The sequence below is a fragment of the Janthinobacterium sp. BJB304 genome, from assembly GCF_002735765.1.
GTDB lineage: Bacteria > Pseudomonadota > Gammaproteobacteria > Burkholderiales > Burkholderiaceae_D > Janthinobacterium.
In genome coordinates this window covers 1-57099 of the sequence record NZ_PDZN01000032.1, presented here as the reverse complement: position 1 = coordinate 57099, position 57099 = coordinate 1, and the positions used below count along the sequence as shown (strand labels likewise).

Below are 57099 nucleotides of genomic sequence, written 5' to 3'. Positions count from 1 at the left end.
AAAGCCTTCGAACAGCCACAGCAGCGGCGAATAGCTTTCCGCCTGCAGGTTGTACGGCGCAAAGGCGGCCGGCTTGATGCGCTTGACGTTCCAGGTGTGGAAGTACTCGTGGCTGCACAGGCCCAGGAATTTCAGGTAGCCGTCGCCGATTTCCGTGCTATTGGAGGCCGTCGTCGGCAGGTCGGCGCGCGCGCAGATCAGCGCCGTCGAGGCGCGGTGTTCGAGACCGCCGTAACCGTCGCCGACGGCCATGGTCATGAACACATAGCGGTCCATCGGCGCTTTTTTTGTCTTCGGCTCGAAAAAGGCGATCTGCGTTTCGCAGATGGCTTTCAGGTCGCGGCACAAACGCGGCAAGTCCAGGCTCGGCACCTTGCCCGTGACGACGATATCGTGCGGCACGCCATATGCGGTGAAGGTGGCCAGCGCGAAGTCGCCCATTTCCACCGGGTGGTCGATCAGTTCATCGTAGTTGGCCGCCTGGTAGCTGCCGAAGCCATAGCGCTTGGCCTTCAGTTCCGGCAGGGTAGTGGCCACGCGCCAGGTCTTGCAGGCGGCATCCTTGGGCTGCACGATATGCACTTCATGGGCATCGGATTCCTGGCCCAGCACGCGCAAAAACACGCTGGTGCCGTTGAAGAAGCCGTGATTCTGGTCCAGGTGGGCGGCGCGCACGGACAGGTCCCAGGCATAGACGTCGTATTCGACCGTCAATGGGCCCTTGCACGGGGCGGCTTGCCACGAATGTTTGTCCAGTTTGGTCAGCGCCACGGCCTTGCCCTCGGACTCGGCGCGGATGCTGACGATGTTGCGCGAAAATTCGCGGATCATGTAGCTGCCCGGGATCCAGGCCGGCAAGGACAGGACCTGGCCGATGGCGGCTGGCGACTTGACGGTCAACGTCACCTTGAACATGTGGCCAGCCAGATCAGCGGCGGCGATGCTGTAGATGATGCCGGCGGTCGGCGTGGTTTTCACTGCGATTTTCACTGCGGTTTTCGCCGCGGCTTTGCTTGTGGCTTTGCCGCTTGCCTTGGCTCCCGCCTTGGCGGTGATTTTTTGAATCGGTGCTTTCTTCATGTTTTCCTCGTGTCTGGCATGGATGTTCTACAATCGCCCGGGCGCGCCAGGCACCGGCGACAAATCGTCAGGGGTATCAATATCGCGCAAGATGCCGCCGTCGTCCACTGTCACTTCGCACACGGCATGGCTGTTGACGATGCTGCGCGCGCCCTGGTCGCCATCGAGCGCCAGCAGCAGCGGCAAGTGAAAGGCGCTGAATGCGACAGGATTGCCGCGCCGTCCCTGGAACACGGGCACGGCGATGTGCGCACCATCGCCGACGGCTTGCGACAAGGCGGCGATTGTAGCCGCTTCCACGAAAGGCATGTCGCCCAGGGCGATCAGCCAGCCCGGCGCGCCGCGCACGTGATCGATGGCGCAGGTCAGCGACGCGGCCATGCCCATATCGGCGTCATGGCAGACGCGCACCTCGCAGCCCAGCGCACCGAGCACGCGCGCCACCTGCGTATCGTCGGCGCGCACCACGGCCAGCACGCGCGGCAGGGCCGCCAGCATGGCTTTTGCGGCTGCCGCCACTACCGGCAAGCCCGCATGCGGGCCTTCGGCCAGCGGCTGCAATAATTTGTTCTGTACGCCGGAAGGGTCGAACCTGCGTCCCCTTCCGGCTGCCAGCAAGATGCCGACCGTACTCAAAAAGCCGCTGCCGTCATGCGGCCGCCAGGTCGAACGGCAGCTTGCGCAGGCGCTTGCCCGTCAGGGCGAACAGCGCGTTGGCGAAGGCGGGCGCCAGCGGCGGCACGCCCGGTTCGCCCATGCCCGTCGGCGCATCGCCCGACGGCACCAGGTGCACCTCGATCACAGGCATGTCGGGCATGCGCGGCACGGGGTAGTCGCCGAAGTTCTGCTGCTCCACCACGCCATCCTTGAGCGTGATGGCCGCGCCGGGGATGGTCATGCCCAGCGCCATCAGCGCAGCGCCCTGCACTTGCGCCTCGATCGTCAAGGGGTTGACGGCCAGGTTGCAATGCACGCCCGCCCACACCTGGTGCAGCTTGGGCGCCCCCTCCACCACGGACGCTGTCACCACGTAGGCGACAACGGAATTGAACGACTCGTGCATGGCCACACCCCAGGCCTGCCCTTTCGGCAGCTTCTTCTTGCCATAGCCGGACTTGGCCACGGCAAGGTCCAGCGCGGCGATGTGGCGTGTGTGCTTGGTGTCGATCAGCTGCTTGCGGTAGGCGACGGGGTCCATCTTCGCCGCGTGCGCCGCCTCGTCGATCAGCGTTTCCATGACGAAGGCCGTATGCGTCGAGCCGACGGAGCGCCACCACAGCACGGGCACGTTCGCCTTGGCCGTATGCACGGACAGCTTCATCGGCAAGGTGTACGGCTCGCCCATGCCTTCGACCATGGTGCCGTCGACGCCATTTTTCACCATGAACGCTTCGAACGGCGTGCCGGCCATGATGGACTGGCCCACGATGGTGTGGTCCCAGGCGAGTATCTTGCCCTTGGCGTCGAGGCCGATCTGCGCGCGGTGCACATGCGACGGCCGGTAGTAGCCGCCCTTGATGTCATCCTCGCGGCTCCACATCAGCTTTAATGGACCGCTCTTGCCCGCAGCCCGGTACGCCTTGGCGACGTTGACGGCTTCGACCACGTAGTCGGACGAGGGCACGGCGCGCCGGCCGAAGCCGCCGCCCGCCATCATCGTGTGCAGGGTCACCTGCTCGGGTTTCAGGCCGGAAGTAGCGGCAATCGCCGCCTGGTCGCCCGTCTGGAATTGCGAACCGACCCACATCGTGCATTTGTCGGCCTGCAGGTCGACCACGCAATTGAGCGGCTCCATCGGCGCGTGCGCCAGGTAGGGGAATTCGTAGACGGCTTCGATCTTCTTCGGCGCCTTGGCCAGTGCGGCGACGTCAAATGCGCGCGCCACCGTGCCCGGCGTCCTGGCCAGCGCCTTGAAAGCGGCCAGCTGCTTGTCGCTGCTGACCTTTTCCACGGCGCTGCTGTCCCACTCGATCACCAGCGCATCGCGTCCCTGCTTGGCGGGCCAGTAGCCGTCGGCGATGACGGCCACGCCGCTGCCGCCACGGTCGGTCTTCACTTCCAATACCTCCAGCACGCCCTTGATGGCTTTCGCCTTGCTGGCGTCGAATTTCGCCACCTTCGCGCCAAACACGGGCGGGCGCGCCACCATGGCCACCTTCGCGCCGGGCGGTTTGAAGTCGATGCCGAATTGCTGTTTTCCCGTGGATTTGGCGGCCGCATCCAGGCGTTTCACGGGTTTGCCGATGATGGAAAATTCGCGCGGGTCCTTCAGTTTGACGGTGGCGGGCAAGGGCTGGCGCATGGCCGCGTCGGCAAACTCGCCATACGTCGCCTTTTGTCCCCCGGGGCCATACAGCACGCCCTTGGCGGCCCGTACCTGGTCGGGATTGACTTTCCACTGCGCGGCGGCGGCGCCCACCAGCATGGCGCGCGCCTTGGCGCCGATTTCGCGGTACTGCGTAAACGAATGGGCGATGCTGCCCGAGCCGCCCGTCATCTGCATGCCATAGGCGGCATCCTTGTACTGCTCGCCGGCCGGCGCCAGTGCGCCATGCACCAAGCTCCAGTCGGCGTCGAGTTCCTCGGCGATCAGCATGGGCAAGCTCGTTTGCACGCCCTGGCCGAATTCGAGCCGGTTCACCTGCACCGTGACCGTGTTATCGGGGGCGATGTGCAAAAAGGCGTTCGGCGCATACACGGGCTTGGCGGGAGCGGCATCGGCCGCCTGCGCCAGCTTGCCTGCGCCGGGCAGGAAAAATCCCAGCATCAAGCCGCCGCCGGCCACCGCGCCGGCCTTCATGAATCCACGCCGCGAGACGCCATCGGCCACCGGCGCCGATACCAGCGCCGTGCCCAAGGTCACTGCGCCATGCTGCAATGCTTCCTGATTCAACCATTCGATACGCATGTCGCTCTCCTCAGGCCAGGGTCTTGGCCGCGTCCTTGATGGCTGCGCGGATCCGTTGATAGGTGCCGCAGCGGCAGATATTGCCGCTCATGGCGCCGTCGATGTCGGCATCGCTGGGCGACTTGTTGGTGCGCAGCAGCGCCGTCGCGCTCATCACCTGGCCGCTTTGACAGTAGCCGCATTGCGGCACGTCGTGGCGCACCCATGCCGCCTGCACGGCCTTGCCCACCTGGTCGTTTTCCATCGCTTCGATGGTGGTGATCTTTTGCGCGCCGACCGAGGAAATCGGCGTGATGCAGGAACGGATCGGCTGGCCGTCGAGGTGCACCGTGCAGGCGCCGCACAGGGCTGCGCCGCAACCGAACTTGGTGCCCGTCATGTTCAGGTTATCGCGCAGCGCCCACAGGATGGGCGTGGAAGGATCGGCGTCGACTTGCGTGTCGCGTCCGTTGATATTCAAGGTAATCATCTGCTGCTTCCCCTTTTTTGGATTGTTATGGCGTCTACGAACTACACTTGATGATACGACAGCGGAAAAAAACGCAAAAAAAAGCGCGCCTTGCGAGGGCGCGCCGTCCAGCCTTCCTGGCGACAGCCCGGATTACTTAATGGTCGAGAATTTCTGTTCCAGCGTCTTCGCATCGACCGCGCCCGGAATGCGGCTGCCGTCGGCAAAGAAGATGGCTGGCGTGCCCGAGACGCGCAATTGCTGGCCCAGGGCGAGGATTTTTTCGTGCGGGTTGGCGCAAGTGGCGGCGACCGTGGCTGGCGCCTTGCCGTTCAACATCCAGTCATCCCAGGCCTTGTTGCGGTCCGGCGCGCACCAGACATTGCGCGACTTGACGATGGAGTCCGGCGACAGGATGTTGTACATGAAGGTGTAGACGGTGACGTTGTCGATTTCCTTCAGCGCGTTCTGGCGGAAGCGCTTGCAGTAGCCGCAGTTCGGATCTTCGAACACGGCGATCACGCGCTTGCCGTTGCCCTTGACGGTTTTCATGGCCGAATCGAGCGGCAGGTCCGAGAACTTGATGCGGTTGACTTCGTCCAGGCGCACCTTGGTCAGGTCTTGCGACGTCTTGGCGTCGAAGACGTGGCCGACGAACAGGTATTGCGCGGATTTGTCCGTGTACAGGATGTCGCCGCCCGTGCGCACTTCGTACAGGCCGCCGTACGGGGTTTCCTTGACCGAGTCCACCTTGGCGCCTTCGCCCAGGCGCGGCTCGATCAGCTTTTTGATGCTCGCTTCCGTCGGCGTTTCCGCGCCGGCGCACGACATCATCAGGCCCGAGGCCATCAGCAAGGCGATTTTGCTCATGCTTCTGTTCATTGTTATCACTATCACTTCTCCACTTGAAACGCCCGGCGGGACTGGCCTCTGGCCCGGCGTCGTTATCTCTTCGACAAAACGATCGCCGCAGACCAGCTGCGGCGACCTTGAATTTTCACTAGTATCATTATCCGGCGATATCTTAAGATACGCTGATATTTACGGATGTCCCAATGCGTGCGAGATCATTTTTCGCTTCAGCGCAGGTAATTTATCCAGCAAGTTTAATCCCAAATTGCGAACCACGCGCAACGGCTCCAGATCGGCACCGAACAAACGCGCCAGGCCATCGGTGGCCAGCTGCATCAGCAGCACGTCTTCCTTGCGCGCGCGGGCATAGCGGGCCAGCACGCGCTCGTCGCCAATGCCGCGGTGCGCTTCGCGTTCGCCGATCGTCTTGACCAGCTGCGCCACGTCGGCAAAGCCCAGGTTCATGCCGTGGCCGGCCATCGGGTGCACCACGTGGGCGGCGTCGCCCACCAGGGCCACGCGCGGCGCCACCATGGCGTGCGGGCGCATCAGGGTCAGCGGGAACGCGCGCACCAGTTCCGGCTGCAGCGGCGTGAGTTTACCCAGTTTGTCGTGGCAATACGCGGCCAGGCGCGCAGCCAGGGCGTCGGCCGATTCGGCCATCAAGGTATCGGCCAGCGCATCGGGCGCCGACCAGACCAGCGAAACGCGGTCGCCCGGCAGCGGCAGCAGCGCGACGATGCCTTCGCTGCCCGTAAACCACTGGTGGGCCGCGCCATGGTGCGGTTTTTCGCAGGCGAAGTTGCTGACCACGCCGCGCTGGCCGTAGGAGCGGTAATCGAGACCGATGTCGCACTGGCCGCGCACCCACGATTGAGCGCCGTCAGCGCCCACGACCAGCGCGCAGGTGATGGTGTCGCCGCCGTCGAGGTGCACGATGGCCGAGTCGTTCGTCCATTCCAGGCGGCTGGCGCGGCCCTGCAGCACGCTGACGTTCGGCGCGAATTTCAGGGCGGCGTCCAGCGCCTGGCCCAGGTTGCGGTCTTCGACGATCCACGCCAGGGCGCCCACATGGGCGCCGTAGGCGTCGAAACCGAGTCCGCCCGCCTGCGCGCCGTCGCCGTTGACCAGCATGGCGTCGACGGGCGCCACCCTGTCGCCCTCCAGCGCGCCCCATACCTTCAGCGACGACAGCAGCTGGTGCGCCGTATGATTGAGCGCATACACGCGCACATCCCAGCTGGCTTCGACCGGCCTGGCGGTGGGTGCCGGAGGGTTCGCCGGGGATAACAGCGTGACGCTTTGTCCTGCCTGGGCAAACGCCAGCGCCGTGGTTTTCGCGATGGCGCCATTGCCGACGATGCAAACGTCGCTGTGGCTGTGCATGAAGCGCCGCATGGTGGGGGGAGTGGGACTGTTCATGCGGTCATTATAGCGTTTGCCCCACCCTTTTCAGCTAGTCCGGAAGTACAGAACGCATGCCCCAGGTCAAGCGGTGCCATGAAACACGGGCAGCACGTATTCGCCGATCTCCTGCATCGTCTCGGCAAGCGGGCGGCGGTTATGCCGCAGCTGCAGGCCGATATGCCGCACGCCGGCCGCGCGCATGGCGTGCAGCTCGGCGATCAGTCCATCGCGCCCCGCGCGCCCGCCGAAGCGGAAGCGCTGCAGCGGCAAGGTCGGATCGTCATCCAGGTCCAGGTGGATGAAGCTGACATACGGCTTGTCACCGCCGGCCACGGCCCGCCATTGCGCCGCACGCCGCGCATGGTCTTCCGGCGTGCCCGGATATGCGAGCCAGCCGTCCATCTGCGCGCCGATCCACGCGGGTGATTGCTGCGCCAGCCCGGCCACCAGCAGCGGCAACGGTGCTGCCGGCTTGGGCAGCAGGCGGATGCCGGGCGGCAGGCGTATATCTCCCCAGTCGCGCAGCATGGCCACCTGCTCGCGGAAGGCGGCGCCGCGCTGATCGAAATCGCGGCCGAAGACGGGATACTCGACGGGCCGGTCGCCGCTGGCCACGCCCAGCAGCAAACGCCCGCCGCTCAACTGGTCGACGCTGGCCGCCGCTTTTAAAGTCAGCACCGGTTCGCGCAGCGGCAGCACCACGGCGGCCGTGCCCAGCAAGATGTTCTCGGTGATGCCGGCCAGGTAGCCCAGATAGGTAAACACCTCGAAGACCTGGGCCGCGTCGCCGAACGACGGATCGTACAGGGGCACGTCGCGCAGCCACAGGGCCCTGAACCCCAGGCGGTCGGCCAGCTGCGCCAATTCTGCGTGCCGTTTCATGTCGGGTTCGCCCGGCACGCGGCGCGACGCCGCATGCGCCTGGCGCCCCATGGACGACCAGTCATTGTCGAGCGGCAGTTCCAGGCCGATACTGAAACCGCCCTGCCCCAGCTTCGTCATGGCGCCCATCTCAATCCCACTGCGGCGCCAGGCCGTCCGGGTTGGCCAGGCGCTCGCCCCGTTCCAGGGCGGCCATCTGCGCCATCTCGTCCGGCGACAGGGTGATGCGCCGGAAATGCAGGTTCGCTTCCAAGTTGGCGCGCTTCGTCGACGACGGAATCACGGCAAAGCCCTGCTGCAGCGACCAGCTCAAGGCTACTTGCGCCGGCGTCACGCCGTGTCTGGCTGCAATCGCCATGATGACCGGATCGACGACCACCTTACCGTACGCGAGCGGCATGTAGGCCGTGATGTGGATGCCCTGGCTGCGAGCGAACTCGATGACCTTGCGGTTTTGCAGGAAGGGGTGGATCTCGACCTGCTGCGTGGCGATTTCCGCCGCGCCCACCGTATCGATGGCTTGCCGCAGCTGCGCATTCGTGAAATTCGATACGCCGATGGCCTTGGTCAGCCCTTGCGCCTTGGCCTGCGCCAGCGCCGCCATGTACTCGGCCACGGGAATCGCGTCTTGCGGCGACGGCCAGTGGATCAGCGTCAAATCCAGCTGCTCCAGCTGCAGCTTGTGCAGGCTGTCTTTTAAACTGGGAATCAGCTTGTCGCGCTGCAGATTGTCGATCCAGATCTTGGTGGTGACGAACAACTCGTCGCGCGGGACGGCGCTGGCCGCGATCGCCTGACCCACGTCGGCTTCATTGCCGTAGATTTGCGCCGTGTCGATATGGCGGTAGCCGACGTCGAGGCCCGTGGTGACGGAATCGATGACGACCTGCCCCTGCAGGCGGAAGGTGCCCAGACCGATTTCAGGGATGGCGGTGTGTTGGGTAGTGGCGTGCATGCGGTAATCCTCTCAAGTCAGTAACGATGGCCACACTATGCGCCCATCCTTTGTTGAGAAAAATACCGTTTATATCAAATCATATTTGCCCCCTACGCAAGTAACGGAGTGTAAATCCTGGAAATGCAGGAAAAGTCGCAGCTGGCTCTTGCATTCCCGTTTTGGTCTGCTATAATTCGCCACCTTGGCCTGGTAGCTCAGTCGGTAGAGCAGAGGATTGAAAATCCTTGTGTCGGTGGTTCGATTCCGCCCCGGGCCACCAAGAATTCGTTTCACGTTCAAAAACGCCACCTTCGGGTGGCGTTTTTGTTTGTAGTCCACATAAAAATGGGCCGTTTCCGGCCCGCAGTTACGCCAGTCCGGCACCGTCGGCACCGGGCAATCACCCTCTTACCACATCAAATCATCGGGAATCTGGAACGCCGCGTACGGATCATCCTCGTCCACTTGCGTGCTGGCCTGCTTCACGCGCACGACGATGGCGGGGTCGCGTTCGGCGATCTTGTCGGCGATGATGCGCGGCACCAGCTCCACGGCGCCGCCCAGGCAGACGATCACCAAACGGCCCGCCACCAGGTGGGCTTGCACGGCGGCCGTCACGTAGATGCGCTCGATCTTGTTGTTGAACGTGAAGTTATACGGCACGTCGCCGTTGTTACCCTTGCTCTGGCGGTTCTTTTGCACCATTTGCGCGATCTGCGCCACGATGGCTTTCTGGTTGGCGGCCGCATCGCGCTGGGCGTTCAGTTCGCGCGCGCGTTCCGCGTTCTTGCGCTGGGTCTCAAGCGCGGCCAGGCGCACCTCGTCGACGCTTTGCGTGCCGCTCTTGCGCTCGTCCTTTTTCTGCTTGCTCTTGTCCTGGTTGGCCAATTTGACCTTCTTCTTGTCGACCAGGCCGGCCTTTAAAAACTGCTCTTGCAACGAGACCATAACTACTCCGTATTGAGGGTGCGCCGGCCAAGGCAGCGGCATCGGCCGGTGGAAAGACGCTAGCATAGCAAAAAACGGGGCCGCTGCCGCCGCAACATGGCTGCCCGGGCCAGCCGGCGGGGGCGTAGCGCCGGGCAGTAACAAAAAGACACACTCGAGTGGAAATTTTGTTGATAAATGTCATATAGTTAGTTACGTTCTGCATATCGGCAGTTTCCAGCCGGTTGCATGCCCCCTTCCATCGTTTGCGTCTAAAGGATTTGCCATGAAACAATTAATCGCCCTCTGCATCGCTGCCGCGTTTGCCAGCACCGCCTTTGCCGCCGCACCGGAAGCGGCACCCGTCGCCAAGACGGCGCAACAGTCGAAAATGACCACCTGCAATGCGGATGCCGCCGGCAAGAAAGGCGATGAGCGCAAAACCTTCATGAAGGAATGCCTGAGCGCCAAGCCGGCGCCGGCCATGACGCAGCAAAACAAGATGAAGGCGTGCAATGTCGACGCCAAGGACATGAAGGGCGACGCGCGCAAGGCTTTCATGAAAGAATGTCTGAGCGCACCGAAGAAATAGGCGCCGCTTCGAAGCGCCCGTGTGCGCTTCACCCCACAGCGCCAGCCGACAGGCTGGCTTTTTTTTGCTCCCACCATTTGGAGTTCCCCCTTGCCCTATCGCCTGTCCCCTTTCTCTGCCAGCAGCCTGCTGGCCTCCGCCTGCCTCGCCACCCTCCTGGTCGGCTGTCACACGGTCACGTCGGCTCCCATTTCGGCACCGGCCGTGCGCGTGCCGGCCAGCATGCCGGCCGGCTGCGCGCCGCCAGCCTGGCCCGCGGGCGAGAAACGGCGCGGTGCCCAGGGCCGGGTGACCTTGCACTTCACGGTGCAGGCAGACGGCAAGGTCAGCGAAGCGGCAGTCATCCGCTCCAGTGGCTATCCCGCCCTCGACGAGGCGGCCCGCGATGCGCTGGCCAAGTGCGTCTTCCAGCCCGAAACGCTGGACGGAAAGCCCGTCGCCAGCAAGGTGATCATGCCCTACCAATGGAGCAATGAATGAGGCGGCAACGCTGAACGCCGGCAATCATGACCAATGATCAAGATGACAAGAGGATTGATAGCGCGTAATATTTACTCAGCAGTAATGCACGGCGCGGCGGCAGCTTACCCCAGGGGAAGGATGGCAGCGTGGCGATATCGAGCGATCTCGCGCACTGGCGCGGCCTGGTCTTTACCCGCCTGTTGCAGGTGGTGCTGCTGCTTGGCATCGTCACGGCCATTCCCAGCGCGCTGCTGGCCGCGAGCGAGGCGATCTGGTCCATCGTCGTCCTCGACTTGCTGGCCATCGGCTGGATCGGTCTCATCTGGCACCTGCGCGCCATGCCCTACCGCTGGCGCGTGTGGCAATTCCTCATCGTCGCCTATCTGGTGGGCGTAGGCCTGCTGCTGAAAATCGGTCCCGTCAGCCAGATTTACATGATGCTCATGCCCGTGCTGGCGGCACTGCTGCTGGGCATGCGGCCAGCCTTGTCGACCCTGGTCCTGACCACGCTGACCATCTTTTTCCTCGGCCTGCATCCCGACGTCGCCCTGCGCCTGCCGGGCACGCCCGACTCTCCCGTGCTGCGCGCGCTGATCGTGGCCCTGAACTTCCTGTTTATCGCCGCCGTGCTGACCCTGTCCTGCGCCTTTCTGCTGCGCCACCTGGAAGACAGCAGCCAGGCCTTGTCGCAGCTGAACGCCGAGCTGCGCCTGACGGCCACGGCGCTGGCCCGTCTGAACGACATGGTGATGATCGCCGAAGTGCTGGACGGCCCGCCCGAGCCCGGCGCCGGGACGGTATCGGCCACGCGCATCATCTTCGTCAATGACGCCTTCGAACGCAGCAGCGGCTATGCGCGCGCCGAGGTGCTGGGCCGCAGCCTGCTGTTCCAGCAAGGCCCCGCCACCGATGCGGACGAACTGGCGCGCATCGCCGCCGCCATGGCCCGTGCCCAGCCGGCCAGGGCGGAATTGCTGAACTACAACAAGGCGGGCAAGGCGTACTGGGTCGAAGCGGAACTGGTGCCCTTCACGGATGCGGAAGGCAGGCAGACGCACTGGGTGGCCGTCGAGCGGGAAATCGACGAGCGCAAGAAATCGGAAGCGGACATCCACCGCCTGGCCTTCTACGACGTGCTGACGGGCTTGCCCAACCGGCGCCTGCTGATGGACCGCATCGGCCACCTGCTGGCCGCCGCGCCGCGCAACCAGACCATCAGCGCACTGATGTTCATCGACCTCGACCACTTCAAGCACATCAACGACGCGCGCGGCCACGCCACAGGCGACGCGCTGCTGCGCCTGGCGGGCGAACGGCTGGCGCAGCTGATGCGCAAGGCCGACACGGTGGCGCGCATCGGCGGCGACGAATTCGTCGTGCTGCTGGCGCACCTGGCCGATGACCTGGACAGCGCCGCCCGCGCGGCGGCACAGGTGGCCGAGAAAATCCGCGCCGCCATCGCGCGCGACTTCGAGATCGGCGCGCAGTCCTATCATTGCAGCGCCAGCATCGGCGTGACCCTGCTGCCGAAAGCGGGCCAGCAGGCGCACGACCTGCTGCGCGAAGCGGACATCGCCATGTACCGCGCCAAGGCGGAAGGACGCAACGGCATCGCCTTCTTTGAAGCGGCCATGCAGGCGGGCGTGGAGCGCCGCCTGACCCTGGAACGGGCGCTGGCGCGCGCCCTCGACCTGGGGCAATTGTGCATGCACGTGCAGCCGCAGGTCGACCGCCACGGCCGGGTGACGGGCGCCGAATTGCTGATGCGCTGGCCGCAGGCGGACGGCAGCCATATCGCGCCGGATATCTTCATTCCGATTGCCGAGGAATCTGGGCTGATCGTCAAGCTCGGGCACTGGGCCCTGCGCGAAGCGTGCCGCGCCGCCAGGGTGCTGGCGCAAGCTGGTCAGCCCATCCCCCTGTCCGTCAACGTCAGTCCGGCGCAGTTTCGCCAGCCCGATTTCGCCGCCCGCGTGCAGGCGGCGCTGGCCGAACACGGCACGCTGGCCGGCGCCCTGATCCTGGAATTGACGGAAGGCTTGCTGATCGACCAGCGCGACGCCTCGCTGGCGCGCATGCGCGAACTGGCGGACCTGGGCATCCGCTTTTCCATCGACGATTTCGGCACCGGCTATTCCAGCCTTTCCTACCTGACCTCGATGCCGCTGTACGAACTGAAAATCGACAAGCGCTTCATCGACGACACGCCGCGCGATGCGCGCGACACGGCCATCGTGCAGGCGATCCTGGCCATGGCGCGCCACCTGGGCTTGCGCGTCGTGGCCGAAGGCGTGGAAACGCGGGAGCAGGCCGACTTCCTCGTCGCCCACGATTGCGACGGCTTGCAAGGCTTCCTGTATGCGCGGCCGATGCCGCTTGACGACTTTCCCGGCTGGCTGGCCCGGCATCAAGCTTAGCTTTCCGACATTTCCTGCACGAAACTCCTCCGCTAGAATACCGGCCTCATAGCCTGTACCTTCACCATCCCCCTTGATTAAAGCGATCTCCGATGCGTCTGGTTCTTCCCCTGCTGCCGCTCCTGCTGCTATCTCTGCTGCCCGCCGCCCATGCGGCCCCCTCCCCCGCCGCGCCCACGCCGATCACGCTGGACCAGGCCATGGCCGATCCCGACTGGATCGGCACACCCGTCGAAGCGGCATGGTGGGGCTGGAATGGCCAGCTTTACTACAAACAAAAACGCCTCGGCTCGCCCCTGCGCGACACGTTTCACTTATCGGGCGCGCATGCGAAACTCAATAGCGGCAAGAGGGTCGACGATGCGCAGCTGGCGAACCTCGATGGGCAGCAGATGATCGTCAACCGGGCCGGCACGCGCGCCATCCTGCTGCGCAACGGCGACTTGTTCGAGCGCGACCTGAAAAACGGCGCCTTGATCCAGATCACGCGGGGCGTCTCCGCCATCAGCGACCCGCAGTATTCCGCCGACGGCGGCGCCGTGCAGTACCGCAGCGGCACCGACTGGTTCAGCTGGAGCCGTGCCGACCGCCTGAGCGCCCCCGTCGCCCTGCTGCGCGCGGCCAAGGACCCGGACGCCAAGCCGGAAGCGGACGCCCTGCGCGAGCTGCAGCTGCGCCTGATCGTCAACCTGGCGCGCCAGAAGGACGACCGCGACGCGAGCCGCGAGCGCCGTCACGAAGAGCGCCGCCTGGACGCCACGCGTGCGCCGGAACCGATCTACCTGGGCGACAAAGTGACCATTTCCGGCAGCGCCCTGTCGCCGGACGGCCGCTGGCTGCTGTTCGTCACGCAAGACAAGGCCGCCGAAAAGGGCAAGCTGGGCAAACTGGCACGCTACGTCACGGAAACGGGCTATCCGGAAGCGGACGACGAGCGCACGCGCGTGGGCCGCAACATGCCGATCGCGCAAAGCCTGAAACTGGCGGACCTGCGCACGGGCCAGGTACGCGAGATCGCTTTCGACAGCCTGCCCGGCATCGCCACCGACCCGCTGGCCAGCCTGCGCGCCGAACAGAAGCTGCCGCCGCTGAAAGGCAACCGCCCCGTGCGCATCGACGCCCAGCGCGACGGCATCGCCTGGACCGATGACGGTTCCAAAGCGGCCGTGCGCGTGCGCGCCATCGACAACAAGGACGGCTGGCTCGTCACCGTCGACCTGGCCAACGGCGCCCTCGTGCCCGCGCACCGCATCAGCGACACAGCCTGGGTCAACCGCCGCGCCGAGGAATTCGGCTGGCTGCCCGACAACGCCACCCTGTGGTATCTGTCCGAGGAAAGCGGCTACGCCCACCTGTACACGAAAACGGGCGCCGCACCCGCGCGCGCCTTGACCAGCGGGCAATGGGAAGTGAGCGCCGTCGAATGGAGCCGCGACGGCAAGACCGCCTATTTTATGTGCAACCCGCAAGCGCCAGGCACGTATGAAGTGTGTGCCAGCACGGCCAAGGATGGCGGCGCGCGCGAAGTCACCAGTTTGAAAGGCGTGGAAAACTTCGGCCTGTCGCCCGATGGCGGCAAGCTGCTGCTTCGCTATTCGACCAGCTATATGCCGGCCCAGCTGGCCACGGTTTCTGTCTCTGGCGGCAAGGCGACTATCCTGACCGATACGCGCAGCGACGCCTTCAAGGCGCGCAACTGGGTCATGCCGGAACTGGTGCAAGTGCCGTCCACGCATGGCGCGGCGCCCATCTGGGCCAAGCTGTATCGCCCCGCGCAGCTGGAAGCGGGCAAGCGCTACCCGATCGTCATGTTCGCGCACGGTGCCGGCTACCTGCAAAACGTGACGCAGCGCTACCCCGTGTACTTCCGCGAACAGATGTTCCACAACCTGCTGGTGGAGCAGGGTTACATCGTGCTCGACGTCGACTACCGCGCCTCGCTCGGCTACGGCAGCGCGTGGCGCACGGCCATCTACCGCCAGATGGGCCACCCGGAACTGGAAGATTTCATCGATGGCGCCAACTGGCTGGCAGCCCGGCACCAGGGAGACATCAAGAATGTGGGCATCTATGGCGGCAGCTATGGCGGCTTCATGAGCCTGATGGCCCTGATGCGCGCCCCGGAAATCTTCAAGTCGGGCGCCGCCCTGCGTCCCGTGACGGACTGGACCACCTACAACCACGAGTACACGGCCAACATCCTGAACACGCCGGACGTCGACCCGCAGGCGTATAAAATCTCGTCGCCCATCGAATACGCCGACAAACTGACGGGTAACCTCCTGATCGCCCACGGCATGATCGACGACAACGTGTTCTACCAGGATTCCGTGCGCCTGTCGCAGCGCTTGATCGAGCTCAAAAAGGACAACTGGGAAATGGCCAGCTACCCGATGGAGCGCCACGGCTTCGTGCAGCCGGAAGCGTGGTATGACGAGTACCGCCGTATCTATCAGTTGTTCCAAAGAACCTTGAAGTAATCGTCCTTGCCCGGATCGCTCGGCACAACCTGTCGGATTACGCGAGGCAAGGCCTCGCTAATCCGACCTGCGCCAGCGTCCCCATGATGACGCCCGGCACGGGGCAGCATGAAGCCACCTTATCAAGGGAAAGGTGTAAGAGGAGCGGTAGGTCGGATTAGCCCGCATGGGCGTAATCCGACACCCCACTCGGCAACACCTGTCGAATTACGCGAGGGGAGGCCTCGCTAATCCGACCTGCGCCGGCTTCCCCATGATAACGCCCGGCACGGGGCAGCATGAAGCCACCTTATCAAGGGCAAGGTGTACAAGGAGCGGTAGGTCGGATTAGCCCGCATGGGCGTAATCCGACACCCCCACGCTCCCATCGCTCAGTCAAACGGCACCGGCCGCGGCGTCGTATCGCTCGATGGCGGCAGGATCGGCAGCACGAGGTGCGGCTGCTTGCCCGTGAGGGTTTTCAGGAACGCGACGAGTTGCGCGTTTTCATCGGGCGCAAACGTGCGGCCCAGCTGCAAACGGCCCATCACATCGACGGCCTGCGTCAGGGTGGCCGCTTCGCCATCGTGGAAGTAGGGATACGTCAGCTCCACGTTGCGCAGGGTCGGCACCTTGAAGTTGAAGCGGTCGGCATCCTTGCCCGTCACGGCCGAGCGCCCTTGCGCCGTCATCGCCGTCTTGTACGGTTCCACCACCCCCATCTTCTGGAAAGTATTGCCGCCGACGGCGGGGCCGTTATGGCAGGCGATGCAGCCGCTGGATTTGAACAGCTGGTAGCCGGCCAGCTCGTCTTTCGTCAGCGCGCTTTTCTTGCCCATCAGCCATTGGTCGAAGCGCGAACCGGGCGTCACCAGCACTTCCTCGAAGGCGGCGATGGCGCGCGTGACTTGCTTGATGGTCAATTTATCCTGGCCAAATACTTGCCGGAATTCCGCGCGGTAGGCGGGAATCGAGGCCAGCACGTCGATGGCCAGCTCGTGCGTAAAAGCCATCTCGCCCGGATTGGCGATGGGGCCGCCCGCCTGCTCCTGCAAATCCTTGGCGCGGCCATCCCAGAATTGCGCCACGTTCATGCTGGAATTGAGCACCGTTGGTGAGTTGATGGGTCCGCGCTGCCAGTTGTGGCCGATCGACGTCTTGATGTTATCCGTGCCGCCCATGCTCAGGTTATGGCAGCTATTACAGGAAATAAATCCGGAACGCGACAGCCGCGGATCGAAAAACAGTTTCTTGCCCAGTTCGACCATGGCCGGATTGGCCACCTTGGCGGCCGTGATGGGCTGGATCGGCTCCTTGCTGGCGGCGTGCAGCGTGCCGCTGAAAGCGAAGCTGGCGATGAAGACAAAGGGGGAGAGGATACGGCGCATAGTCTAACTCCTGGAAGCATTCCCGAATCGGCGGTGCACGCCGGCGCGGGAATGCAGCGCGGCGGCCCGGTCGCCACCCGACCATCGCTGATTGGATGTTGATTTATATTAACTTTGACGGCTTGATAATGAAAATGACCGGCGTCAAGGATCGTCCAGCGCGCGAATCGCGCTTGCCATTTGGGCAAGCGTGGCACATGATGAAGGCATGCATACTTCTACCTACTCCGCCCTGCGCACCGCGTGCGCCGCCATCCTGCTGCTGGCCACCAGTGCCTGCGGCAGCGCCCCCGCACAAGATGCGCCACCCGCACCCGGCAATGCCGGCTTGCTGGCGCAAATTCAGGCGGAAGTGGGCGCCGCCGCCTGCGATTCCACCCAGCAATGCCAAACCATCGCCATCGGTGCCAAAGCCTGCGGCGGCCCCGAGCGCTATCTGGCCTGGTCCAGCAAGGACTATGACGGCAAAAAACTCAAGGCATTGGCCCAGGCGCAAGCCGAGGCCAGCCGCAAGCAGCAGCAGGCGGACGGCATGATGTCGACCTGCTCCATCGTCACGGACCCGGGCGCCACCTGCGAAGCGGGACGCTGCGTGCTGCAAAAAAGCGCCATGGGCGGCAGCTCGGCGATGTAAAAAAGCCGCTGGATCAGCGGCTTGCGTGATGCGGCAACACGTCAGGACTGCAGCTGCAAGGTCTTGACGATCTTGCTTTCCACCTTCTCGCCCGCGCCTGAGGTGGCATTCTTGCTTTCCTTGCGCAGCAACAATAAATGGTCGCCGCTGACGCCATACTGGCGCGTCTCGTCCGTCTTTTGCGTAAAGCTGACGACGACAAAGGCGCGCCCGCTCACGTCAAAGTGGAAATGGCTGGCCAGCGGCGTGCCGTCGGCGGCGATCCATATCTCGATGCCGCCTTCGAACTTCTTCACATACTTGCGGTCTTTCTCAGGCACCTTGTCGAGCGACAAGGTAAAGCTGAGCAGGCGCGCCGGCTTGCCCTTGTAGCTATCCACCTTCTCGCCGCTGAACACGGCTTCCTCGATCTCGCGCGACAGGGAATCGGCCGCCGACACCATGGAACGCAACTCCGCCGCCTTCATCTCCCCTAGTGCAAAGCCGATCGGCGTCTTGACCTTCGGGTCCTTCACCCTGGCGCGCTGCTCGGCCTCCACTTTCGCCAGCAAATCCTTGCCGTAGAGCACTTGCAAGCCCGCCGGTCCGCCCTCGACAGCCACCGTGGCCTGGCCGCTATCCTCTTCCGCCGCCTTGCCCTCGCCCTCGCGGCGCCAGGTTTTCGATTCCACCTGCGCCTTGATGGGCAGCTGGCCCTGCAAGCGCGCCAGCGCCGCATTCAGATCGGCCAGCCCGTCGGCCCGCGCCGTACCGCAAAACAAACTGAACAAGCCCGCAGCAGCCAGGCCCTGCACTCCAATACGTCGCTGCATCGCCACATCCCTTCAGCTCATACAAGGATGCCAAAACACCATGTTTTGGCCATCTGTTGCATTTGAACACAGCTAGCCCTGGTCAGGTGGAAAGTCTTTCTGCTATAATTCGCCGCCTTGGCCTGGTAGCTCAGTCGGTAGAGCAGAGGATTGAAAATCCTTGTGTCGGTGGTTCGATTCCGCCCCGGGCCACCAAGAATTAGTTGTGACAGAACGCCAACCCTCGCCGGTTGGCGTTTTCGTTTGTGGCCGAGAGATCGATGCATCGGTCTCATTGCGCTCCTGTTGGCGGTCCATGTTTGGCGCGAGGATAGAATGGGTCAGAGTCCCCTGCTATTGCGGCGATTGTTGCGTGCGAAAGACAAGATGGACGGCGCGCCCCACGAGGATTGGCCCGTCCACCGCCTTGCGCAAGTGAGCGCCGTCTCGGTGGCCTACTTCGCGCGCGAATTCAAAAAAGCCTTCGGCGTACCGCCCCATCGCTACTTGCTTACCCGTCGTATCGAACGGGCCACGGCGCTGCTGCGCGATACCGACCTGCCCATTACGGAGATCGCGCTTCAAACAGGATGGGCCAGTCTTGGCACCTTTGGGCGCATCTTCCGTGACATCACCGGCGCAAGCCCGGGCGAGCTTCGAACGCGCGAGCGGTCAGTTCCGCACTTGGGGGAACATATCCCCGAATGCGTCATGCGCGATGCCCGACGGCCAAACCTGAATACCGCAGTTTTGGAGAAGCGGCGCAGGAAAGCAACTGGCAAACTATAGCTTCAATCCAAGGAGCTTATATGACTCACAGTGTCAATGTCGTCGGTCTGTATGTGCGCGATCAGGACGAAGCGCTTGCGTTCTACGTCGACAAGTTGGGATTCCGCGTCCACACCGACGTTCGAAACGGCGACTATCGCTGGCTGACGGTGCAGCATGCGGAGCAGCCAACGTTCCAGCTCGGCTTGTTCACTCCCGGACCACCGATACATGACGTGGCAACCGCGCAGGCCCTGCATGAGATCGTAGCGAAGGGAGCCATGCCGCCACTGGTACTCCTGGTCGACGACTGCCGTGCCGAATACGAACGCCTGAGCAAGTGCGGCGTTGAGTTCACGCAGGAGCCCGTGGACCGCTACGGACAGGTGGATGCCGGCTTTCGCGACCCATCAGGCAATGGCTGGAAAATGATCGGGGCCGCAACCAAGTTACATTCGCGGCAACCGTCATGAACTGGGGCCATTCGATTCGGCAAGGCCACCGCTGGCTGTCCATCGTTTTCACCTTGACGGTGATTGCCAACTTTGCGGCAAGGGCCATGGATCGGGCCGAGCCGTCGCCGTGGATAACGTACTCGCCGCTGCCCCCGCTCTTTCTCATGTTAGTTTCCGGCCTGTACCTGTTCGCGCTGCCATATACGGCCAAGCGGCGCAGCAGGCCACGCGCCTGACCATGCAAGCACCGCGGTGCTGATTCACGGCATAGCCTGGCGATTGCCGGACGCGAGGCGCTTGTTGGAAAGCCTTGTGCCGGAGCTTCGATTCCGGCCCGGGCCGCCAGGAATTCGGCAAAAAATATCAAAAAGCCATCCTTCTGGCTGGCTTTTTTGTTTTCGCTAGCAAACAACACCATGCCATCCATCGCCAGCTATGTACGCAAACGAACGGACTGCAGCCGCCCAAGAGCCCATGCTGCAGGCAGACCATCACTTTCCCTCCCGCCGCCAGCGCCCTGCGCGACACGGCTGATGGGTCGGCTGGTCAGCTCTCCCGCCACACCGCCATGCGAAACTCGCGCCCGACGCCGTCGAGCCGTTCCGTACATTACGGCTCACTGCCAAAGGATGCATCATGAAACCTACCCTGATATTGCTCGCGCTCGCCTCTACCCTCGCCCTGACCGCTTGCCAGCGCGAAGCGCCACCTGCGCCGACCGTGGTCCAAGTCGTTCCCGGCCCTGCCGGCGCGCCTGGTCCTGCAGGCGCCACGGGTGCCACGGGTGCTGAAGCGCCTGCCGGCGCGACCGGTGCCACCGGCGCCACGGGCCAGACCGGCGACAGCGGTGCCGCCGGATACGATGGCGCCAAGGGCGCTACCGGTGCACAAGGCAACGATGGCGCCAAGGGCGACGATGGTGCCAAGGGCAAAACGGGCGATACGGTGATTGTCGTTCCGCAACGCTAATACGCCTCACGCCAGACACCACAACGCCAACCCCTGCGGTTGGCGTTGCTGCGTATGCGCTGTACCGCACAGTAACTTCGGCCGCATCGGCCTACCCTGTCGTCATGACACAGGGAGATATCGCATGCTGACGCTCATATTGATAGTGGCCCTGCTGGGCCTGGTTGTACTGTTCGCGCCCGGCCCCGTGCGCCGCGCCCTGATTTCCCCGCACCTGCTGACCCTGTTCAAGCGCATCCTGCCGACGATGTCCGACACGGAACGCGACGCGCTCGAGGCGGGCACCACCTGGTGGGATGCCGAGCTGTTTTCCGGCCGACCCGACTGGACAAAATTGCTGGCATATGGACGCGCTTCGCTCAGCGCCGAAGAGCGCCATTTCCTTGACCACGACGTCGAACGCTTGTGCGAACTGGTCGACGACTGGGAAACGCAGCAGGCGCAGGACTTGCCACCGCAAGCCTGGGCCTACATGAAAAGCCAGGGTTTCCTCGGCATGATCATTCCCAAGCAATACGGCGGCAAGCAGTTCTCCGCCTACATGCATTCGCAAGTGGTGATGAAACTGTCGAGCCGCTGCTCGGCGCTGGCCGTGACCGTAATGGTGCCCAATTCGCTGGGACCGGCCGAGTTGTTGTTGCACTACGGCACCGAAGAACAGAAAGATTACTACCTGCCGCGCCTGGCCGCCGGCACCGAGATCCCGTGTTTCGCGCTGACCAGCCCGTATGCGGGCTCCGACGCGGCCGCCATCCCCGACCTGGGCGTCGTGTGCATGGGCATGCATGAAGGTCGCCCCACCCTGGGTTTCCGCCTCACGTGGAACAAGCGCTACATCACCCTGGCGCCCGTGGCGACCTTGCTGGGGCTGGCATTCCAGACCAGCGATCCCGACCACTTGCTCTCCGACAACGATACGCCCGGCATCACCTGCGCCCTGATCCCCGCCAGCCACGACGGCGTGGTGATCGGCCGCCGCCACCATCCGCTCAATGCCGCCTTCCAGAACGGCCCCACCTCCGGCAACGATGTCTTCATTCCCATCGAGTGGGTCATCGGCGGCCAGGCGCAAGTGGGGAAAGGATGGCGCATGCTGATGGAATGCCTGGCGGCGGGACGCGCCATCTCGCTGCCCTCGTCCAGCGTGGGCATGGGCAAGATGGCCGTGCGCGGCACCGGCGCGTATGCGGCCGTGCGGCGCCAGTTCAACATGCCGATCGGCAAGTTCGAAGGGGTGCAGGAAGCGCTGGCCCGCATGGGCGCCAACCTGTACCTGATGGACGCGGCCCGCACCCTGGCCGCGCACGCCGTCGACCTGGGCGAAAAGCCGGCCGTCATTTCCGCCATCGTCAAATACCACGTCACGGAACGCGGACGCGCGCTCGTCAACGACGGCATGGACATTCTTGGCGGCAAGGGCATCTGCGTGGGTCCGAACAATTTCCTCGCCAGCGCCTACCAGCAAATCCCCATCGCGATCACGGTCGAAGGCGCCAACATCCTCACGCGCAGCCTGATCATCTTCGGCCAGGGCGCCATCCGCGCGCATCCATATGTACTCAGGGAAATGGCCGCCGTCAACGAAAGCGACGGCCGCAAGGCACTGCGCGATTTCGATGCGGCCTTCTTCGGCCACGTGGGCTTTGTGCTGGGCAACCTGGTCAGGGGGTTGTGGTACGGACTGGGCGGCGCCCGCCTGGCGGCCGTGCCCGATGCCAGCGCGCCCGCGCTGGCGCCCTACTACCGCGCCCTGACGCGGCTGTCGACGGCGTTTGCCGTCATGACGGATATGTCGATGTTCGTGCTTGGTGGCGAACTCAAGCGCCGCGAGCGGCTGTCCGCCAGATTGGGCGACGTGCTGGCGCAGCTGTACCTGGCTTCGTCAGTGCTGAAGCGCTACGAGGACGATGGCCGGCCCGAGGCCGACCTGCCGTACGTACACTGGTCGCTGCAGGATGCGCTGGTGAAGGCGCAGCAGGGCTTGACGGGCGTGCTCGACAATTTCCCCGCGCGCGTGCTGGCCGTGCTGCTGCGCACCTTGCTGTTCCCGTTCGGCCTGCCCCACCGCCCACCGTCCGACGAGCTGGGCAGCGAAGTGGCGCTGGCCCTGCAAACGCCGGGCGCGGACCGCGAACGCCTGCTGGCCGACGGCCATGTCGCCAGCGAGGGCAACGATCCCGTCGCCTGCGCCGAGCGGGCGCTGGCCTTGCTGCCCGAGGTTTTGCACATCGAAAAACGCCTGAAGGACACGCCCGAAGGCGCGGCCCTGCGGCACCTGCCGCAAAGCCTGTCCGCCATGCAGCCGTGGCTGGCTGCAGCCAAGGCGGCAGGCACCATCAGCTGCCAGGAACACAATTCCTTGCTGGAATATGCGCGCCTGGTCGACGGCTTGATCCAGGTCGACGATTTTGCGCCCGATGCGGCGCATCAGGCTCACAGCGGCGGCGTGCGCCGTCTTGACGACGCGCCGACCGGCGAGAGCCGCGCGGCCTAGTCCAGGCTGCTTTGCGGCCTATACTGAATGGAGCGGGTGCTGTGCCCGCTCTTTGCAGAAAGGAGTCGATCATGACGCGCAAATTCATCGATTGCCGGGAATTCCCCAGCGACACGCATTGCTCGGTGGCCATCTCGGCCGACAGCGAAGAAGAGCTATTGGGTATTGCTGTGGAGCACGCAGTCTCGGTACACCATCACCACGACACGCCGGAGTTGCGCCAGCAACTGCGTCAATTGTTCAAGGACGGCATGCCGCCCGAACACTTGCCCATGACGGGGCAGGCCGGCAGCAGCGGAGCCTCGCACACGCACTAGCCTGCCAGGGCTTGCGCCGGCCTCTGCAAGCGCAAGCCCAGCACAAGCGGCACCAGCGCCGCATACACGACGATCACCGACAACCAGACGGCGCCGGGCCAGTACGCCCTGACGCCAAAGTAAATGCTCGAAAACACCAGCGGGCACAGCACGGATGCCAGGCTCACGGCCGAGGCCAGCACGCCCTGGAACTGGCCTTGCCGGTCGTCGGGCACTTGCCGCGTGGCCAGCGATTGCAGGGCCGGCGCGCCGATGCCGCCCAGGGCGAACACGGGCATGATGGCGAAGATCATCCAGCTGCGGGTGGCAAAGGCCATGGCGACCAGCGCGATGCAGGCGCACGCCACGCCCCCCAGGATGGTAGCGCGCTCGCCCAGCAGCTTCACGGCGGGGCCGGGCAGGAAGGCCTGGGCCAGCGCCTGGCACACGCCAAAGGCGCCCAGCGACAGGCCGATCCACAGCCCGTTCCATTCGAACGCATCGTGGCCCCACAGTGCCCAGCACACGCCATACACTTCGCCGGCCGCGCTGAAGGTAAAGAAGATGGCGGTGATCGGCAGCAAGCTTTTCTGAGAAAACACCCAGCGCAGCGGGCGCAATGGATTCAATGCCGCCAAGTCGATTTTTTCGCATGTCGGCGTTCGTGATTCGGGCAACGTGAACAAGGCCAGCAGCAGGTTGCCGGCATTCAAGATAGCCGCCGCCATGAACGGCAAGCGCAATCCGTAATCGCCCAGCGCGCCACCGAGCACGGGGCCGATGATGAAGCCGGCGCCGAACATGGCGTTGAGCAAGCCGAAACGGCGCGCCCGCGTTTCTTCGGGAGAAATATCGGTGATGTAGGCCGTGGCCACGGACACATTGGCGCTCGTCAAGCCTGCGATGGCGCGCCCCAGCAACAGCATCCACAGGCTGGGCGCAAACGCGAGGAACAGGTAATTGACGGCCGCGCCCGCGAGCGAGAGCAGCAGCACGGGGCGCCGCCCCAGGCGGTCGCTCAGCGCGCCCAGCACGGGCGCAAAGATGAACTGCATCAGCGCATACAGGGCCGTCATGATGCCGATGTACGCCGCCACGTTATCGGCATGCGTGACGTCGCGCAGCAGCGCGGGCAAGATGGGGAAGACCAGGCCGATGCCGATGGCATCGAGCACGACCGTGGCAAAGATGACAGGCAGCGCTGTCGCCGGAATGGCTATTTTCATATACTCAATCTAAATATGTACTCAGTACATAAATAGTACGCCCAGCCTGGCTGCACCATCAAGCCTTATCTGTACTCAGTACACTTCGTGTATGATCGCAGCAACATGACGATTCCTTCCGACCTCCGCTCCCGCAAACGCCTTGCCACCCGGCAAGCCATCTCGAATGCCGCCACGCGTTTGTTTTTCGTGCGCGGCTTCGAGCAGGTGACGGTGGACGAGATCGCGGCGGCTGCCAGCGTGGGGCGCATGACGGTGTTCAACCACTTCCCCCGCAAGGAAGACATGTTCTTCGACCGCGAGGAAGAGGGACGCGAACTGCTGCGCGCCGCCTTGCGCCAGCGTGATCCCATGGTGCCCCCGGTCGAAACGCTGCGCCTGCTGGTGCACCGCCTGGTACGGGAAGACAGTCCCTACGTCACGTTTTCCGCCGCCGGCCAGGGTTTTATTGCCACCATCGAGGCCAGCGAGACCCTGAAAGCGCGGGCGCGGGCGATCCGCGACGAGTTGGCGCAAGTGGTGGCAACGGCGCTGACCGACAGCACGGGGCGCGACGCGCACGATCCCCAGGCCCGGCTGGCGGCCAGCCTGCTGCTGGCCACCTGGAGCACGGCCCTGATCGAAGCGCACCGCGCCTTCGCGCGGCATGGCGACGCGCAGCTGGCCAAGACCCGTTTCCTGGCCCTGGTGGACCAGGGGCATGTCGGCCTGAAGGCAGCGTTGGCGGGCACGCCTTACGTCTGACGTTGCCGGGCATCGGATGTCAATCCCTTGACCCAAGGCAAGGCAATCTGGCGCCAGCCCGCCTACAATCGCCGGCTTTGCCCATCCCATGCGCCACGCTCCCGAACTCCTCCTGCCTGCCGGCTCCCTGGCCAAGATGCATGCCGCCTTTGACTATGGCGCCGACGCCGTCTACGCGGGCCAGCCGCGCTACAGCTTGCGCGTGCGCAATAACGATTTTTCGACCTTGCAAGCCTTGCAAGAAGGCATTGATGGCGCGCATGCGCGCGGCAAGCAATTCTTTGTCGCCAGCAATATCTTTGCCCACAACGCCAAGCTGAAAACGTATCTGCGCGACATGGAACCGGTGATCGCCATGCGCCCCGACGCCCTGATCATGGCCGATCCCGGCCTGATCATGATGGTGCGCGACAAGTGGCCGGAGATTCCCGTGCACTTATCGGTGCAGGCGAATGCCGTCAACTGGGCCGACGTGAAGTTCTGGCACCGCATGGGACTGACCCGCGTGATCCTGTCGCGCGAACTGTCGCTCGACGAGATCGAGGAAATCCGCCAGCGCTGCCCGGAAATGGAACTCGAAGTGTTCGTCCATGGCGCCTTGTGCATCGCCTATTCGGGCCGCTGCCTGCTGTCCGGCTATTTCAACCACCGCGACCCGAACCAGGGCACGTGCACGAATTCCTGCCGCTGGGATTACAAGGTCAAGAATGCCGCCGAAGACGCCAGCGGCGACCTGGGCGGCATGCATGTGGTGCCGCTGGAATTTCACCAGGCGCTGGCCGAAGCCGACAACAATGCGTTTTCCGCCCTGCACCAGCAGCCGCGCCACCCGCTGGCCGACCAGCCATATCTGATTGAAGAAGCGCAGCGCCCGGGCCAGCTGATGCCCATCCTCGAAGACGAGCACGGCACCTACATCATGAATTCGAAGGACTTGCGTGCCGTCGAGCATATCGAGCGCCTGGTCAAAATCGGCGTCGATTCGCTGAAGGTCGAGGGCCGCACCAAGTCGCTGTACTACGCGGCGCGCACGGCGCAAGTCTACCGCCAGGCCATCGACGATGCCGTGGCGGGCCGCCCCTTCGACATCAGCCTCTTGGGCCAGCTGCAAGGCCTGGCCAACCGCGGCTACACGGATGGTTTTTACCAGCGCCACCACACGCAGGCGCACCAGAACTACATGCGCGGCGCGTCCGAGGCGGACCGCAGCCAGTACGTGGGCGACGTGCTGAGCGTGACGGATGGCTGGGCCAGGGTGGAAGTGAAAAACCGCTTTGCCGTGGGCGACCGCATCGAAGCCCTGCACCCGGACGGCAACCGCGACTTCACCATCGCCCGCATGCTGGCCGACGATGGCAGCGAGATCCAGGTGGCGCCCGGCAGCGGCCACTTCGTGCGCATCGAACTCGACGGCGCGCTGAACAAAGCCTTGCTGGCGCGCTATTTGTAACCGCCAGTCTGGCGTGCTGGGCGGCAAACCAGTATGCAAGTGTTTGATTTGACAAGAAAAATTCCAACTGGCGCCGCCTGAATAATTTGTTTAGGCTTCAACATTGCTATACGATACGGCCACCCTGCGCCCGGGGGCCTGATCGGCATCCGGTGCGTCCCTGACACGTTCACCGGAATCCCCGATGCCACCTGCCACACCCGCCCTGATCACCAATGACGCCGTCGTCCTCGGCCTGCTCGCCATGACCCTGGGGGGCGTCTTCTGGACCGCCTCCCGCGCCAACGGCTTCTGGAAAAAGTTCTACGCCTATATCCCGTCGCTGCTGATGTGCTACCTGATCCCGGCGCTGCTCAACACCTTCGGCATCATCGACGGCAACGCCTCCGGCCTGTACGCCGTGGCGCGCGACTACCTGCTGCCCAGCGCGCTGGTGTTGCTGTGCGTGGCCATCGATTTCGGCGGCATTATCCGTCTCGGCCCCAAGGCCATCATCATGTTTCTTACAGGAACCCTCGGCGTCATGCTGGGCGCCCTCGTCTCGTTCGAGGCGCTGCGTTTGATCCACCCGGAAACGGTGGCGGGCGACACCTGGCGCGGCATGACGACCGTCGCCGGCTCGTGGATAGGCGGCGGCGCCAACCAGGCGGCCATGAAGGAAGTGTTTGAAGTGGACGCCACCCTGTTCGGCCAGTTCGTCGCCGTCGATGTGCTGGTGGCCAACGTGTGGACGGCCGTGCTGCTGTTCCTGGCCGGCCGCGCAGGCGCCTTTGACCGCTGGACCGGCGCCGACTTGACGGCCATCAATGCGCTCAAGGACAGCATCGAAAGCTACCGTGCCCAGCACGCGCGCGTGGCCAACCTGACCGACATCATGATCATCCTCGGCGTGGGCCTGGGCGTGACGGGCCTGTCGCATTTCCTGGCCGGCCCCATCATCAGCTGGATCACCACCCTGCCCGCCGCATGGCGCCTGCAGGATTACAGCCTGACGTCGAACTTCTTCTGGATCGTCGTGCTCGCCACCACCTTCGGCCTGCTGCTCAGCTTTACCCGGGCGCGCAGCCTGGAAGGCGCGGGCGCCTCGACCATCGGCTCGGCCATGCTGTACGTGCTGGTGGCCACCATCGGCATGCACATGGACTTGAAAGCCCTGCTCGACAAGCCTTTCCTGTTCCTGCTGGGCCTGATCTGGATCGCCGTGCATGGCGGCCTGATGCTGCTCGTCGCCAAGCTGATCCGCGCACCGCTGTTCTTCATGGCCGTGGGATCGCAGGCGAACATCGGCGGCGCAGCCTCGGCCCCCGTCATCGCCAGCGCCTTCCACCCGGCCCTGGCGCCCGTCGGCGTGCTGCTGGCCGTGCTCGGCTATGCGCTCGGCACCTACGGCGCCTACATCACGGGCTTGATCCTGCGCAGCATGGCGGGATGACGCCTGTCCCGGCTTGACCGGCCAAGCTTATCATCATGACCACAACGCCAGCCTTCGGGCTGGCGTTGTCGTTTACCCCCGCAGCTTTCGCAGAGTCCTGAAAACTCCCCACAATGTAGCAGAAACCCCTCAAAACCAAATTTCCGCACCATTTTTGTGCGAAATCTGCGATGATAGTTGCCCAAATAACCGATTACCTCCATGGAATTCTGATGAAATACGCATCTGCTCACGAGTATGTCCAGCATGTCGCCGCACGCAATCCAGGTCAGCCCGAGTTTCTGCAAGCCGTCACCGAAGTCATGGAGAGCTTGTGGCCGTTCCTCGAGCAGCACCCGAAATACGCGGAACAAGGCTTGCTGGAACGCTTGATCGAGCCGGAGCGCGTGGTGATGTTCCGCGTGTCGTGGGTCGATGACCATGGGCAAGTACAAGTCAACCGCGGCTACCGCATCCAGCACAGCATGGCCATCGGGCCGTACAAGGGCGGCATTCGCTTCCACCCTTCCGTCACCCTGTCGGTGCTGAAATTCCTCGCCTTCGAACAGACGTTCAAGAATGCCCTGACCACGTTACCGATGGGCGGCGGCAAGGGCGGCGCCGATTTCGATCCGAAGGGCAAGAGCCCGGGCGAAGTGATGCGCTTCTGCCAGGCCTTCGTCAGCGAACTCTTCCGTCACGTGGGTTCGGACACGGACGTGCCGGCCGGCGACATCGGCGTGGGCGGGCGCGAAGTGGGCTATATGGCCGGCATGATGAAAAAACTCAGCAACCGCGCCGATTGCGTGTTCACGGGCAAGGGCGCCAGCTTCGGCGGCTCGCTGATGCGGCCGGAAGCGACGGGCTACGGCACCGTGTATTTCGCCGAGGAAATGCTGAAGACGCGGGGCCGCTCGTTCGAAGGCATGCGCGTGTCCGTTTCCGGCTCCGGCAACGTGGCGCAGTACGCGGTGGAAAAAGCCATGGCCATGGGCGCGAAAGTCATCACCGTCTCCGATTCGAGCGGCACTGTCATCGACGAAGACGGCTTTACGCCGGAAAAACTGGCCATCTTGATGGAGGTCAAGAACCATCTGTATGGCCGCGTGAGCGATTACGCCGAACGCACGGGCGTGCGCTTCGAGGCGGGCGTGTCGCCATGGCATGTGCCGGTCGACATCGCCCTGCCCTGCGCCACGCAAAATGAGCTCGATATCGCCGATGCCCGCCTGCTCATCGCCAATGGCGTGCAGTGCGTGGCCGAAGGGGCCAACATGCCCACCACCATCGAGGCAGCCAAGGCCTTCGAGGCGGCCGGCGTGCTGTACGCGCCGGGGAAGGCCAGCAATGCGGGCGGCGTGGCGACTTCCGGCCTGGAAATGAGCCAGAACGCGGCCCGCATTTCCTGGCCGCGCGAAGAAGTCGACGCGCGTTTGCTGCAGATCATGCAAGGCATCCACGCCGCGTGCAAGCAATATGGCACGCGCGCCGATGGCACGGTCAGCTATGTGGATGGCGCGAATATCGCCGGCTTCGTCAAAGTGGCCGATGCGATGCTGGCGCAGGGTGTCATTTAAGCGTAGGTCGGCTTAGCGCGAAGCGCGTAAGCCGACACCACCGCAAGCATCAACAATATTGTCGGATTACGCGCGGCGTTGCCGCGCTAATCCGACCTACAACATCTCGGGCTTCATCAGGCTCTTGCGGCTGATCGTGCGGCCCGACACCATGAACTCGCCGTTGCCCCGGTAGTGCAGGGTTTCGGGCAGCTTGGGCGAGGTGGCCACGTGGGCTTTCACGCACTCGAAGATGAAGAAGCCGCCCTTCGGGTTGCCCGCCACCTGGGCCAGCTTGCATTCGAAGTTGGCGTAGCACTCGGCGATCAGCGGTGCGCCCACCAGTTCGGCCGGCTGCGGCGTCAGGCCGAAGGCCGTGAACTTGTCCGTGTCTTCGCCGCTGCAATTGCCGATGGCCACCACCTGGTCGACCATGTCGGCCGTGGGCAGGTTGATCACGCACTCCATGCTGCGCTTGATCATTTCATAGCTGTGGTTGGCGTCGGAAATGAAGCAGCCCAGCAAGGATGGCGTAAATTCCATCAGCATGTGCCAGGCCATGGTCATGACGTCGCTTTCGCCCTGCCACGTTGAACTGACGAGCACCACCGGCCCCGGTTCGAGGAAGCGCCGGATATCGGCGACGGGATAATCTTCTTTGTGGTAATTTTTCATCTGCTCTCCAGGACGCGGTACGCGATAGCATAGCCCAACGGCGCCTGGCCGGGCGCGCGGCTGGCCGATGGCGGCACCGTATCATCCGCGCCGCGATTTGCTCATTTCCTCGCAAATTTCTCCCAGTTGGAGATGTTGCAACATAGAATACACTGATCAACTACTCAAGGAAACTGCCATGCGTCCTCTGTTCCTGTTGCCAGTCCTGTCCCTCGCTTGCCTCGCTACCGTCGCGCATGCCGACGAGCAAACCCGCACGGTAGCCGCCTTCAACGCCATCGATATTCGCGGCCCCATCAGCATGGAAGTGGAATCGGGCAAGGAGCAAAGCCTGCTGCTGCGCGGCGACCAGAAATTCCTCAGCGGCGTGATCACGGAAGTGGTCGATGGCGAGCTGAAAATTTCCATGAAGGATAAAGATATCAAGAAGACCGAGGGCGACCCGCGCATCATTATCACCATGCCTACCTTGCGCAAGCTGATCGCGGAAGGCGCGGGCGAGAAGATATTGACCAAGCTCAATGGTCCAAGAGTCGACATCAGCTACAAGGGCGCGGGCCGCCTGGCCGCCGATGGCCAGGTCGACTGGCTGCGCCTGAAGGCGCAAGGCGTGGGCGAAGTCGATACGAAAGCCTTGCTGGCGAAAAACGTCGACGTGAATTTCGAAGGCATCGGTTCCGTCAAGGTGTATTCCTCGGGCGAGCTGAACGCCGTGGTGCGCGGCATGGGCGAACTGACGTATTACGGCAAGCCGAAGATCGTGCACAAGTCGATCGCCGGCATCGGCAGCGTCAACGCCGCCAAGTAAGCTTTTCCATAAAAACAAGGCCATCAGGCCACTGGAGACCGCATGACCGCTTTACAAGATACCGAGGCACCGCTGGTGCTGCGCGAAGACGAGGATGGCCTCGTCACCCTGCGCCTGAACCGCCCCCTGCAATTCAATGCCCTGTCGGAAGCCATGCTGGCCGCGCTGCAGGAAGCGTTTGATGCCATCGCGCAGCAGCCGCACGTGCGCTGCGTGGTGCTGGCCGCCGAAGGCAAGGCGTTTTGCGCGGGCCACGATTTGCGCCAGATGCAGGCCACGCGCCAGCTTGATTACTATCAAACCCTGTTCGCGCAATGCTCGCGCGTGATGCAAGCCATTCAAACCTTGCCCGTGCCCGTGATCGCCCGCGTGCATGGCATCGCCACGGCGGCCGGCTGCCAACTGGTCGCCAGCTGCGACCTGGCCGTGGCGGGCGCGTCCGCGCGCTTTGCCGTCTCCGGCATCAACGTGGGCCTGTTCTGCGCCACGCCGTCCGTCGCCCTGTCGCGCAATGTGTCGCCCAAGCGGGCTTTCGACATGCTGGTGACGGGCCGCTTCATCGACGCCGACACGGCCGCCGACTGGGGCCTGATCAATGAAACGGTAGCCGACGCGGCGCTCGACGAGGCCGTGGCGCGCCTGGCGCAGCAGATCATGGCGAAAAGCCCGACGGCCATCCGCTACGGCAAGGCCATGTTCTACCGGCAGCGCCAGCTACCGCTGGACGAGGCGTATGCGTACGCGGGCGACGTGATGGCGCGCAATATGATGGAAGAGGATGCGGAGGAAGGCGTGAGCGCCTTTTTAGAGAAGCGGCCGCCCGGCTGGGTGCGGCCTTGAGTACCTGACCGAACCTACTGCGCGTCGGTATAGGCAGCCTGCGATGCTCACCGTACTTCAGTACGGTTGCGCTTCTCGGCTACCTCTCCCTTCCGCTCGCTACGGTTCTGTCAGGTACTCTTGGACTTCCTGGTCTTAACGACTGTCCTTCATCTGCTGCTGCACGGAAAGACTCAAGGTACCGAGGTCTTCCTTGCCCAGCAGCGGCAATTGCGCCAGCAGCTGCATCAGGGCCGAGCTGCCCGTCACGTCCAGCTCGGACGACTGCACCAGCACCGTGCCGGCGCCCGTGAAGTCGATCTGCTTTTCCTCGCCCGACAGAGTAAAACCCGTGAGCGCGCCGGCGGCCGAGGCCCAGCCCTGCACGTGGGCGTAGTCGTAGTGATACGAGGGGCTGGGGCAATCGGCCCAGCCCAGCACGGCCTGCTCGTCCACGCGGCACGGCAACTCGAGGAAATGCACGGGGCCGTTCGACGAGGCGATCACTTTACCGGTGCCTATCATGGTCAGATAGCCGGGCAAGGTCGATTCCTGGCAAATCACGTCCTTGGTAAACCCCAGCAGGTTTTTCGCGCGGATGGTCATGTTGGCGTTGTCCAGGTCGTAGCACGCCAGGTCGTTGCCGTTGTCGCCCAGGATCAACTGGCCCTGGCCTTGTGCCACGACAAAGTGGTGCACGTATTTCGGTGCATTGAAGGCATTGCGCACGATCAAGTCGAGCACGCTGCTGCCCATGGCTTCGAAGCGCAGCTCGCCATAAAAGGCGATCATCTTGCCCTTGCGAATGAAGATCTGTTCCTTGACGTCGATGACATACGAAAAACGGTTCAGGTTATCGTTCTTCGGCAAGGTATCGGGATTGTAAATCGTCATGGCTTACCTTTCGCTCGCTTGGATGTAGACCGTGCCCTGGCCCGTAAACTTCACCTGGTACGATTCGCCGGACGCCTGGCCGACAAAGGTTTTCCAGTTCAGGTCCGTGACGATGGTCGAGCTCAGCTGGCCCGTGTGGCCGATATACGCTTGCGGGTCGACGAAGACGGGCACGTCCGGCGTGACGGGCAAGCCGATGGCATTGCCGTCGGACAAAATCGCCACTTCGCCCGTGCCTTGCAAGGTGGTGGTAAACAAGCCCTGGCCCGAGGCCATGCCGCGCACCACGCCCTGCACGCCGCCCTGGTTGCCGAGGAACATGGTGCCGGCCGTCAGGCGCGCATCGAAGGCCAGCAGGGAGTCGCTTTCCACATAGAACGTTTCGCCGCGCACGGGGACGATGGTGACGAACAGGCCGCCCTGCGCGTAAAACACGCTGCCCGTGCCGCGCGCCGACATCAGGGCATAGCCCTCGTTCGTGACGGCGCGCATGGCCAGGCTTTGCACGCCCTGGCCGGCCAGGAAGGAGCGGCTGAACGCCACGTCGCCCTGGTAGGACACCATGGCGCCCTTGCGGGCGAACACTTCTTCATTGCCGAGTTTAACCTCGAGCATCTTTTCATTGATTTGCTGATAGACAGGCATCGCGGGTCCTCGCTGACTTAACGTTCGGCGGGCTGGATGAACACCACGCCCTGGCCTGTGAATTTGTGCTGGTACGATTCGCCCGAGCTCTGGCCAATCATGGTGCGCCAGTTGACATCAAAAACGAATTCCTGGCGGATATCGCCCTTGAAGCCGACGAAGGCGTCCGGATCCACGCGCAGCGGGTGGGAAGGCGTCACTTCCAGCATGATCAGGTTGCCGCGCGAAATGACGGCCAGGTTGCCGTGGCCTTCGACGGTGGTGGAAAACAGGCCCTGGCCGGAACTGGCGCCGCGCAGGCCCGCAAAGCTGGTACCCGTCTTCAGGCTCGTGTCGTAGGCCAGCAGGCTGCTGCTTTCGATGGTCAGCTTTTCGCCGGCCAGCGCCATGACGGTGATTTCGGCCGCATTCTGCGCGAAAAACACGGTACCCGTGCCGGCGGCCTGCATCACCTGCATGCCTTCGTTCGTCACCTTGCGCTTGAGCGCGCCGAAGAGGCCCTCGCCGCCCAGCAGGGATTTTTCAAATTTGATGCTGCCCGTATAGGCGACCATCGCGCCGGCAATCGCCAGCACTTTTTCATCCTGCAGGCGCACTTCCAGCAGGCGGTCGGTATTGGTGCGGAAACTGGTCACGCGCGACTCCCCAAGAATGCCAGGGCACAAAGCCATGGCTATCCGACAAGATACCGGGGGCGTTACCACCATGCAAGTGCTATTCCTCCCGAACGGGGGGTAAGTGCATAAAAAAGGCGTGCCCGGAGGCACGCCTTGCGTTCACGCAAAGAACGGTTTATTCAGCCAGCACCGGCCTGGCGGCGCGCGCGTTCTGGAACAGCGGCACGGGATCGTTGGTATTGACCTCGACCACCGTGACGCCCTGCACCACGCCAGCGACCTGGTAGCCGACGGCGCCCAGGTGACGCTTGCCTTCGGCCAGGTTGGACCAGCTCAGGGAAACCGTCGCCGTGCCGCCCGTGTAGGCCGTGCCCGGCATCAGCGCCTTGAAGTTGCCGTTGTTCAAGCCCGGTGCCAGCACCCACGACGACAGGGTGTAGTCGGCCTGGCCGTTTTGCGGCGCAAAGCCGATCACGCACACCTTGTACGTGCCGGCGGCGGGCAGGCGCAGTTCCACCTGTTCATTGGAACTTTCATTGCCGCTGCTGCCGACCAGTACATTGGCGGCGTTGTAGACCTCCATGTCCATGTCGGTATTCGCGCCGCCCGTCGTTTCCGCGTCGTAGGTGGCAAAGCGCGCCGCCAGGGTGCCGGCCGGGATCACGACGTTGTGCACGTTCACGCCCGTGGCGCCGCCCGCCTTGCAGGCAGCCGATGCGGCAGCGCCCGTCGTCGCCTGGCCGATCGTGCGCGACTCGCGCACGGCTTCGACGAGACCCGACTTGACGCCGACCAGCGCCCCCGAGAAGCCCGTGCCCAGGGTCAGCACCTTGCTGCCCGTGGCCGCTTCGCTGCTGACCAGCGGAATGGCGGCCAGCGAGGTGCCGCGCGCCGTCAGCGGGCTGCGCACCGTGTGCGTGCCATCCGTCCAGCTCAGGGCGCCGTAGGTCCAGGTATTGGCCGGCGCCGTGGTGCGCGTCAGCTTGACCTGGTACTGCGCCTTGGCGCCCGGCGCCAGGCTCAGGCTCGTTGGCGTCACCGCCACCGTGTAGCCGGGCAGGCTGGCCGAGACGTTGTAGACGGCGCTGCTGGCACCCACGTTGGTCACCGTGCGCGTCAGCACTTGCGTGCCCAGTACGTTGGCCGCCGTCAGCGACGCCAGATTCAGGTTGTAGGCGGGAATGGTGCCGACGGCCTGGCAGGTGGCGGGACTGTAGACCTTCAAGTTCAGGCCGCACAGGAAACGCGCATAGTCGATTTCCGACACGTCGTACACGAGCCCGGGATCGGCGGCGCCGTTCGGCGCGATGTGGCCGGCACCCTGGCCCCACGGCAACTGGCCCGAGTTCTTCGCCGTGGCATCCCACGACACGGAACCGTTCAAGCCATCGGGATACGTGCTGAACGCCGTCGTCATCAGCGCCGACTTGATGGCCGCGGGCGACCAGCTCGGATGCTGCTGCTTGAGCAGCGCCGCCACGCCGGCCACATGCGGACTGGCCATCGAGGTGCCGGAATAGAAATCCCACTCCGCCACGGGCGCTGCGCCGCCGGCGGCCACGGCATCGCGCTGCGCCGGCGTCAGGTCGGCCGTCACGCCGGCCAGGATGTTGGTGCCGGGCGCCGACAGGTCGGGTTTCAGGATGTTCGCGTTGGCCACGTTCGGCCCGCGCGAGGAGCGGTCGCTGACGATCGGCGCCTGCACCGTGGTGTCGGCGATGGTGTGGATTTCGCCCAATGCCGCCGTGCCGTCCGGATTGGCCGCCATGAAAGCCTTCAGCGCGTCGCCCTGCACCTGCGCCAGGTGCACCGTCGACAGCACGTGCGCCTGATTGATGATGGTATTGGCACCGCCGACCACGTTGGCGATGACCACGCCCGCCGCGCCCGCCGTCTTGGCATTCGCGCTCTTGTTGACCAGCACATTGCCGCCGCGGTCGCACACGAGTATCTTGCCCGCCACTTTCGCCGGGTCCAGATAAGCCGGTGCGGCATCGGCCGCGCCGAAGCAGCGCAGCAGATTGACGTCCGTCGGCGGCACGCCGGCCAGGCCCGCGTCGCGCGAGCGGATCAGCGGCAGCGCCGGCGTCTTCGCGTTGCTCGACGCGCCTTCCAGCTTGCTGCCGTTGCTGAGGATGACGTTGCCCGCGTACAGGCGGTTGTGGGTGGAATTGGCGACCGTTGCCAGCCAGGGGCTGATGTGCGAGACGGGCGCCGGCACGTCGGGCGCCGGCGTGGATGGACCGGAATTGCCGCCGGAGGTGGCGACAAACACGCCGGCCGCCGCCGCGCCAAGGAAGGCGACTTCCGTCGGTTCGTCGAAGGCGCCGCCGCCCGCGTTCGGGCCGATGGAGAAGTTGATGACGTTGACGCCATCCTTGACCGCCTGGTCGATGGCGGCCACGCTGTCGGCCGTGGCGCAGCCGTTGCGGCCCGTCGACGCGGCCGTCCAGCAGACTTTATAGGCGGCGATACGGGCGCGCGGCGCCATGCCCGAGGCCTTGCCCAGCGACACGCCATTCGAGGTGGCGATGGCGCCATTGTTGCCGCCGGCCGTGGAGGCCGTGTGCGTGCCATGGCCGCCGTGCCCCGTCAGGCCGGCGACGGAATCGCGCGGCGACAGGAATTCCGTCCAGTGCAGCGCCGCCGTGGAAGCGCGGTAGTAGCGCGCGCCGATCAGCTTGTTGTTGCAATTCTCGGCGGAGAATCCTTCGCCCGTCTGGCACGTGCCTTGCCAGCTGGCCGGCGGCGCGCCGTACACGACATTGCTGCCGCTGTGGCTGGGCACGCCGTTTTCGTCGAGGCGGTCGGCAAAGGCCGTGTTCTCGGGCCAGATGCCGCTGTCGACGATGCCGATGACGATGTCTTCGCCCGCGTGCGCCTTGCCGCCCAGCTGCTCCCAGAGGCCGCCCGGCTTGTCCAGGCCCAGGAAGCTGGGCGTGTAAGTGGTGTCGAGCTGCAGGATGGAGTCGGCGCTGATGCTGGCCACGCCGCTGTTTTTCTTCAGGGCCCGCACTTCATCGTCCGTCAGCAAGGCGGAAAAGCCGTTGAAGACGACGCTGTACTGGTGCGTGATTTCAGCCGCGCTGACGGTGCCGGCCACGGCGGCCTGCTTGCTGTCGAGGTAGCTCAAATAGGCCTGCACGTCGGCGGCGCCCACATTGATGCGCGCGCCCGGGGCCGGCTTGGTGGCGGCCAGGCCGTCAACCTGGCCCGTGTAGGTGGCGGCCGGCTTGTCGACCAGCTGCACGATGTAGGAACGGCGTTCCTGCGCCTGCGCCGCTTGCGCCAGGCTGGCGGCCAGCAGGAGGATGGCGAGTGAAACGGGACGTAATTTCATCTCACGCTCCTTGCACGGTGAACCCGGCGACCTTGCCGCTGCGGCGGCGCGACAGCATGCCGATGGCGCCCAGGCCGGCCAGCAGCAGCATGTAGGTCGACGGTTCCGGCACGGCGCTGACGTTGATATTGTCGAGCGCAAACTGGCCCTGGTTAAAGGCGGGGAAATCGATGGAATTGCTGCACACGCCAGTGTCATTGAAAATGCAGGCGTTGAAGGTCAGGCCCGTAAACGCATAGTTGCTGAAGCCGCCCAGCAGGGAAGCGCCCTGGAAATGGTAATTGCCATCGCTGCCCTGGCCGGGAAACGCCAGCGAGGTGCTGACCACCTGGCCGTTGCTGAGTGTACCGCTCAGCTGCAGTTCGCCCCACTGCATGTTGGGCAAGCCGGAGACGGGGGCGATGAAGGAATAGTCGAATCCGGCCAGGCTGAACGCCTGGCGGTCGGCACGCGCGAAATTCACGCCGCCATCGTTGAGGATGGCCAGGTAGTTGCCGGTGGCGCCCTGCGGGCAGGCGGCGATATCGCACGACGAACCCACGCGGCCATCGAGGATGGCGCCCACGCCGCTGACGCCGCCGCCGGCCGCCGTGGTCGGGTCGGCCAGGAACCGCAGGTTGTAGCTCGACGTATTGAGCGTCTGGCCGCTTTCATACACGTCGGGACGCAAATTATCGAAGGTCAGGACATCGGCCATGGCCGGTGCCGAGACCAGCACGGACACGGCGGCCAGCGCGGCCAGGACGGTGGTGCGGCCGCGGGTAGCGGGTGGATAGACGGTGGCGGGTGATACCCGCGCATGTGATGGACGATTCATTCTATTCCCTTGTTTGTTGTGGATAGATAGGTCGGCAGGTCTGGTGCCCGCTTTCAGCTTTTTCACAAAAGTGTCAACAAATATAGCAAATCGCATAAAACAAATATCATATTTTTAATATCATTTATTTATTTTTTTATCTAAGCCTGCGAAACTTTGTTTTGTTTTATCTATGAAAGTTTGAGTAACCTCAACGTTACATTGGAACAACAATGCATCGCACTGCAGGCGTGCGCGCCAGCGTGCCGGCGCGACTTCAGATAAGCTCGAAAACCGTGCCTGCGGCCAGCGCAAGCGCCCACCGTCACATCGCGGTACACCTGTTCCATCCTGGAACAGTCATCCCCTCCCCTGCCCCGCATGACGCGCCCCCAGAGGCCCCTGCGCCGATGGCATGAAGCTTGCACAATAAAGAGATCGACCGTGCTCAGGGAGCAGCATCATGGAACACTACCAACTGGCCGGCAGCGGCCGCGCAGGCACGCGGCCGGCCCGGCGCATCCTCGTGTGCTGCGCGCTGGCACTGGCTTTTTTCCTGCTGGCCGCCAGGCTGGACCTGGCCGAACGGCTGACGCACGCGCTCTGGCGCCACGAACGCTGGCAACTCGATGAACTGGCCCTGAGCCTGTTGCTGCTGGCGCTGACGCTGGCCGGCTTTGCCGTGCGGCGCGGACGCCAGGTGGCGCTGCTGCTGGCGCAAAACCGCGCCCTCACGCAGCGCCTGCTGCGCGCGCAGGAAGAGGAGCGCTGCGCGCTGGCGCGCGAGCTGCACGATGAAGTGGGACAGGACTGCACGGCCATCCGCGCCGCCGCCAGCTACATCCTGCGCGCGCGCGAAGGCGACCAGGCGAACGTGCAGGCCTGCGCGGCCAGCATCGCCCGCTCGTCGGAAGCGCTGCATGCGATGGTGCGCACGATGCTGCGCCGGCTGCGTCCGCCCGTGCTCGACAGCCTGGGATTGGCGCCGGCCCTGCAGGCGCTGTGCGACAGCTGGGCCCAGCAGCACGGCATCGCCTGCCATTTCGCGCCGCACGCCGTCCCCGCCAGCCTCGACGACTGCACCGCCACCGCCGTCTACCGCCTGGTGCAGGAAGGCTTGACGAACGTGGCGCGCCACGCGGGCGCCGACCGTGCCACGGTGGAATTGCGCGCCGATGCGCACGGCGTGCTGCACCTGGCCATCGAAGACAATGGCCAGGGTTTTGGTCCGGATAGAACGCCAGCAGATGGCTTCGGCATGCTTGGCATGCGCGAAAGAGTGGCCGGCCTGCGCGGCCATATCCGCTGGATCAGCGCGCTGGGCAACGGCTTGCGCATCGAAGTGGCGATGCCGCTGGCGGCCGGTGCGGCATGAACGCGGCCATGCCCCCGATCCGCGTGATGCTGGTCGACGACCACCCGGTGGTGCGCACGGGCTACCGGCGGCTGCTGGAACAGGGCGGCGACATCGCCGTCGTGGCCGAGGCCGGCAATGGCGAAACGGCGTATGGCCTGCACCAGGAGCACGCGCCCGACGTCTGCGTGACGGATTTGTCCATGCCCGGCATCGGCGGCCTGGAATTGCTGCGCAAGCTGCTCGCGCGCGACGCAGGCGCGCGCGTGCTCGTGTTTACCATGCACGACACGCCGCAGCTGATCGCGCGCGCGTTGGACGGCGGCGCCTGCGGCTTCGTCAGCAAGCAAGCCGACCCGGAACACCTGGTCGACGCCGTGCGCGCCGCCCACGCGGGCCGCCGCTACCTCGATCCGCACAGCGCACCGGGCGTGCTGCACGGTACGGCCCGCATGGAAGCGGAGCGTTTGAGCAGCCTGAGCCAGCGCGAATTCGAAATCTTCCGCCTGCTGGCCGAAGGCCGCAGCGCCGCCGACTGCGCCCGCCTGCTGCACCTGAGCAGCAAGACGGTGGCCAATCACCAGACCTGCATCAAGGAAAAGCTCGACGTGCCCGGCCCCGCCGCCCTCGTGCACCTGGCGCTGCGCAATGGCGTCATCGAGCACGTCCAGCCTTAAAACGCGTAGCGCAGACCCGCATTCACGCTGCGCGGCGCGCCGGCCGCATAGAACGTCGCGTTGACCATCGGATAGTCGCCGTTCACGGCGGGCAATGGCCGGGCGGCAAAATTGCCGTTGGCATCGAAGCCCGTGGCGCCCAGTTGCGCCGCCGTCGCGTACTGGCGGTCGAACAGATTATTCACCTGGGCGAACACGCTGAGCCGTGGCGTCAGCTGAACCTTGCCGTTCAGCTCCACCACGGCGTAGCCGCCGCTCTTGCCGGAACCCAGGTATGCCGGGCCGCCCGCCTGGTGCCGGTTGTTCTCGTTGCCGCGCGCGTAGGAACTCGACACGGCCGTCATGGCCAGGCCCACCGTCCAGTCGCGTCCGCCCTGATAGTCCACGTGCGCCTTGAAGATATGGCTCGGTGTCAGCGGAATGCGGTTGCCGGGCGTGATGACGATATTGCCTTCCAGGCCGGGCGCGTCCGCGTCGCTGCTGCTGTTGGCGCTGCCGTTGACGAGCTCGCGGCTTTGATACGTCGCCTGCAGCCACGTGTAGTTGACGCCGAAGTCCAGCGCGCCGGCCTTGCCACCCGCCGCCAGTTCCACGCCCTGGTGGCGCGTCTTGCCGAAATTCTTGAAGTAGCCGAAACCGGCCTGATTGTCGGCCACGAACAGGATATCGTCGTGGTTTTCCGCGCGGAACACGCCGGCGCTCCAGCGGGCCACGTCGGCGAGCTTGCCGCGCAGGCCCGCTTCCCACGTCTTGGTGACGACCTGTTTCAAGGGCGGATCGCCCGCCATGGCGTTGGGCAGGCGGCACGGGTTGTCCGGGTCGGCGCAGCCGAGTTCGATGGCCGTCGGCGTGCGGCTGCCTTCGTTGTAGCCGAGATAGGCGCTCACGCCATCGGCCGGCGCATAGGCCAGACCGATGGCGGGATTGAAGCGGCTGAAACGGTGGTCGCCATCGAGCGAGCCGCTGCCGCCGCCGGGCGTGATGGCGTCGCGGTTGCGCACGGTGCTGCGGTTGTAGCGGCCGGAGATGGTCAAGGTCAATGCTTGATTCAGCGCAATGCTGTCGCTCGCATACACGCTCCACGTGCGCATGCGCCCGCTCAAGTCGACGCGGTTGTCGACGGGCGTGCCGTCGTCGTCGATTTCCGTACCGTCGGCAAAGAAGTCGACGGGCGTGATGCTGCGGTCCGGGTTCAGATAGCCGAACTGGCTGGTCTGGCGAAACGTGGCGTGGCTGGCATCGAAGGCGGCGCCGGCCGTGACGCTGTGACGCTGCCCGGCCAGGTCGGCCACCGCCGTGAACTGGCCCGACAAACCATAGTTTTCCTGCTCGGTATGGCTGCGGTTGAGCATGCCGTTGCATTTTTCGGCCGGCTCATCGTTCAGCAGCACGTTGCCGATGCAGCGCCACTTCGGAAACGGCGTATTGGACGCATTCGCCCCGCTGGCGGGATAGCCCGTGTAGCCGGCCGCCGCCAGCGCCGCCCGCTCGGCCGCGCCGGGCTGGTAGACGGACTGGTCGAGCGACTCGTCGTTCAGGTCGCCGTTGAACGTGTGCGTGTCGATCTTGCGGTAGTACACATTGCCGGACAAGAGCAAGCCGGCGCCGGCCTGGTGCTTGCCCGTCACGTTCAGCAAGGTCGACCTGTTTTCCGTCAAATCGGGCTTGGTGTAGACGCTGCGGTAATCGCGCGCCAGCAGTCGCTGTTCCTGCAAGCCGTTGCCCGTCAGCGCATTGTCCGCGTGGGCCACGGTGACGGCGATGTCCGTGCGCGCATCACTCCAGCCCAGCTTGCCGAAGATCTGGCGCACGTCGGACGGGGAATCGTCGCGCCAGCCGTCTTCCTTGAAGCGGTTGCCCGTCACGTACCAGTGCCAGCCGCTGGCATGGCTGCCGCCATGCTCGAATTCGACGGCGCGCCGCTGGTGCGAACCCAGGCGCGCCTCGACGGCCGTGCCGGGACTGGTCTTGCCATCCTTGGTCTGCAGGGCCAGCGCGCCGCCCAGGGTGTTCAGGCCGAACAGGGGGTTCGAGCCGGGCATCAGGGTCAGCGAGGCGATGGCCTTGCGCGGGATCAAATCCCAGCTGACGACATCGCCAAACGGCTGGTTCAGCCGCATGCCGTCGAGGTACACGGAAAGTCCTTGCGGCGTGCCCAGCAGGGGCGACGCCGTGTAGCCGCGGTAGCTGACGTCGGGCTGGAACGGGTTGTTCTGCACCTCGTTCACAACCACGCTGCCCAGGTTGCGGCGCAGGAAGGCGGAAATGTCGAGCGCGCCACTGCCGGCGATCTGCTGCGCGCTGGCCGTCTGCACGGGCGCGGCGAGCGCATCGCGCGGCTGCTCCACGGTGGGCAGCGGCATGCTGCCCGTGATGATGACGGTGGGCAAGTCGTACGCAGGCTCCAGGTTGGCAGAATCGGCAAGGTCGGCGGCTTGCGCCTGGCACAGCGCCATGGCGGCGGCCGCGAATAAGGTCAGTCTCATGCAGGTCCCCGATTTATCGTGTTTTTTATTACTGCCCAGTATCGGACAGCCACCGGGGGATGGCCTAGGGAAAAACTCCCGCCGTGCTGGGAAGGGATAACAAAAGTCAGCGCTGCAAGGGAAGATAGCTTTGCTTGAGCTGGCGCAACACGAAACTCGATTTGCTGTGGCGGATACCGGGAATTTTATACAGGCGCTCGCGCAGCAGGCGTTCGTAGTCGCGCGTGTCGCTCACCGCGATGCGCAGGTAGTAATCGTAGTCGCCGGACACAAGAAACGCTTCCAGCACTTCCGGGATCATGGCCAGCGCGTGGCCGAATTCAAACAGGGCCTGGTCGGAATGGTCGTCCAGGGTGACTTGCACGATGACGGTATCGGCCAATCCCACCTTGGCCGCGTTGACGTTCACCGTATAACCCTCGATGACGCCATCGTCTTCCATGCGCTTGATGCGCGCCCAGCATGGCGACGAGGTCAGGCCCACCTTGGCGCTCAGGTCGTGCAGACTGATGCGGGCGTCCTGCTGCAGGGCCGTCAGGATGGCCAGGTCGAATTTGTCGAGCTTCATTCTGTTAATTCCTTATTTCACAGCAAATTTTGCTGAATACTGCATTCTATACGAGAAAACCAGCAGCCTTTTCTGCCGCATCAGGCAGAAAATAAGGCCATGAAACCCGATCCAGCTCCCCTCCTCGCTCGCGCCTCGCATAACGGCGCCAGCATCCTGATCGACACCCTGCTGGCGCTGGGCGTCGACACCGTCTTCGGCTACCCGGGCGGCGCCGTGCTGCCCCTGTACGATGCGCTGCACGCCCAGCCCCGGCTGCGCCACGTGCTGGTGCGCCACGAACAGGCGGCCGTGCACGCGGCCGAGGGCTATGCGCGCAGCACGGGCCGGCCCGGCGTCGTCTTCGTCACGTCCGGCCCCGGCATGAGCAATACCACCACGGGCTTGCTCGACGCCCTGTGCGATTCGATACCCGTCATCTGCATCAGCGGCCAGGTGGCTACCACCAGCATCGGCACGAATGCCTTCCAGGAATGCGACGCGCTGGGTATTTCGCGCCCCGTCACAAAGTGGAACCGGCAAATCCGCGCGGCAGAGGAAACGGCGGCCGTCGTGCGCGAGGCGTACGCGCAAGCCACGCAAGGCCGGCCCGGCCCCGTGCTGGTCGACTTTCCCAAGGATCTGCAGCTGGCACCGGTGCGGGAAACGACGGTGCTGGCCCCTGCCACGCCGGCCCCGATGCCGCCGTCGGCAGCCTCCGATCTTGAACGGGCCGCCAGCCTGATCGCCGCCGCGCGCCAGCCCGTGTTCTATGGCGGCGGAGGCCTCGTCAATTCCGGCCCGGAGGCCTGCGCCGCGTTTCAACAACTGGTGAAACTGGCGGCCGCGCCGTGCACCCTGACCTTATTGGGCCTGGGCGCCTTTCCCGCCTCGCACCCGGCCTTCCTGGGCATGCTGGGCATGCACGGCACCCTGGAAGCGAACCTGGCGATGCACCATGCGGACCTGATCGTCTGCGTGGGTGCCCGCTTCGACGACCGGGTGACGGGCAGGCTCGACGCCTTTTGTCCCGGCGCAAAGGTCATCCACGTCGATATCGATCCGGCGTCGATCGGCAAGGTGGTGCGCGCCGACGTGGCCCTGCGCGGCGACTGCGCGCCCGTGCTGAATGCCCTGCTGGCGCAGCTGCGCGGGCGATTGCTGGCGGACCGCCAGCCGTGGTGGCAGCGCATCGACGGCTGGCGCACGCAGGACTCGCTGGCGTTCGACGACACGCCCGACGTCATCGCGCCGCAGGCGCTGATGCGGCGGCTGCAGGCAGCGCTGGACAGCATGGATGGCGGGGACGCCATCGTCTCCACCGACGTGGGCCAGCACCAGATGTGGGCGGCGCAGCATTTGCGCTTCGAGCAGCCGCGCCGCTGGCTCACCTCGGGCGGCGCCGGCACCATGGGCTATGGCTTGCCGGCCGCCATCGGCGCGCAGGTCGCCCACCCGGACAAGTGCGTCGTGTGCGTCAGCGGCGACGCCTCGATCCTGATGAATATCCAGGAACTGGCCACGGCCGTGCAGCACCGCCTGCCCGTGAAAGTGGTGCTGTCGAACAATGGCTACATGGGCATGGTGCGCCAGTGGCAGGAACTGATACACGGCGGGCGCTACAGCCACAGCTACACCGAAGCGCTGCCCGACTTCGTCGCTCTGGCGCGCGCGTTCGGCTGGCAGGCGCACACGGTCAGCCGGCGCGAGGAACTCGACGGGGCACTGGCCGCCTGCCTGGCGTCCGAAGGCCCGTACTTCCTCGACGTGCGCGTGCACGGCGCGGAAAACTGCTTCCCCATGATGGCCCCCGGCGCGGGGCACCATGAAGTGACCTTATCCAAGGGCAAGGTGTACAAGGAACGGTAGGTCGGATGAGCGGCGGGACGCCGCGTAATCCGACACCAGCGTCTTGCAACAATGTTGTCGGATTACGCTCTACGAGCTAATCCAACCTACGCCAGCTTTCCCATGATGGCGCCCGGCACGAGGCGCCATGAAGCTGCCTTATAAGGGCAAAATATACAGCGGACGGTAGGTCGGATTAGCGGGGCAACGCCTCGCGTAATCCGACACCAGCGTCTTGCAACAATGTTGTCGGATTACGCTCTACGAGCTAATCCGACCTACGTCCATATGCGGTAGATCCAGTAGCTTTCATCTTCTTTCATGGCGCGCGCCAGTTCCGTGGGACTCAAGCCCGTGATTTCGCGCGTCTCGCGGCAGAAATGCGCCTGGTCGGCGTAGCCGCCGCTGGCGGCGACGTCGGACCATGACGCCGTGCCCTGCAGGATGGCGCCGCGCTCGTCGAGGAACAGCTGTTCCGCGCGGCGCATGCGGCGCAAGGTGCGCATGGGCTGGCCGGCCCAGGCCTTGATGCGCCGCTCGATATGGCGCGCGCTGCTGGCCAGGCCCGTCGATGCGGCCTGCACGCCCAGCCGGCGCACCCAGTCCTGGATGGCGCCGGCCGGTTGGTCGCCGTTCTTGCGCGCCAGCAGCCAGCGCGGCGCCAGAAAATCCTCCACCAGCCTGACGCGGGCGGCATCGTCCGGCGCGGCCAGCACGGCGTCGGACAGGGCCAGCCAGTCGGCATCGAACAGCGCGCCAAGGGGGCGGAACTGGTCCAGCAAGGCATCCATCGATATGCCCGTCAACGCATGCAGGGCGGCCGGATAAAACATCACGATAAACGAATGCACGGGGCCGGGGTTGTAGCTGACCAGCGGATACGAACGGGGGCCGCCGAACAGCGCGGGCGGCATGCGCACGTCCGCCAGCGACAGGCCCGGCGCGGCCGCTTCCACGTGGCCGGCGACGGTCCAGACGATGCTGCACATGGGCGCGGCGGGAAAGCGGTTCAGGCGCTGCGCCGGCGGCAAGGGCGCGCAGCCCGTGGTGTCGCGCACGAGGATGGCGCGCACGCAGGAAGCGAGCGCGGCGCGCGGGGCGATCAAACGGGTCAGGGGCGTAGGGGCGGCTGGCATGGCGACGATTGTACCGGCAATTTCTGGCCGCGCACGATGTCGTATTCGTTCAATACAAACGGGCCGCAATCGCGTAGAGTGTGGCCATTATTGCAAGCAATCCTCGTACTTTTACCGTATCGACAGGAGATGTTCATGCCGCCACTCGACCACGCCGCCCCCGCCGTCGCCACGCCCCTGCGCCAGATCCGCCGCCTGCCGGGGCCGTTCGCCTTGCCCATCGTCGGCAACAGCCTGCAGCTCAAACTCACGCGCATCCACCGCGACGTGGAACGATGGGTACAGCGCTACGGCCCCTTCATGCGCGCCTGGTTCGGCCGCACCCTGGTACTGGTGGTGGCCGACAGCGAGGCCGTCGGCGCCGTGCTGCGCGACCGGCCCGACGGTTTTCGCCGCCCCCTGAGCAGTTCCGTCGTCTCCGACGAAATGGGCGGCGTGCCCGGCCTGTTCCTGGCCGAGGGCACGGAGTGGCGCAACCAGCGCCGCATGGTCATGGCCGGCATGGCGCCGGGCGCCATCAAAGCCTACTTCCCCGCGCTGGTGACGGTGGCGCAGCGTCTGCAACGGCGCTGGCATCTGGCCGCCACGCAAGGCCAGGCGATCGACCTCGATGGCGACCTGAAACGCTACACGGTCGACATCATCGCCGGCCTGGCCTTCGGCACGGAAGTCAATACGCTCGAATCGGGCGAAGACGTGATCCAGCGCCACATGGACGACATCCTGCCCGCCGTGGCGCGGCGCAGCCTGTCCATGTTCCCGTACTGGCGCTATGTCAAGCTGCCCATCGACCGCCGGCTGGACCGCGACGTGGCGGCCCTGTCCGCCGCCGTGGCGGACCTGGTGCAGCAGGCGCGCGCGCGCATGGCGCACGACCCGGCGCGCCGCGCGCATCCGCCCAACCTGCTCGAAGCCATGATCGCCGCCGCCGACCTGGAAGGCAGCGGCGTGACGGACCGCAACGTAGCCGGCAATGTGCTGACCATGCTGCTGGCGGGCGAGGATACGACGGCCAACACGGTATCCTGGATGATTTATTTGCTGCAATGCAATCCGCAGACTCTGGCGAAGGCGCGCGAGGAAGTGCGGCGCCTGGCGCCCGATGTGGCCCAGTTCACGATCGAGCAGATGGATAGCCTCGACTACCTGGGCGCCTGCGCCAGCGAAGCCATGCGCTTGAAGCCCGTGGCGCCCTTCCTGCCCGTCGAGGCGCTGCGCGACACGGTCATCGGCGACATCGCCGTGCCGGCCGGCACTCTCGTGTGGTGCGTGATGCGCAACGACACCGTATTGGATGCGCACTTTCCCGACCCGCTGGCCTTCCAGCCCGAGCGCTGGCTGGCGGACAGCGGCGAGGCCAACAACAAGCGCGCTTCGATGCCCTTCGGCGCCGGCTTGCGCACGTGCCCGGGCCGCTATCTGGCCTTGCTGGAAATCAAGATTGCCATGGCCATGCTGCTGGGCAGCTTCGACATCGCCGGCGTCGATACGCCCGATGGCGGCGAGGCGCAGGAACTGATGGGGTTTGTGATGTCACCCATCGGCCTGACGATGCGCCTGGCGCGGCCGCAGTGATACCATGGGGGAATCTCAGTCAACGTGCTTTCCCCATGCAAATTCACCTGGAATCGCCGCAGCAAGCGGACGTGCAAACCCTGATCGCCGAGCTTGATGCATATCAACAAACGCTGTATCCGGCCGAGTGCGTCTACTCGCTGGACCTGGCGTCCCTGCCGCCGGAAACCCTGCTGTTCGCCGTCGCCCGCGATGCGGCAGGCGCAGCGCGCGCCTGCGGCGCCATCGTCCTCACGCCCGATTTCGGCGAGGTCAAGCGCATGTATGTGCACCCGGACAGCCGCGGCCTGGGCCTGGCCAAGCGCCTGCTGGCCCTGCTGGAAGAACAGGCGCTGGCGCGCGGCTGCCGCCTGCTGACCCTGGAGACGGGCATCCACCAGCCCGAGGCCATCGCCCTGTACGCGCGCCACGGCTACCAGCGGCGCGGGCCGTACGGCGGCTATCGCGACGATCCGTTCAGTGTCTTCATGGAAAAACCGCTGCAGGCGGCCGCATGAGCTCCCCATCCGACAGCCTGCTCGACATCCGCGCGCGCCTGCGCGCCTTTGCCGACGAGCGCGACTGGGACCAGTTCCACACACCGAAAAACCTGGCCATGGCCCTGTCCGTGGAAGTGGCGGAACTGGCCGAGCACTACCAGTGGCTGCCCACGGGCGCGGATGCCGAGCTGGACGAGGCCAAGCGCACGGGCATCCGCCACGAGCTGGCCGACGTGCTGATGTATCTGGTGCGCCTGGCCGACAAGAGCAGCGTCGACCTGCATGCGGCCGTGCTGGAAAAGATGGCACTGAACGCGCAGAAATACCCGGCGCAGCAGGTGCGCGGCGACGCGCGCAAATATAGCGAGTACTGATATACCCACCCGTGCGTGACTGCTGCGTAAAAAAGCGTAGCATAAGGACATGCGCATTCCTCTCTCCCTGCTGCTTGCTGGCTTGCTCGCTGGTCCACTCTTCAGCCCTGTTGCGCTGGCGCAAACCGCGCCCGTGCCGCAAGTGAAAGTGGACGCCACGCGCGACCCCGTCGACAAATCCTACCGCAAGATGCTGCAGGGCGTGGACCGCTTCGAGCGCGACCATGCGCTGGCGCCGCAGGCCGTGCTGCGCTTTCGCTTGCTGCCGCGCCAGCCCGGCGTGGACATGCAGGGCGTGCAGCTGCGCATCGCCGGCGACACCGTCAGCATCCCCTTGCCGCTGGCCGAGGACAACAGCTTTGCCCCCGTGCGCAATGCGCAAGCGGCGCGCGAAGACGCCGTGCTGATCGCCAACCGCAAGGCCACTACCATGAGCTGGCGCGCGCAGGTGATCACGCCCGGCTTGCCGCCCGGCACGCGGCGCCTGGGCGACCTGCGCCTGGAATGCCGCGCCGGCATGGATTCGGGCCTGATCTCGAACGACCCGCAAATCATCGCCTGGCTGTCCAGCATGCTCTACAGCACCGACAAGGTGTGCTCGCAGCCCGATGGCAACTACCTGTTCTTTACGGAGCGGCCCCTGTTCGGCGTGACCCTCGTGCATGGGGAACGGCGCCTGGCCCTGCCGTTCACCATGCTGTATGCGGGCGGCGAGCAGACGCCCGCCTCGCTGCCCTATTGCGATTGCCAGGTCTTGCTTGACCGCACGTATTACGCGCCCCTGTGGGATGCCAGCTGGCCCGACGATACCCTGCTAGAATTTGACTATATGGACGAGGTGGCGCCATGAAGTGGCTGGTATTTCCCGTGCTGGCATTGCTGGCTGCCTGTTCCGGCACGCGCGCCTTGCAAGCAAGCAAGAACGTGCCTTACGCCACCCTGGAACAGACGGTGCAACCGGGCAGCAGCACGCGCGAACAGGTGCGCGCCGCGCTGGGCGACAGCACGGCCATCCGTTTCGACAGCGGCAATGAAGTGTGGATGTACAGCTACCCGGCCGCCTCGGGCGCGCCGGGCGAATATGTGATTCTGTTTGGCGGGGATGGGGTGGTGAAGAAGGTGCGCAGCGGGGACGTGTACCGGGTGAAGAAGTAAGAGTAACCCCACAGACAAAACCCGGGGGGAATGCTCCCAATGGGAAGCATTCCGGTCGCGCAGTGACTGACCCCAGCCTTTCGCCGTTGGGGTAATTATCTTGCCTTCAGCAAGGCCCGCGACGCCACGCCGGCCGCCACGCTGGGGCTGCGCCCCACGCCGGCCGCCTTGCGCTTGGGCGAGGCCTTCAATTTGAAGATGCCGATCGACTGGGCCACGCTCTCGGTGCGCTGCGCCAGGCTGGTGGCGGCCGCGGCCGCCTGCTCCACGAGGGCCGCATTCTGTTGCGTGATGCCATCCATGTGGATCACGGCCTGGTTGACTTGGCCGATGCCCTGGTTCTGCTCGCGCGTGGTCGAGGAAATCTCGTCCATCACTTCCGTCACGCGGGCCACCGAGGCGATCACTTCCGTCATGGTGGCGCCCGCATTGCTGGTCAGCACGCTGCCCGCATTCACGGTGGCGATCGAATGGTCGATCAGGTTTTTCACCTCTTTCGCCGCCGTTGCCGAGCGCTGCGCCAGGCTGCGTACTTCGCCCGCCACGACGGCGAAGCCGCGGCCGTGCTCGCCTGCGCGCGCCGCTTCCACAGCCGCGTTCAAGGCAAGGATGTTCGTCTGGAAGGCGATGCCGTCGATCAAGCCGATGATGTCGAGAATCTTGCGCGACGAGGTGCTGATCTCGTCCATCGTGGTGACCACTTCGCTGACGATGGTGCCGCCCCTGGCCGCGACGGTCGATGCCTGCGCCGCCAGGTCGTTGGCCGTGGCCACGTGGTCGGCGCTGTTTTGCACGGTCGACGTCAGCTCTTCCATGCTGGCCGCCGTCTGCTCCAGGCTGGACGCCTGCGATTCCGTGCGGCTGGACAAGTCCATATTGCCCGTGGCGATTTCCGCCGTGGTGATGCGGATATCCTCGAAGTTGGCGCGCACGTCGCCGATGATGCTGTGCAAGTTGATATTGGTCTGGCGCAAGGCCGCCATCAATTGACCCATATCGTCGTCGCGCACCTTGTCGATCACGCCCGTCAAGTCGCCCCCGGCCATCTTGCGCGCCACCGTGATGGCGTCGCCCAGCGGCGCGACGATGGAATTGTGCAGATGGGCCCAGAAATACAGCATCAGCGCCACGGCCGCGGCAGCCGCGCCGCTGAGCCAGCTGCGCGTGGCCGTGCTCGTATCGCCGTCGATATTCCACACGGCGCAGCCGAGGATGGCCAGCACCACGCCCAAGATGATGCAATGCAGGGCGATGTCCTGCGACAGGCTCAGCTTGCGCCACTCGGCCAGCTTGGCGGCCCAGCCCTGGCGCACGACGCGGCCATTGCGGATCGCCAGGTTCGCGCTATTGCCATCTTTAAAACTTTTATACAGGGCTGCCGCTTCGTTGATCTGCTCGCGCGTGGGCTTGGTGCGCACGGACATATAGCCGATCGGGCGGCCGTTTTCGATGACGGGCGTGATATTGGCGAAGACCCAGTAAAAGTCGCCATTCTTGCAGCGGTTCTTGACCATGCCGGTCCACGGCATGCCCGTCTTGATGGTGTCCCACAGGTCGGCAAACGCTTCGGCCGGCATATCGGGATGACGCAGGATATTCTGTGGCGCACCCAGCAGTTCCATTTCTGAAAAACCGCTGACCTCAATGAAATACTGATTGGCGTAATTGATGTTTCCCTGTAAATCCGTGGTGGAAACAATCGTCATGCCTTCATTTAATACGTATTCATTTTGCGTGATAGGCGTATTGACCCGCATCGTCGCTCCTCTATTTTTCTCAACTAGCATAACAAAATCATAAAAACAATATACCACATCAAGCACCCATGATATATCGCCTCGGCGACAGTGACGCCAGTCAAACAATTTAATAAAAGTCAATTCATTTATGTTTTAGAATTTACTTTGATTCAACTTGATTGATTTTATTGAAATGCAAAATTTAAATTGCGTACACATACAATAATTAATAAAAAATTATGTATCGATGCGGCAGGTAATAAAGATGGCGTTTACGCCGATAAAAAGATGCAAAGGAGCGGCGGCCATTGCCGGCAGATGGCGATATCTGCCGCCTACCATAAGGCGGCAACCATGTTTATTTCTTGAGGGAAAATAAAAACTGGCGCGAATGCGCCAGTGGGGGATGTGTCTCCAATCCGCGACACAGGCGCCGGGGAGGCACCTGTGCAGGGATGGCTTACTTGAACGTTTTGCGCGGCGGCGACTTCGGACGCGGCGGCGCAGGCTTGCGCTCCGTCGTGCCATCGTCGAGGCTGATGCGCAGTTTCTGGCCCGACACGACGACCGATTTCAGGTGGTCGAGGATTTCCGGCGGCATGCCTTCCGGCAAGTCCAGCACGCTGTAGTTGTCAAAGATATCGATGCGGCCGATATGCTTGGCTTCCAGGTTCGCTTCGTTGGCGATGGCACCCACGATGTTACTTGGCGTCACGGCGTGCTCGCGGCCCACCTCAATGCGGTAGGCCGTCACGCCTGGACGTGGACGTTCCTTCTTCGGCGCGCGCGGTGCAGGTGCTGCATCGCCCGCGTCCGCTGGCGCATCCTTGAACGCTGGCGCGGACTTGGCGGCGAACGGCTTGCGCGGCGCGGCTGGCGGCGCCAGGTCCGGCGCATCGCCGTCACGGCTGATGCGCAGCTGCTGGCCCGCGACCCACACGGTCTTCAGCTGATCCAGCAATTCTTTCGGCATGCTGTCTGGCAAGTCCAGGACGCTGTAATCGTCATAGATTTCGATGCGGCCGATGTTTTTCGAATCGATGCCCGCTTCGTTGGCGATGGCGCCCACGATATTGCCCGGTTTCACGCCATGCTGGTGACCGACTTCAATACGGAAGGTCTGCATGCCGGCGTCGGCTGGGCGCTGGATGCGTTCCTTTTTCGGGAAGGCCGGGCGTTCGCTGCGCTCGTTACGGTCGAAGCGGTCGCCCCGTTCCGGACGGTCGTTGCGCTCAAAACGGTCCTGGCGCACAGGACGGTCGTCTTGCCACGTGGCTTGCTCGCGCGCCTTGTTCTTGTCCAGCAGCAGCGGCGTATTGCCACGCGCCATCTTCGCCAGAGCGGCGGCGATTTCAATGGCGGGAATGTTCTGTTCGCGCTCGAAATCCTCGATCAGCGACTGGAACTGCTCCAGTTCGCCCAAAGCCAGGGTTTCGCTGATCTGTTCCTTGAACTTGGCGATGCGCACGTCGTTGACGGCCTGGATCGTCGGCAGTTCCAGCATGCCGATCGGCTGGCGGGTCGAGCGTTCGATGGCTTTCAGCAAGTTCTTTTCACGCGGGGTGATGAACAGGATCGCTTCACCGCTGCGGCCGGCGCGGCCCGTGCGGCCGATGCGGTGGGTATAGCTTTCCGGATCGTGCGGCACATCGTAGTTGACGACGTGGCTGATGCGCTCGACGTCCAGGCCGCGGGCGGCCACGTCGGTTGCCACGAGGATGTCGATCTTGCCGTCTTTCAACTGCTGGATCGTGCGCTCGCGCTGGGCTTGCTGGATGTCGCCATTGATGGCGGCGGCCGAGAAGCCGCGCGCTTGCAGCTTGCCGGCCAGCTCTTCCGTGCCCAGCTTGGTGCGGGCGAAGATGATCATGCCGTCAAACGCTTCCGCTTCCAGGATGCGCGTCAGCGCGTCGAGCTTGTGCATGCCCGACACCAGCCAGTAGCGCTGGCGGATGTTGTCGGCCGTGCCCGTCTTGGCGGCGACCGTCACTTCGGCCGGGTTCACCAAGTAGGTGGTGGCGATGCGTTTGATGACGGAAGGCATGGTGGCCGAGAACAGGGCCGTTTGATGGCCTTCCGGGGTTTCTTTCAAGATACGTTCGACGTCGTCGATAAAGCCCATGCGCAGCATTTCATCGGCTTCGTCCAGCACCAGGGTTTTCAGCTTGGACAGGTCGAGCGAACCCTTGTCCAGGTGATCGATGACGCGGCCTGGCGTGCCGACGATGACGTGCACGCCGCGGCGCAGGGCCGACAGCTGCGGGCCGTAGCTTTGGCCGCCGTAGATCGGCAGCACGTGGAAGCCGGGAATGTGGGCGGCGTACACCTGGAACGCTTCGGCGACCTGGATGGCCAGTTCGCGCGTCGGTGCCAGGACCAGGGCTTGGGGTGAGCTTTGTTTCAGATCGATGCGCGACAGGATAGGCAAGGCGAAGGCGGCGGTCTTACCCGTGCCCGTTTGCGCCTGGCCCAGCACGTCGCGGTTGGCGAGCAATAATGGAATCGTGGCCGCCTGGATAGGCGACGGTGTTTCGTAACCGACATCCTTGAGCGCGCGAATCAGCGGCTCGCTCAGGTTAAGGTCGGAAAATAAGGAAATTGGTGTATCAGACATGAAATCACTCACAAGTTCGCTCGAATCGCCCAATGCGAAAGAGTGTATCTGCTAGTTTACTCTTTACTGGACCTTACCGGGTGGAACGAGGCGGCAGAACGCCATTTTTTGCATTCTAAAACGCAGAAAAATCGGCGATCCGCACGCAATTGGTGCAAAAACCAAGCAATATTATGTGTTTTGCAATAGATTTGGCTGTTTTACATATGCGCCCCGATATTGCTTGCCGCATCGACCGAGTGGCGCAAGAACTCCAGCAAGTCCTCGTTCAGGCGGTCCTTGTGCGTCGTCGCCAGGCCGTGCGGCGCGCCCGCATACACGAGCAATTTGCTGCCGATGATGAGCTCAGCCGTGCGCCGCGCCGAGGCGGCGATCGGCACGATCTGGTCGTCGTCGCCATGGATCACCAGGGTCGGCACGTCGAATTTGGCCAGGTCGCCCGTGAAATCCGTTTCGGAAAATTGCTTGATGCACAAATAGGACGCCGGCATGCCCGCCTGCATGCCTTGCAGCCAGAAGTGCTCGCGCACGCCCTGCGACGGTGTCGCGCCGGGCCGGTTGTAGCCATAAAAGGCCTCGCTCAAGTCGCGGAAGAATTGGCTGCGGTCGGCCTGCACGCCCGCGCGGATGCCGTCGAACGCGGATAGCGGCAAGCCCAGCGGGTTGTCGGCCGTTTGCAGCATCAGCGGCGGCACGGCCCCCACCAGCACGGCGCCCGCCAGGCGCTGCGTGCCATGGCGGCCGATGTAGCGCGCCACTTCGCCGCCGCCCGTCGAGTGACCGACGAGGGTGGCGCCCGTCAGGTCGAGCGCGGCTATCAGCGCGGCCAGGTCGTCGGCATAGGTATCCATATCGTTGCCGTCGAAGGGCTGGCTGGAGCGGCCATGGCCGCGCCGGTCGTGCGCGATGACGCGGTAGCCGTGCGCGGCCAGATAAAACATCTGGTCTTCCCAGGCGTCGGACGACAATGGCCAGCCGTGGCTGAAGACGACGGGCGGGCCGCTGCCCCAGTCCTTGTAATAAATCAAGGTGCCGTCGGCGGTACGCAGGGTATTGCTCGTTTGCAAATCGGTGGCAGTCATGGAACGCTCCTTGTCGGTGGGCCAGCGGCCATTGTGGCCGCAATCGGCTTGCGCACGCCGCGCGCTACGCCAGAGCATTGCGGTAGAGTAAGATTGCCGCTGCTTTGCTTTCCCGTATTCACTTTTGGAGTTGTCATGCGCTTTCCCGTCGTCCTCGCCGCCAGCCTGTTGAGCACGGCTGCCCTCGCCCAACCGCTCGTTGCCGAAGCGCCCTTGCGCGCCCATTTGTCCTTCCTGGCCGACGATTTACTGGAAGGACGCGGCACGGGCCAGCGCGGCGGCGACCTGGCCGTGCGCTACCTGGAAACGCAGGCGGCCGTGGCCGGCTTGCAGCCATTGAAAGATGGCAGCTACCGCCAGGCGCTGACCATCGTCGGCAGCAAGGCCTTGCCATCGAGCACAGTGACGTTCAGCGCGGGCGGCAAGACGCTTGCTCCCGCCTTCGGCAAGGACATCGTCTTTGGCGCGGCCAACGGCAAGGAAACCGTGGCGTTCGACGCGCCCGTCGTGTTTGCCGGCTACGGCATCCGCGCGCCCGAGGAACGCTGGGACGATTTCAAGGGCATCGACTTGAAGGGCAAGCTCGTCATCATGATGGTCAACGACCCGCAGCCGACCGCCGCCGAACCGCAGCGCTTTGCCGGCAAGTCCCTCACGTATTACGGCCGCTGGGTCTACAAGTACGAGGAAGCGCTGCGCCAGGGCGCCGCAGGCGTCTTGCTGATCCATACGACCGAGTCCGCTTCCTACCCATGGTCGGTGCCCGCCAACGGTTTCGGCCATGAACGCTTCAACCTGGCCGGCGCGGGCAATGCGATGGAAGGCTGGCTGCAGGAAGACATGGCGCGCGCCCTGTTCCAGGCGGGCGGACAGGACCTGGACGCCTTGCGCGCCCAGGCCGAAACGCGCGCATTCCGCCCCGTGGCCCTGAACGCGACGGTCAGGGTGGCACTGAATAGCCAGATCCGCAGCATCGAGCAATTCAACGTGGCCGGCATCGTCCCGGGCACGGACCCGAAGCTCAAGGATGAAGCCGTCATTTACTCGGCCCACTGGGACCACCTGGGCAAGGATGAGGAAGGCAGCGCCCGCGCAGGACAGAGCGACCATATCTACAACGGCGCCATCGACAATGCCTCGGGCGCGGCGGCCCTGCTGGCCATGGCGCAAGTGGCCGTGAAACAGCCGGCGCGCCGCACGCAGATCTTCCTGTGGCCGGCCGGCGAGGAAACGGGCATGCTGGGCAGCACGGCTTACACGCGCGCGCCCCTGTGGCCGCTGGCGAAGACGGCAGCCGACCTGAACCTCGACAGCATGAATTTCGTCGGCAAGACGCACGACATCGGCGTGGCCGGCGCCGAGCGCAGCAGCCTGTACGCGAGCGCCGCCAAGGTGGCCAAGCGCATGGGCCTGCGTTTGGCACCCACCATTCCCGACCTGTCCGGGGCCTTTTACCGGGCCGACCACTTTGCGTTTGCCAAGGCCGGCGTGCCCGCCTTCAACGTGGGCTCGGCCGTGTTTTCCGGCGACGGCTCGTTCGACTTCGTCAAGGAGCCGAAGGCGTCCAGCGAGCGTCTGGTTGCGTTCAAAAAGGATTACCACCAGGTCACCGATGAGTATCACCCGTCGTGGGACTTGTCCGGCATGGTGCAGCAGGCACAGTTCACCCTGAACCTGGGCTACGAAGTGGCGAACGACAAGAATTTGCCGGTATGGAACAAGGGCGAGGCGTTTGGAAAAGTGAAACGCTGACGTCAAGCGTAGATACTGTTATCCCCGTCAAGCGGCGTGCAAGGCCGGATCAAATATTTTCCCCGACCTGAGCACGCCGAATGCCACGTGCACCAGCTTACGCATCATGGCGCCGATGATCAGCTTGGGCGCTT

General features: G+C 64.4%; 50 protein-coding genes, 2 tRNA genes and 1 pseudogene (1 of these 53 only partly in view). 28 read left to right on the top strand and 25 right to left on the bottom strand.

The annotated features are described in order from the left end of the window. The 8 genes from CSQ95_RS27095 to dkgB all read right to left on the bottom strand — a co-directional run. A protein-coding gene (locus CSQ95_RS27095) for a M61 family metallopeptidase (RefSeq protein WP_099411746.1) crosses the window boundary here: on the bottom strand, nt 1-990 show its 5' portion. The gene continues 831 nt to the left of window position 1, outside the view; the window shows 990 of its 1821 coding nt (coding positions 1-990); it begins with the start codon at nt 988-990; the stop codon falls past the left edge of the window. A 117-nt stretch (nt 991-1107) separates the two neighbouring features. After that, a complete protein-coding gene (locus tag CSQ95_RS27090; RefSeq protein WP_099411730.1) occupies nt 1108-1716 on the bottom strand; it encodes an NTP transferase domain-containing protein in 609 nt (202 codons plus the stop codon). A 13-nt stretch (nt 1717-1729) separates the two neighbouring features. Next, nucleotides 1730-3988: a xanthine dehydrogenase family protein molybdopterin-binding subunit gene (locus CSQ95_RS27085; protein WP_099411729.1), complete on the bottom strand. Its 2259-nt coding sequence runs from the start codon at nt 3986-3988 to the stop codon at nt 1730-1732. 10 nt (nt 3989-3998) lie between these two features. Beyond that, nucleotides 3999-4457: a (2Fe-2S)-binding protein gene (locus CSQ95_RS27080; RefSeq protein WP_070292451.1), complete on the bottom strand. Its 459-nt coding sequence runs from the start codon at nt 4455-4457 to the stop codon at nt 3999-4001. Between the two features lie 132 nt (nt 4458-4589). After that, nucleotides 4590-5306, bottom strand: coding sequence for a DsbC family protein (locus CSQ95_RS27075; RefSeq protein WP_257218242.1), 717 nt, complete (start codon nt 5304-5306; stop codon nt 4590-4592). A gap of 171 nt (nt 5307-5477) precedes the next feature. Beyond that, a complete protein-coding gene (locus tag CSQ95_RS27070) occupies nt 5478-6710 on the bottom strand; it encodes an FAD-dependent monooxygenase (protein WP_257218241.1) in 1233 nt (410 codons plus the stop codon). Between the two features lie 66 nt (nt 6711-6776). Beyond that, a complete protein-coding gene (locus tag CSQ95_RS27065) occupies nt 6777-7706 on the bottom strand; it encodes an LLM class oxidoreductase (protein ID WP_099411726.1) in 930 nt (309 codons plus the stop codon). A gap of 1 nt (nt 7707) precedes the next feature. Beyond that, nucleotides 7708-8532, bottom strand: coding sequence for a 2,5-didehydrogluconate reductase DkgB (gene dkgB, locus CSQ95_RS27060; RefSeq protein ID WP_099411725.1), 825 nt, complete (start codon nt 8530-8532; stop codon nt 7708-7710). A 186-nt stretch (nt 8533-8718) separates the two neighbouring features. Here dkgB and CSQ95_RS27055 point away from each other — a divergent pair. Continuing rightward, nucleotides 8719-8794, top strand: a tRNA-Phe gene (locus CSQ95_RS27055). 128 nt (nt 8795-8922) lie between these two features. Here the strand turns inward: CSQ95_RS27055 and CSQ95_RS27050 are convergent. Continuing rightward, nucleotides 8923-9462 (bottom strand): DUF2058 domain-containing protein, encoded by a 540-nt coding sequence (locus CSQ95_RS27050; protein WP_070223805.1) that lies wholly within the window; start codon nt 9460-9462, stop codon nt 8923-8925. Between the two features lie 265 nt (nt 9463-9727). Here CSQ95_RS27050 and CSQ95_RS27045 point away from each other — a divergent pair, with 265 nt between their 5' ends. From CSQ95_RS27045 to CSQ95_RS27030, 4 genes are all read left to right on the top strand, one after another. After that, a complete protein-coding gene (locus CSQ95_RS27045) occupies nt 9728-10033 on the top strand; it encodes a PsiF family protein (RefSeq protein WP_046682222.1) in 306 nt (101 codons plus the stop codon). A gap of 90 nt (nt 10034-10123) precedes the next feature. Beyond that, a complete protein-coding gene (locus tag CSQ95_RS27040; RefSeq protein ID WP_083287464.1) occupies nt 10124-10513 on the top strand; it encodes an energy transducer TonB in 390 nt (129 codons plus the stop codon). A 128-nt stretch (nt 10514-10641) separates the two neighbouring features. Further along, complete coding sequence (locus tag CSQ95_RS27035; protein ID WP_099411724.1) at nt 10642-12912, top strand: bifunctional diguanylate cyclase/phosphodiesterase; 2271 nt, start codon at nt 10642-10644, stop codon at nt 12910-12912. A gap of 92 nt (nt 12913-13004) precedes the next feature. Next, nucleotides 13005-15392, top strand: a complete 2388-nt coding sequence (locus tag CSQ95_RS27030) for a S9 family peptidase (protein WP_099411723.1) — start codon at nt 13005-13007, stop codon at nt 15390-15392. A 371-nt stretch (nt 15393-15763) separates the two neighbouring features. Here CSQ95_RS27030 and CSQ95_RS27025 read toward each other — a convergent pair whose 3' ends face one another. Continuing rightward, complete coding sequence (locus CSQ95_RS27025) at nt 15764-16759, bottom strand: cytochrome-c peroxidase (RefSeq protein ID WP_099411722.1); 996 nt, start codon at nt 16757-16759, stop codon at nt 15764-15766. Between the two features lie 208 nt (nt 16760-16967). Between CSQ95_RS27025 and CSQ95_RS27020 the strand changes: the two genes are divergently transcribed. Next, the gene (locus CSQ95_RS27020) at nt 16968-17393 is read left to right on the top strand and encodes a hypothetical protein (protein ID WP_099411721.1); all 426 of its coding nucleotides are present in this window, start codon (nt 16968-16970) and stop codon (nt 17391-17393) included. A gap of 41 nt (nt 17394-17434) precedes the next feature. Here the strand turns inward: CSQ95_RS27020 and CSQ95_RS27015 are convergent, their stop codons facing one another. After that, nucleotides 17435-18205 (bottom strand): hypothetical protein, encoded by a 771-nt coding sequence (locus tag CSQ95_RS27015; RefSeq protein WP_257218240.1) that lies wholly within the window; start codon nt 18203-18205, stop codon nt 17435-17437. A 119-nt stretch (nt 18206-18324) separates the two neighbouring features. On the opposite strand from CSQ95_RS27015, the gene CSQ95_RS27010 reads away from it, so the two are divergent. The 7 genes from CSQ95_RS27010 (at nt 18325) to CSQ95_RS26980 (ending at nt 23187) form a co-directional block, all read left to right on the top strand. After that, nucleotides 18325-18400, top strand: a tRNA-Phe gene (locus CSQ95_RS27010). Nucleotides 18401-18520: 120 nt separating this feature from the next. Beyond that, nucleotides 18521-18973, top strand: a complete 453-nt coding sequence (locus tag CSQ95_RS27005; protein ID WP_099411745.1) for a helix-turn-helix transcriptional regulator — start codon at nt 18521-18523, stop codon at nt 18971-18973. 20 nt (nt 18974-18993) lie between these two features. Then, nucleotides 18994-19425: a VOC family protein gene (locus CSQ95_RS27000; RefSeq protein WP_099411719.1), complete on the top strand. Its 432-nt coding sequence runs from the start codon at nt 18994-18996 to the stop codon at nt 19423-19425. Further along, a complete protein-coding gene (locus CSQ95_RS26995) occupies nt 19422-19643 on the top strand; it encodes a hypothetical protein (RefSeq protein WP_099411718.1) in 222 nt (73 codons plus the stop codon). Before CSQ95_RS27000 ends, CSQ95_RS26995 begins: the two co-directional genes overlap by 4 nt. 400 nt (nt 19644-20043) lie before the next feature. Then, nucleotides 20044-20376: a hypothetical protein gene (locus tag CSQ95_RS30330; RefSeq protein ID WP_099411717.1), complete on the top strand. Its 333-nt coding sequence runs from the start codon at nt 20044-20046 to the stop codon at nt 20374-20376. A 124-nt stretch (nt 20377-20500) separates the two neighbouring features. After that, nucleotides 20501-22870 (top strand): acyl-CoA dehydrogenase, encoded by a 2370-nt coding sequence (locus tag CSQ95_RS26985; RefSeq protein WP_099411716.1) that lies wholly within the window; start codon nt 20501-20503, stop codon nt 22868-22870. Nucleotides 22871-22941: 71 nt separating this feature from the next. Then, a complete protein-coding gene (locus CSQ95_RS26980) occupies nt 22942-23187 on the top strand; it encodes a DUF1059 domain-containing protein (protein ID WP_070292440.1) in 246 nt (81 codons plus the stop codon). Here CSQ95_RS26980 and CSQ95_RS26975 read toward each other — a convergent pair. Continuing rightward, nucleotides 23184-24392, bottom strand: a complete 1209-nt coding sequence (locus tag CSQ95_RS26975) for a TCR/Tet family MFS transporter (protein ID WP_099411715.1) — start codon at nt 24390-24392, stop codon at nt 23184-23186. The two genes, CSQ95_RS26980 and CSQ95_RS26975, sit on opposite strands and share 4 nt — an antisense overlap. A gap of 105 nt (nt 24393-24497) precedes the next feature. Between CSQ95_RS26975 and CSQ95_RS26970 the strand changes: the two genes are divergently transcribed. The 4 genes from CSQ95_RS26970 to gdhA all read left to right on the top strand — a co-directional run bounded on the left by CSQ95_RS26970 (nt 24498) and on the right by gdhA (nt 29574). After that, on the top strand, nt 24498-25136 hold the full coding sequence (locus CSQ95_RS26970; RefSeq protein ID WP_099411714.1) for a TetR/AcrR family transcriptional regulator: 639 nt from the start codon (nt 24498-24500) through the stop codon (nt 25134-25136). Nucleotides 25137-25224: 88 nt separating this feature from the next. Next, a complete protein-coding gene (gene yegQ, locus CSQ95_RS26965) occupies nt 25225-26586 on the top strand; it encodes a tRNA 5-hydroxyuridine modification protein YegQ (protein WP_099411713.1) in 1362 nt (453 codons plus the stop codon). Between the two features lie 184 nt (nt 26587-26770). Further along, the gene (locus CSQ95_RS26960; protein ID WP_099411712.1) at nt 26771-28018 is read left to right on the top strand and encodes a DUF819 domain-containing protein; all 1248 of its coding nucleotides are present in this window, start codon (nt 26771-26773) and stop codon (nt 28016-28018) included. Nucleotides 28019-28230: 212 nt separating this feature from the next. After that, nucleotides 28231-29574, top strand: a complete 1344-nt coding sequence (gene gdhA / locus CSQ95_RS26955; RefSeq protein WP_070292435.1) for an NADP-specific glutamate dehydrogenase — start codon at nt 28231-28233, stop codon at nt 29572-29574. A gap of 96 nt (nt 29575-29670) precedes the next feature. Here the strand turns inward: gdhA and CSQ95_RS26950 are convergent, their stop codons facing one another. Beyond that, the gene (locus CSQ95_RS26950) at nt 29671-30228 is read right to left on the bottom strand and encodes a flavin reductase family protein (RefSeq protein WP_070217670.1); all 558 of its coding nucleotides are present in this window, start codon (nt 30226-30228) and stop codon (nt 29671-29673) included. Nucleotides 30229-30406: 178 nt separating this feature from the next. On the opposite strand from CSQ95_RS26950, the gene CSQ95_RS26945 reads away from it, so the two are divergent. After that, nucleotides 30407-31036 (top strand): head GIN domain-containing protein, encoded by a 630-nt coding sequence (locus CSQ95_RS26945; RefSeq protein WP_070312596.1) that lies wholly within the window; start codon nt 30407-30409, stop codon nt 31034-31036. Nucleotides 31037-31078: 42 nt separating this feature from the next. Further along, nucleotides 31079-31876 (top strand): enoyl-CoA hydratase, encoded by a 798-nt coding sequence (locus tag CSQ95_RS26940; RefSeq protein ID WP_099411711.1) that lies wholly within the window; start codon nt 31079-31081, stop codon nt 31874-31876. Nucleotides 31877-32011: 135 nt separating this feature from the next. On the opposite strand, the gene CSQ95_RS26935 is transcribed toward CSQ95_RS26940, so the two are convergent. The 5 genes from CSQ95_RS26935 to CSQ95_RS29790 all read right to left on the bottom strand — a co-directional run bounded on the left by CSQ95_RS26935 (nt 32012) and on the right by CSQ95_RS29790 (nt 38168). Further along, complete coding sequence (locus CSQ95_RS26935) at nt 32012-32749, bottom strand: AIM24 family protein (RefSeq protein WP_070312592.1); 738 nt, start codon at nt 32747-32749, stop codon at nt 32012-32014. A gap of 3 nt (nt 32750-32752) precedes the next feature. Beyond that, entirely contained in the window at nt 32753-33394 is a 642-nt protein-coding gene (locus tag CSQ95_RS26930) for an AIM24 family protein (protein ID WP_034784288.1), read from the bottom strand. A 17-nt stretch (nt 33395-33411) separates the two neighbouring features. Then, nucleotides 33412-34065, bottom strand: coding sequence for an AIM24 family protein (locus CSQ95_RS26925; protein WP_099411710.1), 654 nt, complete (start codon nt 34063-34065; stop codon nt 33412-33414). Between the two features lie 121 nt (nt 34066-34186). Continuing rightward, nucleotides 34187-37351 carry a S8 family serine peptidase gene (locus CSQ95_RS26920; protein ID WP_099411709.1) on the bottom strand — a complete coding sequence of 1055 codons (3165 nt, stop codon included), beginning with the start codon at nt 37349-37351 and terminating at the stop codon, nt 34187-34189. A 1-nt stretch (nt 37352) separates the two neighbouring features. After that, the gene (locus tag CSQ95_RS29790; RefSeq protein WP_180279180.1) at nt 37353-38168 is read right to left on the bottom strand and encodes an NF038120 family PEP-CTERM protein; all 816 of its coding nucleotides are present in this window, start codon (nt 38166-38168) and stop codon (nt 37353-37355) included. A gap of 442 nt (nt 38169-38610) precedes the next feature. Here CSQ95_RS29790 and CSQ95_RS26910 point away from each other — a divergent pair, with 442 nt between their 5' ends. Both CSQ95_RS26910 and CSQ95_RS26905 read left to right on the top strand, forming a co-directional pair. After that, nucleotides 38611-39522 carry a histidine kinase gene (locus CSQ95_RS26910; protein WP_099411708.1) on the top strand — a complete coding sequence of 304 codons (912 nt, stop codon included), beginning with the start codon at nt 38611-38613 and terminating at the stop codon, nt 39520-39522. Nucleotides 39523-39530: 8 nt separating this feature from the next. Beyond that, a complete protein-coding gene (locus CSQ95_RS26905) occupies nt 39531-40178 on the top strand; it encodes a response regulator transcription factor (protein ID WP_099411743.1) in 648 nt (215 codons plus the stop codon). Here the strand turns inward: CSQ95_RS26905 and CSQ95_RS26900 are convergent. Further along, nucleotides 40175-42664, bottom strand: a complete 2490-nt coding sequence (locus CSQ95_RS26900; RefSeq protein WP_099411707.1) for a TonB-dependent receptor — start codon at nt 42662-42664, stop codon at nt 40175-40177. The two genes, CSQ95_RS26905 and CSQ95_RS26900, sit on opposite strands and share 4 nt — an antisense overlap. 106 nt (nt 42665-42770) lie before the next feature. Further along, complete coding sequence (locus CSQ95_RS26895; RefSeq protein WP_070217690.1) at nt 42771-43232, bottom strand: Lrp/AsnC family transcriptional regulator; 462 nt, start codon at nt 43230-43232, stop codon at nt 42771-42773. Nucleotides 43233-43331: 99 nt separating this feature from the next. Between CSQ95_RS26895 and ilvB the strand changes: the two genes are divergently transcribed. After that, on the top strand, nt 43332-45080 hold the full coding sequence (gene ilvB, locus CSQ95_RS26890) for a biosynthetic-type acetolactate synthase large subunit (RefSeq protein ID WP_099411706.1): 1749 nt from the start codon (nt 43332-43334) through the stop codon (nt 45078-45080). Nucleotides 45081-45337: 257 nt separating this feature from the next. Here the strand turns inward: ilvB and CSQ95_RS26885 are convergent, their stop codons facing one another. Then, on the bottom strand, nt 45338-46195 hold the full coding sequence (locus tag CSQ95_RS26885; protein ID WP_257218239.1) for an AraC family transcriptional regulator: 858 nt from the start codon (nt 46193-46195) through the stop codon (nt 45338-45340). Nucleotides 46196-46330: 135 nt separating this feature from the next. On the opposite strand from CSQ95_RS26885, the gene CSQ95_RS26880 reads away from it, so the two are divergent. The 5 genes from CSQ95_RS26880 to CSQ95_RS26860 are packed head-to-tail and all read left to right on the top strand — an operon-like array spanning nt 46331 to nt 49778. Further along, entirely contained in the window at nt 46331-47770 is a 1440-nt protein-coding gene (locus tag CSQ95_RS26880; RefSeq protein WP_257218238.1) for a cytochrome P450, read from the top strand. Nucleotides 47771-47805: 35 nt separating this feature from the next. Continuing rightward, nucleotides 47806-48267, top strand: a complete 462-nt coding sequence (locus CSQ95_RS26875; protein WP_099411704.1) for a GNAT family N-acetyltransferase — start codon at nt 47806-47808, stop codon at nt 48265-48267. Beyond that, complete coding sequence (locus tag CSQ95_RS26870) at nt 48264-48623, top strand: nucleotide pyrophosphohydrolase (RefSeq protein WP_099411703.1); 360 nt, start codon at nt 48264-48266, stop codon at nt 48621-48623. The genes CSQ95_RS26875 and CSQ95_RS26870 overlap by 4 nt, the downstream gene beginning before the upstream one ends. A 49-nt stretch (nt 48624-48672) precedes the next feature. Beyond that, nucleotides 48673-49473 carry a hypothetical protein gene (locus tag CSQ95_RS26865; protein ID WP_099411702.1) on the top strand — a complete coding sequence of 267 codons (801 nt, stop codon included), beginning with the start codon at nt 48673-48675 and terminating at the stop codon, nt 49471-49473. Continuing rightward, complete coding sequence (locus CSQ95_RS26860) at nt 49470-49778, top strand: outer membrane protein assembly factor BamE (RefSeq protein ID WP_099411701.1); 309 nt, start codon at nt 49470-49472, stop codon at nt 49776-49778. Before CSQ95_RS26865 ends, CSQ95_RS26860 begins: the two co-directional genes overlap by 4 nt. A 95-nt stretch (nt 49779-49873) precedes the next feature. Here CSQ95_RS26860 and CSQ95_RS26855 read toward each other — a convergent pair whose 3' ends face one another. The 3 genes from CSQ95_RS26855 to CSQ95_RS26845 form a co-directional block, all read right to left on the bottom strand. Continuing rightward, nucleotides 49874-51535: a PAS domain-containing methyl-accepting chemotaxis protein gene (locus CSQ95_RS26855; RefSeq protein ID WP_099411700.1), complete on the bottom strand. Its 1662-nt coding sequence runs from the start codon at nt 51533-51535 to the stop codon at nt 49874-49876. A gap of 442 nt (nt 51536-51977) precedes the next feature. Next, nucleotides 51978-54131: a DEAD/DEAH box helicase gene (locus tag CSQ95_RS26850; RefSeq protein WP_099411741.1), complete on the bottom strand. Its 2154-nt coding sequence runs from the start codon at nt 54129-54131 to the stop codon at nt 51978-51980. Between the two features lie 200 nt (nt 54132-54331). Next, a complete protein-coding gene (locus CSQ95_RS26845; RefSeq protein ID WP_099411740.1) occupies nt 54332-55213 on the bottom strand; it encodes an alpha/beta fold hydrolase in 882 nt (293 codons plus the stop codon). Between the two features lie 135 nt (nt 55214-55348). Here CSQ95_RS26845 and CSQ95_RS26840 point away from each other — a divergent pair, with 135 nt between their 5' ends. Next, nucleotides 55349-56965: a M28 family peptidase gene (locus CSQ95_RS26840; protein WP_099411699.1), complete on the top strand. Its 1617-nt coding sequence runs from the start codon at nt 55349-55351 to the stop codon at nt 56963-56965. 27 nt (nt 56966-56992) lie between these two features. Here the strand turns inward: CSQ95_RS26840 and CSQ95_RS30215 are convergent. Next, nucleotides 56993-57099 (bottom strand): annotated as a pseudogene (locus CSQ95_RS30215) (IS110 family transposase); the annotation flags it as partial.

Coding starts and splice junctions, on each gene's coding strand:
- CSQ95_RS29790 (WP_180279180.1), bottom strand. CDS start 38,168: ATGAATCGTCCATCACATGCGCGGGTATCACCCGCCACCGTCTATCCA.
- CSQ95_RS26980 (WP_070292440.1), top strand. CDS start 22,942: ATGACGCGCAAATTCATCGATTGCCGGGAATTCCCCAGCGACACGCAT.
- CSQ95_RS26950 (WP_070217670.1), bottom strand. CDS start 30,228: ATGAAAAATTACCACAAAGAAGATTATCCCGTCGCCGATATCCGGCGC.
- CSQ95_RS27070 (WP_257218241.1), bottom strand. CDS start 6,710: ATGAACAGTCCCACTCCCCCCACCATGCGGCGCTTCATGCACAGCCAC.
- CSQ95_RS26910 (WP_099411708.1), top strand. CDS start 38,611: ATGGAACACTACCAACTGGCCGGCAGCGGCCGCGCAGGCACGCGGCCG.
- CSQ95_RS26855 (WP_099411700.1), bottom strand. CDS start 51,535: ATGCGGGTCAATACGCCTATCACGCAAAATGAATACGTATTAAATGAA.
- CSQ95_RS26845 (WP_099411740.1), bottom strand. CDS start 55,213: ATGACTGCCACCGATTTGCAAACGAGCAATACCCTGCGTACCGCCGAC.
- dkgB (WP_099411725.1), bottom strand. CDS start 8,532: ATGCACGCCACTACCCAACACACCGCCATCCCTGAAATCGGTCTGGGC.
- CSQ95_RS27020 (WP_099411721.1), top strand. CDS start 16,968: ATGCATACTTCTACCTACTCCGCCCTGCGCACCGCGTGCGCCGCCATC.
- CSQ95_RS26875 (WP_099411704.1), top strand. CDS start 47,806: ATGCAAATTCACCTGGAATCGCCGCAGCAAGCGGACGTGCAAACCCTG.
- CSQ95_RS27005 (WP_099411745.1), top strand. CDS start 18,521: ATGGGTCAGAGTCCCCTGCTATTGCGGCGATTGTTGCGTGCGAAAGAC.
- CSQ95_RS27080 (WP_070292451.1), bottom strand. CDS start 4,457: ATGATTACCTTGAATATCAACGGACGCGACACGCAAGTCGACGCCGAT.
- CSQ95_RS27000 (WP_099411719.1), top strand. CDS start 18,994: ATGACTCACAGTGTCAATGTCGTCGGTCTGTATGTGCGCGATCAGGAC.
- CSQ95_RS26870 (WP_099411703.1), top strand. CDS start 48,264: ATGAGCTCCCCATCCGACAGCCTGCTCGACATCCGCGCGCGCCTGCGC.
- CSQ95_RS27030 (WP_099411723.1), top strand. CDS start 13,005: ATGCGTCTGGTTCTTCCCCTGCTGCCGCTCCTGCTGCTATCTCTGCTG.
- CSQ95_RS27075 (WP_257218242.1), bottom strand. CDS start 5,306: ATGAGCAAAATCGCCTTGCTGATGGCCTCGGGCCTGATGATGTCGTGC.
- CSQ95_RS26935 (WP_070312592.1), bottom strand. CDS start 32,749: ATGACGATTTACAATCCCGATACCTTGCCGAAGAACGATAACCTGAAC.
- CSQ95_RS26895 (WP_070217690.1), bottom strand. CDS start 43,232: ATGAAGCTCGACAAATTCGACCTGGCCATCCTGACGGCCCTGCAGCAG.
- CSQ95_RS27045 (WP_046682222.1), top strand. CDS start 9,728: ATGAAACAATTAATCGCCCTCTGCATCGCTGCCGCGTTTGCCAGCACC.
- CSQ95_RS26865 (WP_099411702.1), top strand. CDS start 48,673: ATGCGCATTCCTCTCTCCCTGCTGCTTGCTGGCTTGCTCGCTGGTCCA.
- CSQ95_RS26975 (WP_099411715.1), bottom strand. CDS start 24,392: ATGAAAATAGCCATTCCGGCGACAGCGCTGCCTGTCATCTTTGCCACG.
- CSQ95_RS26960 (WP_099411712.1), top strand. CDS start 26,771: ATGCCACCTGCCACACCCGCCCTGATCACCAATGACGCCGTCGTCCTC.
- CSQ95_RS27065 (WP_099411726.1), bottom strand. CDS start 7,706: ATGGGCGCCATGACGAAGCTGGGGCAGGGCGGTTTCAGTATCGGCCTG.
- CSQ95_RS26985 (WP_099411716.1), top strand. CDS start 20,501: ATGCTGACGCTCATATTGATAGTGGCCCTGCTGGGCCTGGTTGTACTG.
- CSQ95_RS26970 (WP_099411714.1), top strand. CDS start 24,498: ATGACGATTCCTTCCGACCTCCGCTCCCGCAAACGCCTTGCCACCCGG.
- CSQ95_RS26925 (WP_099411710.1), bottom strand. CDS start 34,065: ATGGCTTTGTGCCCTGGCATTCTTGGGGAGTCGCGCGTGACCAGTTTC.
- CSQ95_RS26840 (WP_099411699.1), top strand. CDS start 55,349: ATGCGCTTTCCCGTCGTCCTCGCCGCCAGCCTGTTGAGCACGGCTGCC.
- CSQ95_RS27085 (WP_099411729.1), bottom strand. CDS start 3,988: ATGCGTATCGAATGGTTGAATCAGGAAGCATTGCAGCATGGCGCAGTG.
- CSQ95_RS26880 (WP_257218238.1), top strand. CDS start 46,331: ATGCCGCCACTCGACCACGCCGCCCCCGCCGTCGCCACGCCCCTGCGC.
- gdhA (WP_070292435.1), top strand. CDS start 28,231: ATGAAATACGCATCTGCTCACGAGTATGTCCAGCATGTCGCCGCACGC.
- CSQ95_RS27025 (WP_099411722.1), bottom strand. CDS start 16,759: ATGCGCCGTATCCTCTCCCCCTTTGTCTTCATCGCCAGCTTCGCTTTC.
- CSQ95_RS26860 (WP_099411701.1), top strand. CDS start 49,470: ATGAAGTGGCTGGTATTTCCCGTGCTGGCATTGCTGGCTGCCTGTTCC.
- CSQ95_RS30330 (WP_099411717.1), top strand. CDS start 20,044: ATGAAACCTACCCTGATATTGCTCGCGCTCGCCTCTACCCTCGCCCTG.
- CSQ95_RS26920 (WP_099411709.1), bottom strand. CDS start 37,351: ATGAAATTACGTCCCGTTTCACTCGCCATCCTCCTGCTGGCCGCCAGC.
- yegQ (WP_099411713.1), top strand. CDS start 25,225: ATGCGCCACGCTCCCGAACTCCTCCTGCCTGCCGGCTCCCTGGCCAAG.
- CSQ95_RS26930 (WP_034784288.1), bottom strand. CDS start 33,394: ATGCCTGTCTATCAGCAAATCAATGAAAAGATGCTCGAGGTTAAACTC.
- CSQ95_RS26905 (WP_099411743.1), top strand. CDS start 39,531: ATGCCCCCGATCCGCGTGATGCTGGTCGACGACCACCCGGTGGTGCGC.
- CSQ95_RS26945 (WP_070312596.1), top strand. CDS start 30,407: ATGCGTCCTCTGTTCCTGTTGCCAGTCCTGTCCCTCGCTTGCCTCGCT.
- CSQ95_RS27015 (WP_257218240.1), bottom strand. CDS start 18,205: ATGCAGCGACGTATTGGAGTGCAGGGCCTGGCTGCTGCGGGCTTGTTC.
- CSQ95_RS26995 (WP_099411718.1), top strand. CDS start 19,422: ATGAACTGGGGCCATTCGATTCGGCAAGGCCACCGCTGGCTGTCCATC.
- CSQ95_RS27050 (WP_070223805.1), bottom strand. CDS start 9,462: ATGGTCTCGTTGCAAGAGCAGTTTTTAAAGGCCGGCCTGGTCGACAAG.
- CSQ95_RS26940 (WP_099411711.1), top strand. CDS start 31,079: ATGACCGCTTTACAAGATACCGAGGCACCGCTGGTGCTGCGCGAAGAC.
- CSQ95_RS26885 (WP_257218239.1), bottom strand. CDS start 46,195: ATGCCAGCCGCCCCTACGCCCCTGACCCGTTTGATCGCCCCGCGCGCC.
- CSQ95_RS26850 (WP_099411741.1), bottom strand. CDS start 54,131: ATGTCTGATACACCAATTTCCTTATTTTCCGACCTTAACCTGAGCGAG.
- ilvB (WP_099411706.1), top strand. CDS start 43,332: ATGAAACCCGATCCAGCTCCCCTCCTCGCTCGCGCCTCGCATAACGGC.
- CSQ95_RS26900 (WP_099411707.1), bottom strand. CDS start 42,664: ATGAGACTGACCTTATTCGCGGCCGCCGCCATGGCGCTGTGCCAGGCG.